This window comes from Acinetobacter sp. NEB149, from assembly GCF_012516415.1.
In the GTDB taxonomy this organism is placed as follows: domain Bacteria; phylum Pseudomonadota; class Gammaproteobacteria; order Pseudomonadales; family Moraxellaceae; genus Acinetobacter; species Acinetobacter lwoffii_V.
The window spans coordinates 3,114,255-3,171,925 of sequence record NZ_CP051208.1 but is presented as its reverse complement, the minus strand read 5'-3'; the positions used below and the strand labels follow the sequence as shown (position 1 = coordinate 3,171,925).

General features: G+C 45.0%; 25 protein-coding genes and 5 pseudogenes (2 of these 30 cut by a window edge). 12 read left to right on the top strand and 18 right to left on the bottom strand.

Annotated elements, in window-relative coordinates:
- The 4 genes in view from HGD77_RS15215 to HGD77_RS15200 are tightly spaced (at most 25 nt apart) and all read right to left on the bottom strand, a layout consistent with a single transcriptional unit that may run on beyond the window.
- Positions 1-1,421: the 5' portion of a TnsD family Tn7-like transposition protein gene (locus HGD77_RS15215; protein WP_138742793.1), read on the bottom strand. The gene continues 127 nt to the left of window position 1, outside the view; only the first 1,421 of its 1,548 coding nucleotides appear in the window; its start codon is at positions 1,419-1,421; its stop codon lies off the left edge, out of view.
- A gap of 25 nt (positions 1,422-1,446) precedes the next feature.
- Positions 1,447-3,129, bottom strand: coding sequence for an AAA family ATPase (locus tag HGD77_RS15210; RefSeq protein WP_168730944.1), 1,683 nt, complete (start codon positions 3,127-3,129; stop codon positions 1,447-1,449).
- Positions 3,126-5,246 carry a Mu transposase C-terminal domain-containing protein gene (locus HGD77_RS15205; protein ID WP_168730943.1) on the bottom strand — a complete coding sequence of 707 codons (2,121 nt, stop codon included), beginning with the start codon at positions 5,244-5,246 and terminating at the stop codon, positions 3,126-3,128. The genes HGD77_RS15210 and HGD77_RS15205 overlap by 4 nt, the downstream gene beginning before the upstream one ends.
- Positions 5,233-6,036: a heteromeric transposase endonuclease subunit TnsA gene (locus HGD77_RS15200; protein WP_004728826.1), complete on the bottom strand. Its 804-nt coding sequence runs from the start codon at positions 6,034-6,036 to the stop codon at positions 5,233-5,235. The genes HGD77_RS15205 and HGD77_RS15200 overlap by 14 nt, the downstream gene beginning before the upstream one ends.
- 428 nt (positions 6,037-6,464) lie before the next feature.
- Between HGD77_RS15200 and HGD77_RS15195 the strand changes: the two genes are divergently transcribed.
- From HGD77_RS15195 to HGD77_RS15185, 3 genes and pseudogenes are all read left to right on the top strand, one after another.
- Complete coding sequence (locus tag HGD77_RS15195; RefSeq protein ID WP_004728824.1) at positions 6,465-6,731, top strand: DUF1778 domain-containing protein; 267 nt, start codon at positions 6,465-6,467, stop codon at positions 6,729-6,731.
- Between the two features lie 126 nt (positions 6,732-6,857).
- Positions 6,858-7,825, top strand: a pseudogene (locus HGD77_RS15190) (IS30 family transposase).
- Positions 7,822-8,291, top strand: a pseudogene (locus tag HGD77_RS15185) (GNAT family N-acetyltransferase). Before HGD77_RS15190 ends, HGD77_RS15185 begins: the two co-directional pseudogenes overlap by 4 nt.
- Positions 8,292-8,884: 593 nt before the next feature.
- Here HGD77_RS15185 and glmS read toward each other — a convergent pair.
- The 9 genes and pseudogenes from glmS to HGD77_RS15140 form a co-directional block, all read right to left on the bottom strand.
- Complete coding sequence (gene glmS / locus HGD77_RS15180) at positions 8,885-10,723, bottom strand: glutamine--fructose-6-phosphate transaminase (isomerizing) (protein WP_168730942.1); 1,839 nt, start codon at positions 10,721-10,723, stop codon at positions 8,885-8,887.
- Positions 10,724-10,735: 12 nt separating this feature from the next.
- On the bottom strand, positions 10,736-12,100 hold the full coding sequence (glmU, locus tag HGD77_RS15175) for a bifunctional UDP-N-acetylglucosamine diphosphorylase/glucosamine-1-phosphate N-acetyltransferase GlmU (RefSeq protein WP_005268139.1): 1,365 nt from the start codon (positions 12,098-12,100) through the stop codon (positions 10,736-10,738).
- 20 nt (positions 12,101-12,120) lie between these two features.
- Positions 12,121-12,642, bottom strand: a complete 522-nt coding sequence (locus HGD77_RS15170; RefSeq protein ID WP_026056540.1) for a phosphatidylglycerophosphatase A — start codon at positions 12,640-12,642, stop codon at positions 12,121-12,123.
- Positions 12,620-13,536, bottom strand: a pseudogene (thiL, locus tag HGD77_RS15165) (thiamine-phosphate kinase). Before thiL ends, HGD77_RS15170 begins: the two are co-directional and overlap by 23 nt.
- A 17-nt stretch (positions 13,537-13,553) precedes the next feature.
- A complete protein-coding gene (gene nusB / locus HGD77_RS15160; protein ID WP_005173752.1) occupies positions 13,554-14,003 on the bottom strand; it encodes a transcription antitermination factor NusB in 450 nt (149 codons plus the stop codon).
- A 4-nt stretch (positions 14,004-14,007) separates the two neighbouring features.
- Positions 14,008-14,478, bottom strand: coding sequence for a 6,7-dimethyl-8-ribityllumazine synthase (gene ribE / locus HGD77_RS15155; RefSeq protein ID WP_004280926.1), 471 nt, complete (start codon positions 14,476-14,478; stop codon positions 14,008-14,010).
- 18 nt (positions 14,479-14,496) lie between these two features.
- A complete protein-coding gene (gene ribBA, locus HGD77_RS15150; RefSeq protein ID WP_005268135.1) occupies positions 14,497-15,612 on the bottom strand; it encodes a bifunctional 3,4-dihydroxy-2-butanone-4-phosphate synthase/GTP cyclohydrolase II in 1,116 nt (371 codons plus the stop codon).
- Between the two features lie 398 nt (positions 15,613-16,010).
- Complete coding sequence (locus HGD77_RS15145) at positions 16,011-17,522, bottom strand: aldehyde dehydrogenase family protein (protein WP_168730941.1); 1,512 nt, start codon at positions 17,520-17,522, stop codon at positions 16,011-16,013.
- A 345-nt stretch (positions 17,523-17,867) separates the two neighbouring features.
- The gene (locus HGD77_RS15140) at positions 17,868-18,830 is read right to left on the bottom strand and encodes an alpha/beta hydrolase (RefSeq protein WP_168730940.1); all 963 of its coding nucleotides are present in this window, start codon (positions 18,828-18,830) and stop codon (positions 17,868-17,870) included.
- A gap of 293 nt (positions 18,831-19,123) precedes the next feature.
- Between HGD77_RS15140 and HGD77_RS15135 the strand changes: the two genes are divergently transcribed.
- Positions 19,124-20,824, top strand: coding sequence for an NAD-dependent malic enzyme (locus tag HGD77_RS15135; RefSeq protein ID WP_004280930.1), 1,701 nt, complete (start codon positions 19,124-19,126; stop codon positions 20,822-20,824).
- Between the two features lie 555 nt (positions 20,825-21,379).
- On the opposite strand, the gene HGD77_RS15130 is transcribed toward HGD77_RS15135, so the two are convergent.
- From HGD77_RS15130 to HGD77_RS15105, 5 genes and pseudogenes are all read right to left on the bottom strand, one after another.
- Positions 21,380-22,639, bottom strand: coding sequence for a type II toxin-antitoxin system HipA family toxin (locus HGD77_RS15130; protein WP_004728771.1), 1,260 nt, complete (start codon positions 22,637-22,639; stop codon positions 21,380-21,382).
- 4 nt (positions 22,640-22,643) lie between these two features.
- On the bottom strand, positions 22,644-22,946 hold the full coding sequence (locus tag HGD77_RS15125) for a helix-turn-helix transcriptional regulator (protein WP_000364388.1): 303 nt from the start codon (positions 22,944-22,946) through the stop codon (positions 22,644-22,646).
- 599 nt (positions 22,947-23,545) lie between these two features.
- A pseudogene (locus HGD77_RS15115) lies at positions 23,546-26,502 on the bottom strand (site-specific integrase).
- Positions 26,499-28,679 (bottom strand): hypothetical protein, encoded by a 2,181-nt coding sequence (locus HGD77_RS15110; RefSeq protein WP_005249577.1) that lies wholly within the window; start codon positions 28,677-28,679, stop codon positions 26,499-26,501. Before HGD77_RS15110 ends, HGD77_RS15115 begins: the two are co-directional and overlap by 4 nt.
- Complete coding sequence (locus tag HGD77_RS15105) at positions 28,676-29,308, bottom strand: hypothetical protein (RefSeq protein ID WP_227518639.1); 633 nt, start codon at positions 29,306-29,308, stop codon at positions 28,676-28,678. The genes HGD77_RS15110 and HGD77_RS15105 overlap by 4 nt, the downstream gene beginning before the upstream one ends.
- Positions 29,309-29,454: 146 nt before the next feature.
- Between HGD77_RS15105 and HGD77_RS15100 the strand changes: the two are divergent.
- The 8 genes and pseudogenes from HGD77_RS15100 to HGD77_RS15065 all read left to right on the top strand — a co-directional run.
- Positions 29,455-30,395 (top strand): annotated as a pseudogene (locus HGD77_RS15100) (IS5 family transposase).
- A gap of 168 nt (positions 30,396-30,563) precedes the next feature.
- Positions 30,564-31,265, top strand: coding sequence for an IS1 family transposase (locus tag HGD77_RS15095; RefSeq protein ID WP_004282345.1), 702 nt, complete (start codon positions 30,564-30,566; stop codon positions 31,263-31,265).
- A gap of 121 nt (positions 31,266-31,386) precedes the next feature.
- Positions 31,387-31,833, top strand: coding sequence for a transposase family protein (locus HGD77_RS15090; protein WP_153567213.1), 447 nt, complete (start codon positions 31,387-31,389; stop codon positions 31,831-31,833).
- The gene (locus HGD77_RS15085) at positions 31,781-32,251 is read left to right on the top strand and encodes an IS5/IS1182 family transposase (RefSeq protein WP_017482311.1); all 471 of its coding nucleotides are present in this window, start codon (positions 31,781-31,783) and stop codon (positions 32,249-32,251) included. Before HGD77_RS15090 ends, HGD77_RS15085 begins: the two co-directional genes overlap by 53 nt.
- Before the next feature lie 236 nt (positions 32,252-32,487).
- Positions 32,488-53,874 carry a cadherin domain-containing protein gene (locus HGD77_RS15080; protein ID WP_168730939.1) on the top strand — a complete coding sequence of 7,129 codons (21,387 nt, stop codon included), beginning with the start codon at positions 32,488-32,490 and terminating at the stop codon, positions 53,872-53,874.
- A 107-nt stretch (positions 53,875-53,981) separates the two neighbouring features.
- Positions 53,982-55,367, top strand: coding sequence for a TolC family outer membrane protein (locus tag HGD77_RS15075; RefSeq protein WP_168730938.1), 1,386 nt, complete (start codon positions 53,982-53,984; stop codon positions 55,365-55,367).
- A 166-nt stretch (positions 55,368-55,533) separates the two neighbouring features.
- Entirely contained in the window at positions 55,534-57,669 is a 2,136-nt protein-coding gene (locus tag HGD77_RS15070; protein ID WP_168730937.1) for a type I secretion system permease/ATPase, read from the top strand.
- Positions 57,666-57,671, top strand: partial view of an HlyD family type I secretion periplasmic adaptor subunit gene (locus HGD77_RS15065; protein WP_004644817.1) — the start only. It continues 1,434 nt past the right edge of the window; 6 of the gene's 1,440 nt are visible here — the first part of the coding sequence; its start codon is at positions 57,666-57,668; the stop codon falls past the right edge of the window. Before HGD77_RS15070 ends, HGD77_RS15065 begins: the two co-directional genes overlap by 4 nt.

The following is a 57,671-nucleotide window of genomic DNA, read 5'->3' as shown; positions in this document are numbered from 1 at the left end:
AATGTTCGTGTAAGACGGCGTATTTGATAACAATCTACAGACTCAGCGTAACGCTCTAGAAAGGCGGTGGTGAGTGGTAAAAACCTCCAGTTTTTTTCAATCATACTTACCGAGCCAAGTTGCTTAATAAAAAACTTTTTTGTCCATTGTGGAGAGTCGAGATCTTCTAATAATTGATCCCGGATTTTGATGAGTTGTTTAATCAATTGTTGATCTCGCTTTTTCCAATCTACACGTGGCTTGGGAATGGCTGAAGGTAATACCACAGCAGATTTATTTGTCAGTAATAGCCAGTTCTTATGATTACGATATAACCGAGCGTAAAGTGCAGGATCACATTGACGTGCCTGCTTAACAGAATTTTTCTGAATTAATTTTGTCCATTGTTTTTGATCTTCAGATAATATCATATCTATTTTATTATTAACCCATACAGGGGGAGCTTCGTGCTGCTGATCTAAGTTTGTTTTTTCTATAGATGCTAAGCTAACATATTGCTTATATGTTTCAATTGGTTTTTGCTCTGGAACCAGCGATTTTAATACAATGCAATGCTCAAGATAAGAAAATGCTTTACGATGTTTCCTGCACATATTTTTGAGCCAGCAGTTCTCAGAAAGCAGATCATCTAAATGATAGTATTGAAGAAAGCTTTCGCCCCAGTAATCTAAGACAAGGTGACGAATTTTTTCGTAGTTGATATTTTTTTGACCTGACAGTAAGCCTCTGTCTTTCAATAGATTGAAGTAGGCATTTGATAAAATCGATACATCTTGTACTGCAATATGGCTCGATTGAATAAGTAGATCCTCGATTATTTTTGCTAACTCTAGGTGACGCTTTAAGTCTTGTGAATTAATAAAAAGTTGTGAGGAGTCAATAAGGACATTTAAATGAGCATTATAAAATCTTCGGTCTAGCCCATTGCAAGGAACAGCGCTGACAAAAAGGGCAGATTCATGCTTTATACAATATTCATATCCTGTAATCTGCCAGCTACGTTTCCAATACACTTCACCATATTGTTCCATCTGTTCTTGCCAACAATGCGGACAGAACCGAAAAAAATTCACAGATTTAATTCGCGACGCATTTTTTCCCAACTTGGTATGTAATGATTGATACTGTTCACCCTGCAATACATGTACAGCATAACGCATCACTGTATCAGGTTGAAACGGTTGATAAATTGGTAATAAGGTGTGCTGGTTGATCAAATGGAGTGCATCATAGCAATCGGGTAGATAACTGGCCAATTTGTCTATGTAAGACGGTAAATCGTAAGTTGGCGTCAAATTTCTATTATTGAATAATTCTTCAGTAAGGTATTTGGAACTTAAAATTCCATTGTGAATAGCATAACGTGCAATCACACTGTAAATTAACTCATCTGGATATGGTATTGGAAAATTTGAAATCATAATACACTTACTCTCTATTTTTTGTTTAATGCAACACAGGAGAGGTGGGATCAAACAAATAGTGAGATGATTTTAATAGCTCATAAACATCGACTTCCTTTTCTTGTGCTTGACTGAAAAAATTCCGTAAGTCATTGGCTTCAGTGCTCTTCCATTCTTCTGCTTTCATGACTTTGCGTGATGTTCTTGGTTTTCTTACCGATGTTGTTGTCTGAGGCTGGTCCAATTTATCTTTTGCTACAGAGCCGTCTAATACTTCCAGAATATGTTGGAGTAGTACCTGTAAGTTCTCGTTTGGATATTTTTTTAATGCAGAAGTGACATGCAGATCAATTGTAGCAGCGGGGTGACCTAAGGCCGTTAGCATACCTATCAGTGTGGAATAATGTGGTCCTAGATCTTTACGCTGTATTTCCGTTTTTAATGCAGCTTTGAAACGGTGTTGTTCAACATATTCCTCAATTTGAACTTGAGGGATCGTTAAGTCAGAATACCGTGCAATACGTGTGGGGTTGCCTGAGCGGAGTGCATCCAAAATATCGTGGACTGGCTGTAATTGTTCTTCGTAGACTTTTTTAAAAAGTTCAGATGTAATTTTTTCCAGACCAATGGTGATTGCATGAATCTGCACCAAGCAGAACAGTTTAACCACTAAATCTGGAATGCCCTGCGTATAATAATACCAAGTGTTTCTTAATTCATCGGTCAGTTCAGCTGGTAGTTGAACCCATTGATATTGCCACAGCTTGTTGGTGAAAGCATACCATTCAGAAATGATCATTTGATCAGGGGTGCTAGGATCGGGAGTGGGTGCTTCATTGCGCATAGGTTCCCAGATTAAAGAGCCTAATCCCGCACTGCGTCTAGCTGATCTTAAATCTTCTTGCAGAATTTCATTGGCTTTGGGTGTCCCAATCATCACAATTGGAATGGATGCCACATTCACAAGGGTGACAAAGAAATTAAGAATGATTTCAGCCCCGCCAGATTTTTTTGTATTCAAATGCTGGATTTCATCAATGATTAAAAGTCCAATAGAATAATTATTTGCGATAATTTTCATCTGCTGCAGCATAGCATTCACATTTAAGCGACTTCTGGTGAAACGATGCTCGAAGTTTGTATCTCCTAATGCTAAATCTACTGCTCTAAAAAAGTTTGAGCATAAGTTTTTTAAAGAGCTGTCATGCGGACAATCAATTTTAAGGTAAACAATTTGTTTTAATCCCAGCTCTCTATGTTCAATCACTTGCGGGTAATAACGCAAAATTTTGTTCATTGTCGTTGTTTTACCGCTTCCCGAACATCCTATAATTGACATGCTAGTTGCAGTCGACTCTGGAGGTGCATAGCGGTAAGAGCTCTCATTTGATGGCTCTAGTTGCTGAAAAGCAGCGTGTAAATGTCGATGTCTATCCCCATTAGTGATGTTTCTGCTCACGTAACCTTGCCGGATCATGATAGAAATTTTTTGTTCAAGGGATAGGTGTTTGGTGAGTGGTTGGAAAAAATCATGAGGCAGTTGAGCAATTAGATGAATTCTTTCTGGTTGAGGCAAAAAACGCTGCTCTGGAATAAATTTTAGTTTCCCTCGTAGGTGTTTAATAACCGACTTCGTGTCAAGAATGGGCGGTAATTGAGTAATAAGAGGATTATCCCCATAGATGTCTTCTATTGATGTATTAATCGCGACTTCATTATTATTCATTCTTCATCGTCCTCTTCGAATAATTGTCTCATTAAATCTGGTTGACTTGTTAAATCCAGATTGTTGCTTTGAGATGGGGAGGGGTGAGCATTATCGATGTTGGGGTGGATAGTCCGGATAGGGTTAACTGACCTCTTCTGAAGGTGCTCTGCACGTTCTACTTGAATTGCTTCTTGTTTGTTTTGACGGATATCCCGAGTACGTTGTGCTTTAGAAAGTTGGTTAACTCCTGCTTGAGCCTGCCGACTCTGTGCTGCGTGAATGATTTTGTCAGTAAAATCCTGCAATTCACTGATGGCCACAGACTTTAATTGTGAATGCTGTTTTTCAACAGTTTTGATCGCTTTTTGAATCTGTTCAGCTTCCCACCAGGTCAGATGCTGATATTGACGTGAGGCATCACTTAAATGGGCTTCCCAGTATTCCAATTTATTTTCATCAAAGAAAACATAAATAGTATTAACTGAGTATGGGTCAAAACCAATGCGCAACTTTTTCGGGCGGGATTTGGTCGTGTTACGAATAAACCAGCCTTGTTGATGCATTTCTAAACATTGATAGACTAATCCTTTAACTTTAAGTCCTTTATCACTTAATGAGGCATCGATCCTAGGTAGCAAGCCAACATATAGTGATTTGTTATCCACTTGTCTCAACATCCCAGTACGGTGCTGTAGGCCCCACTGCCAGAGCTTAAGAGGGATAGAAGGCAGGTTAGTCGGCATATCGGCACTGCGGTCATATTTTGTCAAAACGTCAAAATTATTGCGTAATAAGACGCAGCTTAATATGATTTTTCTGAACTCTTCCAAAGTAAGACAAGCTTCTAGCCGATAATCATGTCCGCCTTTCTTTTTTTCCTTGAATCCAGAAACAACACCAATATTCTCGTAGGATTTAAAGCGTGACTGAATGATTCCAAAAGCCCTCTCCACAATACCTTTGGCATCGCTTCGATACGGTGGCGCATTTTCAATACGAACAGAAAAGTTTTTTTCAAGAAGTTCAATTTGATAGCCAATTAGTTCACCGCGGTCTGCAAGTATGGCACCAGGTAAACCATAAATAGGCCAGTCTTCTGGTTGTATTTGCAAGCCATAACTCTGACAGAATGTCACTTTATCTTGGATTGCAACACTAAGACATTGTATGGCTGTATTAAAGGAACTGTTTTCCATGCCGACATAAAGCCCAGTAATCATCCGGCTGAATACATCGATAACAATATATACGGTAGGTCGGCCAATAATCTGTGATGGATCTCGTGATGATACAAGGTAGATGTCAGCGATTGTTGAATCTATCTCATAACGTGCACCAGGACCATTTGCTTGCTTGGTCGCTGTTGAAGTCAGAGGTTTGTGATCTTTCAGGGTTTTCTGATTCGTCAAAATTTCCTTGGAATTGTTCTGATTTCTGTATCGCGTATTATAAAAGTAATAGAATTGAGCATACGTTGGAATATCTGCAGCTTGCACTTGATGAAAGTGCTTGGAAAATAAATTTTTAAACCGAAGATAAGTTTCGTTAATGGATTGTTTTTTGACAGGAACTAAATAATCTTCGATGGCTTGCTTAAAATATAATTCAACCTGTTCAGTGACATTCTTACCTTCATTCGATTCATAAATGCGTGGTCTGCCAATTTTTTTATCACCTATAGCTCTTTTTTGGCCTTTTCCACCTGAGTTTTCATAGTCCGGTACCAAAGCATTTATAGTTTGACCACGTTGCCAGTAGCGTCTTAGGAGTCGTAGGATTTTATTAATTGATACTTCTTTTTCTAGATGTATAGTTTTAATTTTTGCAGTCCTGATTTTTGCATTGATAAGAACTTGTTCATCATTAATTAAATCTTGAATAATAAAAAAGTTTTCATCTCTTTTTTTGAGTTGAATAGAATCCTCACTCAAGTTTAATCGTTTTAAGTGTTCATAAGGATCTTGTGCTGGTATTAGGCTTTGATCATCTGAGAGAGTTTGAAGTTCCTTGGATAAAATGAGTTCAGGAAAAGCATTTTTATTATCAATTGCAATCCATACGGTATACTGCGGTAAGAATTTGAGTATCCGGTATTGTGTTGAATTCAAGATGTAAACTGAATTAATTAGTTGCATGGACTGTATTCTCGTTCTGGAGCAAATTACTTGCATGAATATCAGAGAGTTTAAGCTCCAAGTACGAAATTTCTAGATTAAATTGCAGTATTCGCAGGGCAAATAGTTTTCTAAACAATGCGAGCGTCGTTCCGATACCCCTTTTTTGAGTTTGGTCAGTATGGTTGCAGAAAGAGATCAATGAGCTTTGAGGATACTGGCTAATTTCTTCCATAAAATAAATTGCTTGATCAATCATATGATTTGTTATTTCAAGATTATTTTTTTCTACATACAGCCATTTAATGTTCTCTAGTACCGTAGCAGGAATATCCTTTTCGGTAATCAGCTTGAATGGCGTATTGTGCTCTTCTTCCCAGTAACGACGTTTAATTTCTAAAGACTCAATAATATGTGCTTTATTCAAATCCTTACTATAAAGAGTGTCGAGGGCTATAGAAAACTTACCAAAATCAACTAAAAAATCTGAAGATAGGGTAAAAGGTAGATAATCAACCGATACCTTTTTCATCCGGTAACGAGAACAGATGGAGTTAAGATCATAGATATCCAAAGGATAATGTTCACGAATATCTGTAACGTTCTGATTCCAGTCAAGCAGCAAAAAGGTGGATAACTCTAGATCAGAAAACAAGTGGTGAAGACGTTTACTCACACGACCTTGTACTCTATGAGAGCGACCAATTGAACTGAAGTTATGAACAGTTTTGCAAGATTTATAATCTCGTCCATGGCCTTGGCCATATCCTTCTTTTACTAATTCCTCATAGTTTTTTATAATTTTTGTCATACAGAAGACCTATGAATTTTGGTTGATAATTCATCATATCTCAAGGAAGATAATTTTGTATTTGGCATAAATATACAAACTTAAATATATTTATATACAAACAAAATTTTATAATTTTTATTTAATTGTTTTTTAAATTCAGTAGCTTAATAATTTATCGGGTATTTTAGTACTCAATTGCTGAGTTTAAAAAACGTTTAGGATAGGCAAAAGTATTCAAATTACATCTTAGTAAACATCGTTGCATATTTTTATGTAAACCAACTGCATATTCAGACTCAAACCCGACCATTCATTTTGGTTCATAGTAAAATGCTTATTTTATATTCCAAATATTTTAAAACAAAATATGCAAATTTGAATCTTAAAGTACTGCCTTAATCTGCTATAACTTGTACATCATATTGATGCACAAGTTGGTGGGAAATATGGCTAACTTAGCAACAGAACGAATCAATGTTCGTTCAACTGTAGATGCAAAGAATGTAATTGAGCAAGCTGCGAATTTATTGGGTCTTAGTGTGAGTTCCTTTATGATCCAATCCTCATTTGAACGAGCAAAAGAATTACTTAAATATCATCACGAGTTAAAAGTAAATAATGCTGATCGTGATATGTTAATGAATTTGCTTGAAAATCCACGCCCTGCAAATGATGAGATGAAAAAATTAATGAGTTTATTGGATGAAAATTGAGGTTTTACAAGACCAGGCAGAGTAAAACTTGAAGTGCGACATAAACCACCTAATTAATTTAAAGGGTTTATGGAGTATATAAAATTGTCATACCATCATCTTAACTTTGAAGATCGTACTGCATTAATGCTTGAGTCAAGAAAAGAAGGCTTTTCACCCAGAAAATTTGCTGAACTTATTAAAAGACATCCTAGTACGATCTATCGTGAACTTAAAAGAAATAGCATCAATGACGTTTATCAAGCTCGATATGCTTCTGATAACACCTTCGCTAGACGTAGACGTGGTCACAGAAAACTCAAAATCGACTCAATCCTCTGGAGATTTATTGTTGAAGCGATCCGTTGTTTATGGTCTCCTCAGCAAATATCGAAGCGTTTAAAGACATTTCCTGATTTGGATCAAACAATGAATGTAAGCCATACAACGATTTACTCAACTATACGAGCATTACCAAAGGGTGAGTTGAAAAAAGACTTATTATCCTGTCTGCGTCATGAAAATAAAAAGCGAAAAGCTAACGGTGAACCTAAAAAGATTCTATATTACAGGATATTAAAACTATTCATGAGCGCCCAGCTGAAGTTCAAGAAAGAAAAATACCGGGTCATTGGGAGGCCGATTTAATTAAAGGTAAAGACAATAAAAGTTCGATAGCAACACTTATTGAACGAAATACACGGCTCTGTATCTTGGCAACATTACCTGATGCAAAGGCAGAATCAGTGCGCAAGGCTTTAACTGAAGCTCTGAAATATTTACCTGCAGAACTGCGTAAAACGTTGACCTATGACCGTGGACGTGAGATGTCAGAACATAAAATACTCGAAGAAGATTTAGGCATAGATGTATATTTCTGTGACCCACATTCACCATGGCAAAAAGGCACATGCGAAAATATGAATGGTTTAATTAGGCAATATTTACCTAAAGGGATTGATTTAAATCAGGCAGATCAGCATTATTTAAATCAAGTTGCCATGTCACTGAATACTCGTCCTAGAAAAGCGTTAGATTGGCTTACACCATTAGAGAAGTTTGCTCAGCTTGTTGATTATCATAAGGCTTTTGAAACTGTCGCACCTCATGTTTGAATTCGCCCCATCATCAGAAAAAATCATTTAATTGTGGGCAAGATGATCTAAATAAATCCATAAAATAATACACATCCCAACATCAGAAATCAGGAACAAGTAAAACCTATGTTGCTATTGATGATGATACACAGTAGGTGAGAGGATTTTATTGTCTATCAAGTACCTCTATAGGATTTAATGCTATTTTCACTAAACGATTACCTCGTTATCCATTACCTTGTGTGGTTGTGGGTCGCTTTGCCGTTGATCAAGCAGCGCAGGGCAAGGAATTGGAAAAGTACTTTTAGCTCAGGCTCTTAAACAAGTTTCAAAAGTTGCTCAAATTATTGGTGTTAATTTTGTTGTAATACATGCAAAAGATCAAAAAGCCATAGAGTTTTATCAGCGTTTTGGCTTTATCTCATTAACATCAAATCCATTAACATTAATATATCCAGTGAATGAAATACCTAATTTTAAATAAGGTGGGCTGCTAGTAACAGGAGTAGCTAGTAGACTTATTCAGAATTTGCACATAGCTCCTTATCCCTTATTTTGCTTTATGACCAAATATTGCGCCTAATTATGGGAATTTAATTAAGTTTGTTTTATTTTTTTCTTAAGTTGTTGATATTAATTGTTCTTTATATTTTAATTTTAAAATTAAGTTTGTATTAAAATTTGGTATCCTGAGTTTTAAATGAAATTAAGTTTGTATTAGATTCTTCCACTTTAAAATACGAATTCTTGCTCAGAAAGGGGAAGCATACTTTAAATAAAAATGAAATGTTTTCAAGGCGAGGTCAAAAAGGGATGCTTTTTGAATCTAGGGTGGGATTTTTATATATCTATATTGTTGAATATATTAGTAATAATTTTATATTTCTGGTGTGATTCTAATTTGAATTTAATTATATTAAAAACCCTGTAGACTTGGTGAAGAATCACTAGGTCTACAGGGTAGGGTTTTGTTCGTGTACTTCATTAATATACAAACTTAAATAATTAAATCTAAACTTAATTATTTGATACAAACTTAATTATACGAACACAATTTCCCAGCCTTTAACAAAAAAATTATTCTACAGTGACTGATTTTGCCAGATTACGTGGCTGATCGACATCGGTACCACGAAGTACAGCCACATGATAAGACAGTAATTGCACCGGAATGCTATACACAATTGGTGCCAAGATTGGATCGACGCTTGGTACAAAGACTACATGTTGACGGTCTTTGGCTTTAATACCGCTGTTTTCATCAGCAAACACAAACAGTTCACCGCCACGGGCCTGAACTTCTTCCATATTGGATTTCAGTTTGTCCAGCATGTCATCCTGTGGTGCCAGAATCACCACTGGCATGTCGTTGTCAACCAAGGCCAATGGACCATGCTTCAGTTCACCTGCCGCATAACCTTCAGCATGAATATAGGAAATTTCTTTAAGTTTCAGTGCACCTTCCAGAGCGATCGGGAAGTGCGTACCGCGGCCCAGGAACAGACAGTGCTGCTTTTCTACAAACAGTTCAGAAAGGCGTAAAATTTCATCGTCATGATGCAAGGTATCCAGAATCACTTTTGGCATATGCCATAAGTCGGTGCTAATGGCTGCGACCTGTTCTGCTGAAATTGTATTTTTGACTGTACCCAGTTTCAGTACCAACAGCATCAGTGCAGCTAGCTGTGTGGTAAAGGCTTTAGTCGATGCGACACCAATCTCAGGGCCTGCCAAAGTCAGCAGACTGTGATTGGTTTCACGCACCATCGAAGAGGTCGCCACGTTACAGATGGTCATCGTGGTGATGTCTAGCCCTTTGGCTGCTACACGTTTCTGTGTATCACGTAATGCAGCCAAAGTGTCGGCAGTTTCACCGGACTGGGAAATACACACATATAGCGTGTGATTCACAATCACTGGCGTGCGATAACGGAATTCGCTGGCAATCTCGACCTGACAAGGCAGATCAATCAGCTGTTCAAACCAGTATTTGGCAATCATGCCAGCATGATAGCTGGTACCGCAGGCAATAATCTGGACTTGCTGAATTTTGGAGAAGTCCTGTTCCGCACTGGCAAGGAAGTCTTCGCGCAGATCATTACCATTTAAGGCTTGGGAAATCGTCTGTTTGATCGCTTCAGGCTGCTCATAAATTTCTTTGAGCATGTAATGCTTGTACTCACCTTTAGAAGCATTGCTGACCGCAGCATCCAGTTCTTTGACTGGGCGATTCACCAGTTGACCATCGACAAAGACTTCAATGGTGGTGCGGGTCAAACGGGCAATATCACCTTCTTCCAGGTAGATAAAACGGTTGGTAATCGGGAGCAGCGCCAGCTGGTCAGAACTGATAAAGTTCTCGCCAATCCCCACACCAATGACGAGTGGCGAACCTTCACGTACGGTAATCAGTTCATCCGGATGATCTGTATGCACGATACCTAGGGCATAAGCACCTTTGAGTTGTGGTACCACCTGGCGCACAGCTTCCATTAAGCTGGGGGTGGATTTCAGGGCGTCATTGATCAGATGTGCAACCACTTCTGTATCGGTCTGTGAAGTAAAGACATAACCCAAAGCTTCAAGATCATCTTTGAGTTCTTGATAGTTCTCAATGATCCCGTTATGAACCACTGCCACATTTTCAGAAATATGCGGATGGGCATTTTCTTCAGTCGGTTTGCCATGGGTTGCCCAGCGTGTATGTGCAATGCCAAGTGAGCCGCTGATCTGTGATTCATTTACGGCCTGTTCAAGGTTCGCGACCTTGCCGACACGACGTTCACGCAGGACCTGGCTATTGTTGATGAGTGCCAAACCTGCTGAATCATAACCCCGGTATTCCAGGCGTTTTAAGCCTTCAATCAAAATATTGGTAATACTACGTTCTGCAATGCCACCGACGATACCACACATATTTATTCCCCCTTATTTCTTGATTTTTTGCGGACGTGGATAGTTTTCTTTGGCAAATTGCTTAGAACGTTCTACCGCCAAACTGTTGTCTTCCACATCACGAGTAATCGTCGAGCCTGCACCCACTGTAGCACCATTGCCAATTTTCACAGGTGCAACCAATGAACTGTTCGAACCAATGAAAGCCTGATCACCAATGATGGTTTTAAATTTATTCACACCATCATAATTGCAGGTAATGGTACCTGCACCAATATTAGAACCGGCACCGATTTCAGCATCCCCGAGATAGGTGAAGTGGTTGGCTTTAGAGCCTACGCCAATTGTGGTATTTTTCACTTCTACAAAGTTACCGATATGCACCTCGGCAGCAAGCTTCGCACCCGGACGCAGTCGTGCAAAAGGGCCAATCTGGGTATCTTCACCGACGATAGCATTGTCAAAAATGCTATATGGCTGAACCTTGGTGCCAGCTGCAATCTTGGTATTCTTGATAATACAGCCAGCGCCAATTTCAACGTTGTCGCCCAGCTCGCAATCACCTTCGATAATCACGTTGATATCAATGCGGACATCCTGACCGACAGTCAAATTGCCACGCAAGTCAAAGCGGCTTGGATCAATCAGATGTACGCCTTGCTGCATCAGCTGTTTTGCTTGATAAACCTGGAACTGACGTTCTAAAGCAGCCAGCTGCACCCGGTCATTTACCCCTTCAACTTCAAAAGCCTGCTCAGGTTCTACCGATGCAACTTGCATACCATCTGCCAAAGCCATCGCGACGATATCCGTCAGGTAATATTCACCTTGAGCATTGTCATTACTTAAACTTGGCAGCCATTGATGCAGTTTGGCATTGCTGACCGCATAAATACCGGTATTAATTTCTTTAATCTGACGTTGCTCTTCGGAAGCATCCTTGTGCTCAATAATGGCCTGGATCTGACCCTGTTCACGCACAATACGACCATAACCATTGGCATCTGGCAGGGTAAGCGTCACCAGACCAATACCGGTTGCTGCAGTGGCATCGAGTAATTTTTGTAAGGTTACAGGATTAATGCACGGCACATCGCCGGAAAGAATCAGCGAGACGCCGTCTTGTGGCAGGACAGGCAAGGTCATTTGTACGGCATGACCGGTACCCAGCTGTTCAGCCTGTTCGACCCATTTAATATCCTCTTGTGCAAATGCTGTCTGAACCCGATCACCGCCGTGACCATAAATCGTAATAATATTATCTGCGTTTAATTTTTTTGCCGTTTCAATGACATGACGCAGTAAAGGACGTCCTGCAAGGGGTTGTAATACTTTCGGTAAGCTAGAGCGCATGCGCGTTCCTTTACCTGCAGCAAGAATAATAACAGTCGTTGACATGTTCTAATCCTAAATATGGCTTATGCCACGATGAAGTAAAAATAAAGCAAAATACAAAGAGCCGCCCAAAGGCCGGCAATAATGTCATCCAGCATGATGCCGAAGCCACCAGCCACTTGACGATCAATCACCCTGATCGGCCAAGGTTTCCAGATATCAAATAACCTGAACAGGGCAAAACCGATGAGCAACCATAACCAGTTCATCTGGCCTAAATAGATCAGGGGCAAAAATGTGATGGATTGTCCGGCAAATTCATCCCAGACGATGCGGCCATCATCATGTACACCCATGACTCTAGCAGTATGCCCGCAGATATATATGCCAATCAGGGACATGATAGCAATGGCAAAAACACTGTTTAGAAAACCAAAATGCAGCCAGATAGGGATAAATAAAAGTGCAAAGGCCGAACCGAAAGTACCCGGTGCTTTGGGGATGAGACCGGAACCAAATCCTACCCCACTAAATACAATCAGTCGGTCGGTCCATGACATGGCTTTAAAATTGATCGCAGGTTTATGCAAAATGTTGATACCCATTAAATTGAAATAAATGGTCTGTGCCATCTTTTTCAAAAGTTAAGCCGTCTTGCTGCTGAATTGTGCCGATCATACTAATCGAAACATCAAGTTGTTTTTGCAATAATTTTTCGTAATTTTGCGAGCTTAGTGTAAAACATAATTCATAATCGTCACCACCTGCCAGTGCATACTGCCATTTTTGTGCATCGTCTAATGTCTGCAGGGTAGGACTGATCGGTAAGTTTTCGAGTTGCAGCTTTGCACCGACTTGAGAAGCTTTGAGAATATGTCCAAGATCTTGTGCCAAACCATCCGAGATATCAATCATGCTATGCGCCAGACCTTTTAGGGCAGCACCGAGCTGACAACGTGGCGTTGGATAATCCAGACGTTTTTGCAGTGGATGACCAAGATGCTGTAGTGCAAAAGCAGCATCTCCAACGGTGCCGCTGACACAGACCAGATCACCCGGTTTCGCCCCTGAGCGTGGCACAGCCTGGCCAATATCCACCCAGCCTAATGCAGTGACAGACAGGGTTAAATGAGGACTCTGAGTGGTATCACCACCGATTAAACTCACCCCAAATTGATCGCAGCAATCATATAGACCCTGACTAAAAGCTTTTAGCCAGTCATGATCAATCTGGGGTAGGCTCAATGCGAGTAAAATACTGTGCGGGGTTGCACCCATCGCAGCAATATCAGATAAATTGACAGCCACAGATTTCCAGCCAATCGCATGCGGATTGGTGTCCATTGGAAAATGGCGTCCAGCAACCAGGGTGTCGGCACAGATGACCAGTTGTTGCTGAGGAGGGGGGTGAGCAAGGCTGAATCGTCACCGACGCCTAAATCGACAGAATTGGCATTCTTGCGATTGAAATAGGTGTCGATAATCGAAAATTCAGCCATCCAACATATCTACGCTATTAGTTAGACTGCTGTTTTTCTGCTGCACGCAAGGTTGTCGCTAAACGATCTAATACACCGTTGATGTATTTATGGCTGTCGGCACCGCCAAAATGTTTAGCCAGTTCGATTGCTTCATCCAGAACTACGCGATATGGAATCTCAAGATGTTCTTTGAGTTCATAGGCACCAAGACGAAGGGTTGCAAGCTCAACACCATCCAGTGCTGAAAGTTCGCGATCAAGTACCGGAACCAAGAGCGCATCCAGCTCTTCATGATTGGCAACCACTTGAGTCAACAATTCATGATAATAGCTCAGATCCACTTTGTGCATGGCATTTTCCACACGCGTACGTGCTTCAATCTCATGCACCGGATTGTGGCTCATCTGCCATTCATAAATTCCTTGTACAGCAAAGCGACGTGCTTTACGTTTTGCTGCATAAGTTGCTTGAAGTGTTTGCGACATAGCGTTAAATAGCCTTTAACAAGTTAACCATTTCAATCGCAGTCAGGGCAGCTTCGCTACCTTTATTGCCTGCTTTTGTTCCAGAGCGTTCAATCGCTTGTTCAATACTGTCCGTAGTGAGTACACCGTTAATGACAGGCAAGCCAGTGTCGAGGCCAACTACGCCCAAACCTTTGGCACATTCGCCTGCAACGAAATCGAAGTGAGGCGTGCTACCACGAATCACGGCGCCAAGCGCGATGATGGCATCGAAACGATCTGAAGCTGCCAGTTTTTTCGCAACTACAGGAAGTTCCCAGGCACCAGGTGCATGAACAACAGTGATATTATCCTCTGATACACCATGACGTTTCAATGTATCAATGGCACCTTCTAACAGATGTTCAACCACAAAGCTGTTAAAACGACCAACTAAAATCGCATAACGGTCTTCGTTCGCGAGATGTAACATACCTTCAATACGGCGAACTGCCATAACAACCTCGATGATTTCTTAAGATGTTTGTTGTGCGGTGATGTATTCCACCACTTCTAAGTTAAAGCCTGACAGGGCATTGAAACGCAATGGAGAGCTCAGCAGCTTCATTTTTTCAACGCCTAGATCACGCAAAATTTGTGCACCCACACCAATGGTCTGATACTGCTGAGACAGTGCAGCATTTGATTTTACATTTTTTGGTGCTTTAAGGGTATCTAATGCTGGACCCAAATCCTGTAAATGGCGCTGGCCAATCCAGACCAGTACACCACGATCACTATTGGAAATTTCTTTCAGGGCACGATCCAGGTTCCAGGCCGGTTCGCCATCCTGTTTCTTCAGTTTGAGCAAGTCGCGGGTCGGGTTAAAACCATGTACACGTACTGTGGTCACACCCTCTTTAGGCTCACCTTTGACCAAGGCCAGATGGATATCCGGATTACCCAGTTCACGATAGCGGTACAGGTCAAAGCTGCCGTATTCAGTATCAATACTTTGCTGATCAATACGCTCAACCGTTTGTTCATTGGTCATGCGGTAATGAATCAGATCGGCAATCGTGCCGATTTTTAGGCCATGCTTTTCAGCAAAGACTTCCAGATCCGGACGGCGCGCCATGGTGCCATCTTCATTAATGATTTCACAAATGACTGATGCTGGTTCCAGTCCTGCTAAACGGGAAAGATCACAACCTGCCTCGGTATGTCCGGCACGGTGCAATACACCGCCTGGTTGCGCCATCAGCGGGAAGATATGTCCTGGCTGTACAATATCTGCCGGTTTGGCATGAGCAGCCACAGCAGTTTGAATTGTGTGCGCACGTTCAGCCGGAGAAATACCGGTAGAAATACCTTCAGCCGCTTCAATCGACAGGGTGAAATTGGTCCCATGCTGGGCGCCGTTGGCATCTACCATCAAAGGTAGATTTAACTGCTGGCAACGCTCTTTACTTAAAGTCAGGCAGACCAGACCACGTGCGTGGGTGATCATGAAGTTGATGTCTTCAGGACGTACGTGCGTGGCAGCAATCACCAAATCGCCTTCATTTTCACGGTCTTCATCATCCATCAGGATGACCATTTTTCCTGCACGGATATCTGCTACAAGCTCTTCAACAGTATTGAGCGGCATCAACCTTCACCTTCTTTTTTGATCTTGATCAGACCGAATCATGACATTATTGGGTACATAGTCTAACGCTTTTTGCGCAATTTTGCCTATGCTTATTGCTTTCCCTCTAGTGGTTCATTGTTATACACAGTCTTGATAAACATGAAAAGCCGACTTTAAAGAAAGCCTAGGCTTTATGCAGGTTTTTTGAGCAAGTAAAAAGCATAAAAAATGAGAAACTTAGGTGAAATCAACATAAGCTCAGACATTAAGGTGTTTTCAGAAAGTATTTTAATTTATTGTCAGTCATTCAAGGGAATTCTAGACGAACAATGCTGGAAAATTTTACCTAGTATTAAAAATTTTAAAAATATCGAATAAAAAGCGAACCGAAGCTCGCTTTAGATTTACTTTACTTCTTAGAAAAAACCTGCCGGTTTGGTTGAATAGCTCACCAACAGGTTTTTGGTTTGCTGATAGTGATCCAGCATCATTCTGTGATTCTCACGGCCAATACCGGATTTTTTATAGCCACCGAAAGCCGCATGCGCAGGGTAGATATGATAACAGTTGGTCCAGACCCGGCCGGCCTGAATGGCACGGCCAGCACGGTAGGAGGTATGCGCTGAGCGTGACCAGACACCGGCACCGAGTCCGTAAATCGTATCGTTGGCAATCTTGATCGCATCATCAAAGTCTTTAAAGGTAGTCACAGCCAGAACAGGCCCGAAGATTTCTTCCTGGAAGGTCTTCATGTCATTGGTACCTTTAAAGATGGTTGGTTCAATATAGAAACCTTGACCCACTTCCTGACGTGCTTCACCACCGGTCAGGATCTGTGCGCCCTCTGCACGGCCAGTGGCAATACAACCCAGAATCTTGTCCTGCTGCTCCTGCGAAGCCTGCGCCCCGATCATGGTGTCGGTATCTAACGGATGACCAGTCTTAATCCGTTGCACCCGCTCTACTGCACGCGCCAGAAATTCGTCAGCAATACTTTCCTGGATCAGCGCACGCGATGGACAGGTACAGATTTCACCTTGATTCAGGGCAAACATGGCAAAGCCTTCCAGAGCTTTGTCCAGATAGTCGTCTTCCTGATCCATAATGTCAGCAAAGAACAGATTCGGTGATTTACCGCCCAGTTCCAGAGTCACCGGAATAATATTTTCAGTCGCATATTGCATGATCAACTGACCCACTGCGGTTGAACCGGTAAAGGCAATCTTGGCAATGCGTGGATTGGTCGCCAGTGGACGGCCGACTTCGACCCCGTAGCCATTGACGATGTTCAATACGCCCGGCGGTAAAATATCCTGAATCAGTTCAGCCAGCACCAGAATACTGACCGGAGTCTGTTCTGCAGGTTTCAGCACAATGCAGTTGCCTGCAGCCAATGCTGGTGCCAGTTTCCATGCGGTCATTAGAATCGGGAAGTTCCAGGGAATGATTTGTCCGACTACACCAAGCGGTTCATGAAAATGGTAGGCGATGGTATCTTCATCAATTTCGGAAATGCCGCCTTCCTGGGCACGGATACAGCCGGCAAAATAACGGAAATGGTCGATCGCCAGTGGAATATCTGCAGCCAGCGTTTCACGGACCGGTTTGCCATTGTCCCAGGTTTCTGCCACAGCCAACATTTCCAGATTTTGTTCCAGACGGTCGGCAATTTTCAACAGAATATTGGAGCGGGTGGTCGGCGATGCTCTGTTCCATTGTTCTTTGGCTTTGTGCGCTGCATCCAGGGCCAATTCAATGTCTTCTACAGAAGAACGCGGAACCTTGGTAAAGACTTTGCCATCTACCGGAGAGATGTTGTCAAAGTATTCACCTTTGACCGGAGTGACCCATTCGCCGCCAATGAAATTATCGTATTGTGCTTTAAATTGAATTTTTGAACCGTCAGTATTGGGGTCTGCATAACGCATAATCTATTCCTTTATATGATTGTTAGTGGTGCAGGCTGCGCGCATGTTGCCGATCAAAAAATATAGGCGCTTCTGCATTCAGCTCTACTATAAAGAGGGAAAAAGACGGACGGTTGTTTGTTTACAGGCTTGCTACAAAAGACAATATTTGGAGACAAGTAGTAGAAAAATAAAAGTTACAAATTTTAAATTCTTAAATTTAAAAACAAGGGTTTATTATATTTATAAAACATCGAAAGATTGGCATATTTTCAATGTGCTTAATTACATTCCAACCTAATAAGGATTCAAAAGAAGCCAAGCAGGAGAAATGAGGGTAAATTTCATTTCTCCTTCCACGTTTATCTAAAGCCCTTTGTCATGCAGCCATTGAAACAGTTGCTGATAAACCTGCTTACGCACAGATTGCTCTGAAAGTACCAGATCATGTAAACCGTTCTGGATACTTTGAACCGTGACATCGCCTTTAATTTTTTTGGCATATTTCTGAATGTCTTTAATGCCTAAAATTACATCGCTGCTCTGTGCGGCTTTGCCCCATTTTTTAGGGTATAAGGTCTGATGCGAATGCATGATGAGTACCGGAACATCGAGCTGAACACCGCGATGAATTTCTTTCTGTGCCTCATGAATGGCACGAATAAAACTGATCCGAACCATCGGGTAGCGGGTCTTTTTCCAGTCCAGACTAAAGTCCCATTCGCCTTTTAAATCCTTATGAAGGCTGGTGGCATACCACTTGTTCAGCTCGCTTGGAAATTTAAGATTGGGAAAAATTTTAGCCAGTCTGCTCAATTGCGGGATGCCGAGCGCGCGCTTGATCGGATTCATGTTGAAGTCATAAAACGGACTGTTGACCCAAAGCGCTTTGATTAAAGGATGCTGCGGATGATGTGCCGCATACAAGGTTGTGGTCAGGCCGCCGGTAGAATGACCACAGAGCAGGGCAGCATCGTGGCCCTCAGCTGCTATAATGTCGAGGGCTTGGGTAATTTCTGCATCATATTCAGCCAGGTCATACACGTTATAATATTTTTGATGTGGCAGAATCGAACGTCCGTACTTTCTTAAATCCAGCGCATAAAAATCAAAACCATGCTGATTAAAGCGCTCTGCCATTTCGGTCTGAAAAAAATAATCGATAAAGCCGTGAATATATAAAACTGCTTTTTTTGTGGGTTGGGCTGCTTTTTTACGGATCAGGGTTGCTACGACTTTACCCTCATAATCATCAGGAAAGTTTAAGGTCGCTTGCTCATAGTCTGTCCCCAAAATATCGGGCTGATAAAGCGGTTGCAGTTCACTCATTTTTATACTCGTTGGTCTTATTAAATTTATGCTTTATCCTTGATGAGCTGAGGTTTTTTGTCAAACAGATCTTGCTACCGATTTAAATTAAAAATACGAATAGGGATTAATTTTAGAAACCGTCCAAAACCTAGGCTGAAAATGAGTGTTATCAGATTATAAAATCCTGCTACAAGTATTATAAATTTGCTAAATGACCTAACAGCTTAAAATCAGGCTAAGCTATATAAAATAAACAAAGTGATGTGACTATTTTGGCAGAACTGCCGAAGATTGATTAGATGAGTTAAATAATGCCCAGAGAAAATTTGAACAGTAAACGCCCTTTATATATTCCTTATGCTGGAAATACTCTGCTAGAACTCCCACTACTCAATAAAGGCTCTGCATTTTCTGAAGAAGAGCGTAGAAGCTTTAACTTGCATGGCTTGATTCCTCATGTCACCGAGACGATTGAAGAACAAAGTCAGCGTTCTTATCAGCAGTATTGTGCTTTTAGCAGTGATATTAACAAGCATATTTATTTGCGGAATATTCAGGATACCAATGAGACCCTGTTTTACCATCTGATTGAAAATCACCTCAGTGAGATGATGCCGATTATCTATACCCCGACTGTGGGTGAGGCATGTCAGCGCTTTTCTGATATTTATCGCCGTCATCGTGGGATCTTTATTTCCTATCCTGACCGTGATCAGATCGACCAGATTATTCACAATATCAATAAAAAGAACGTGAAAGTGATTGTGATTACAGATGGTGAGCGCATTTTGGGTCTTGGAGATCAAGGCATCGGTGGTATGGGGATTCCCATTGGAAAACTGGCACTCTACACCGCATGTGGCGGGATCAGTCCGGCCTATACCTTACCGATTACTCTTGATGTCGGTACCAATAATCAGCAGTTGTTAAATGACCCGATTTATATGGGCTGGCGTGAACCACGAATCAGCGGCGATGAATACTATGCTTTTGTCGAGACGGTGATTCGGGCGATTCAACAGCGCTGGCCAGATGCCTTAATTCAGTTTGAAGACTTTGCACAGAAAAATGCCATGCCTTTGCTGGAAAAATATCGTGATCGAATCTGTTGTTTTAATGATGATATTCAGGGCACCGCAGCAGTGTCTGTCGGCAGCCTGATTGCTGCTTCGCGTGCAGCAGGTAAACAGCTCAAAGATCAGGTGGTTACTTTCCTGGGTGCTGGTTCAGCTGGTTGCGGGATTGCAGAACAGATCATTAAGCAAATGGTTGCTGAGGGTTTAAGTGATGCTGAAGCGCGTGCACGCGTGTTTATGGTCGACCGCTTTGGTCTGATCACAGAAAATCAGCCGAATTTACTGGACTTCCAGCGCAAACTGGCACAGCCTCTTGAAAATGTAGAAAGCTGGGCAGATGCTGAGAGCATGATTTCTCTGCTAGATGTAGTTAAGCGTGCCAAACCGACGGTACTGATAGGCGTATCTGGACAGCCAGGTCTATTCACTCAGGAAGTGATTGAAGCCATGGCTGAAAACAGTGTGCAACCGATTATTTTCCCTTTATCCAATCCGACTTCCCGCGTAGAAGCTGTTCCGGCAGATATCTTGCAATGGACCAAGGGCAAAGCGTTGATTGCGACGGGTAGCCCATTTGCACCAGTGAATTATCAGGGGCAGATTCATCATATTTCACAATGCAATAACTCTTATATCTTTCCGGGCATTGGTTTGGGTGTAGTTGCTTCAGGTGCAAAACGTGTCACGGATAATATGCTCATGGCCTCGAGTAATGCCTTGGCGGACTGTTCTCCGAAACTGAAAGATCCTCAGGCAGATTTATTGCCAAATCTGGATTGTTTACAGTCGATTTCGAAGCAGATTGCCTTAAAAGTGGCGCTTGCTGCGATTGAAGATGGGGTAGCACCGAAAGTCAGTGTAGAAGAATTGCAGTTGGCTATTGAACGTAATTTCTGGACACCGCAATACCGTAACTATCAGCGAATTACCTTTTAATTATATTGGAAATGGACTCTGTATTGTGGCTAGTGGTTTGCTAGCTTGAGTTTATCTGATGCGTTGGTGAAATATAAAAAGCCCTGATCTTTTGATGAGGGCTTTTTATATTGTCGTAGGGGTGGCATGGTCACATCTTGGTTATAAAATCAGAAAGTACATTAAGAATTTTTTATTGAGTGAAATAAAAATGAAAGAATCATTTAAAGAAAATAACATCAGCATAAAAAAAGCCCCGATCTTTTGATCAGGGCTTTTTTAGAATCTGGAGCGGGAAAGGAGACTCGAACTCCCGACCCCAACCTTGGCAAGGTCACCGAGATTTATGCCATTAAATGATGTTAACTATAAGTATATGATTTAATTGATTGTGTGTAGTTTTTAGTGGGTTGAAATTTTTAGCAATTTAGATCATTTAAGGGTATTTTGGTCACTTCATATTGGAAATTTTAGTCTATAAAAGTCACCTGTATTTTGGTGCGAATTTTCATGAGAAACAACAACATTATATAATTTAATATAATGATTATTGATCCTCATGAAATTTTTTTATATTCAATTCAATAAATGAATATTATGCTCAATCCTATTTTGGATCATCTGGAGAGTCTCTGTTTGAATTTGTCCAGGTAATAGATCATGAGCGATATTGCTGAATCGGATTGCAACCTTACAAATCGAGCCAATAATTTCATCGACTTCTTGGGCAGAAAGTTCCGCTTCCTGAGTACCAAGTTTTACAAGAGCTTGTCGAGGAATATCCAGTGCCTCACCCATGATATCCATTTGATGATATCCACCTGGCCCCTCACAGAAAGTAACATCATAAGCAGGGGAGAGTTTCCATTGCCCATTTTGGGACATCAGAAATGAAAAGTTTTTGCAATGATCATCTCGATTATTGAAGACTACATTGAAAACAGCTCGCTTGAATGCAATTGCTTTTTCGCGAACATCATTGGTGCAAAAGTGTGCAGCGCGAAGAAAGTTACTGTAGTCTAAACTCCCTGGTGATTTAAAATCAGCTCCGGTGAAGGCCGCTAAACTTTGCATAGGGATACGCATGCCATCGTGGCGGTCAAATCTCTTTGATGCAAATGCGGTTAATCCATTCGGAAGAGTAAAATATTGAGTGTCAGGGGTATCAATATGACAATGACGCAAACATTCTGCATAAACAGCTTCAATTGCACAAACTTCAGGATGCTCTTGCTGAGCGGGAAATTTGATCAGCCAAGCTTCATGTTGATGTGAGCTAACTGTTGAGAATTCGTTGGTGACAGGATCACGATAGACGAGTGCTTTTGGCCTTGCACCTTGTGGAGATCCACCCATAATTAATAAATGCTGTAAAAATTCTGCACCTTCTCCTTTGAGAACTTGCTGAACTTCTTGAGCGAGTTTAATCAGTGGAATATTTTCAGTTAATGCTAACTCAGGTGCTGAAGGTTCAAAGGATAATGCCCCCATTGCATGTGTATTAATATACGTGAGTCGTTCTAATGGCCCAATCCGTGCTGGATTGAGTCCATTTTTTTTAAATAAGCGATCCATAAGAAGCATGCCCCAACCATCGGGTAGGGCATCATATATAGGACCTGGCAATCCCATTTGATGTGTAGGAAAGTTCGTTCTTAATGAGTCACCTTTTAATGGAAGTAGGTAAGAGGAAAGTTCTAAACCTTTACTGATCGCTTCTGCACTGTATTCAAAGGCAATTAATGGCCGACCTGTGATTGCGGTTGAGGAGACCAGTGTACCCCAAAGCCAATATTCACCCCATCCATTGTAGTAAACATTAAGTTTTTTGAGCATGGACTTATTTCCTTTTGATACGTTGGCGAGCCGTATTGCTCTCATAGCGGAGAATGTCATTTACACTGTTTAAATGAGGTTTGAAGAGTTCCTCTAATTCTTTTAATCGGCCCAATACCATGGCAACGCGTACTAAATTTTCAAATGAAACATTTCGACCGGCTTCCAGATTAGATACTGTATTCACACTAATACCAGCACGTGTAGCGACGTCTGCCTGAGTCATTTCCAGATAAAGTCGTTCTTTGCGAAGCCTTTCACATAATAACGTGACAACCTCTTCAGGCTTTTTGAATTTTAAATCCATAATATTGGGCCTTATATCTATATATATCTATTAAAACACAAAATAATGGATTTATAGAAATAAACCATTTGATGTAAGGAGGGTGCTTAATTGGCCTGATTAGATCTAATTAGACTAAAAAAGTCTAATTAGACATTTACAATTTAATAGAGTCTAACAACCTGCTTTAAGCTTAATCAGTTTCGCCTGATGTCGCGAGGAACCAGTATTTGCTATCAGGTTAATCTGGAATATTTGGCACAAGTGGTTTGGAGCAATGAGGTTGGGCAGGGTTTTATCTTTTCTGATAACTTATTGGGTACCGATTCACAACTTATTCATCATATTCTGGAAATATTTCTTCAATTTCATTGTGCTGCGGCAATTTATGCTTTTTATTCACTTCGAATTGTAAACTAATACTGCAAATTCTTGTTTAAATGATCATTAAATTTTGTGCTAACTTGGACAGACATTATTTGGCTAGTGGGACAAACAGTTATTGCTCTTTAAGATGATTAATTTTACCACTCACGCTTGGAAGTCTATATTAAATCATTACAGGAATGACTGGTAAACCACGAATAAGAATGCGTGGCAAACTTATCCAATAATTTGCATTAAAGATGAGAAACTATCATCAGATACATCAGTAACTTGAATACCCCAAGTGCTTTTGCATCTTTATCCTTGAAGCAGAACTTAATTCGCCTTTCATTTTCAGTCAGGCTGAAGTTTTCTGCCCGTAATGTTAAATCCTGTAATGTCTTTTTGAGCTCTGTTTTGCTCTGCTGAGAGAGTTCTAAATGAAGATATTTTTTGGGAAATAAGCTATGAATAAAAGAAAGAAGTTTCTTCAGTTGCCGTTTTTCATTGAGTTCAAAAATTAACTGGGCTGAATTGGGCTGAGCTTTTTCAAGATAAATTGAGTAGATTGTATGAAGCTGTTTTTTGTATTTACTTTGTACATTTGCATAACGCTCCTGAACATGTTGAATGACCTTTTTTTCCTCCTGATTGGTTGGCAACATGGTGACCAATGCATTCGGAGTTTTCCTTAAAAAATCTGTGGTAAATAACCTCGATGATTTTTTTTGGTTTACACAGGAGGTTTTCAAATGCTGGGCTTTAGCACGTAATTTTTGCGCGATTTGCAAAGGAATAGTTTCAGGTAACATAAGGTCTTGTTCTTTTTCTACTGCAAGAATGTGATGCAATAATTCAAAAGTCATCTCTGAGTCATGAGCTCCTAGCATCAGTGAATCAGGCGATTTCTGTTGACCTAGTTGAAATTGATGATCATGTTGCCTGTAACGGTCTTTAGTGAGTTGATGAAATAAAAACTGTTTGATCGCCCGCTGCTGAACAGGATATTTAATGGCATCATCATGTTTCAGAATGTTAAAATAGGCTTCTTTAGGAAGCGGGCTGTGCATTTGATTCAGCTGGTAGCTAATTGCTAGATGCATTAAATGCAGATAGCTTGAACAGGTCGTGTCAGGGGTTAGGTGCCCGGCAAAATGAGAAAGTGCATACCAGGTTTGCTGAGTATTTCTGTTTCGCAACAATGCATAACGGATACGTAATTGCTCATGTGGGCTATAGTCAGTAAATGCATCTGAAAGTGTTGAGTTTTTTAAAATCAGGTAAAGATGATTAAATGCAGAATGGCGCAGACTATGGTAAGTAAAATTGTGTTCTCCAAAAACTGGCTGGATCAATTGTTTCAATAGGGAATTCACTTCATTTTCATGAGTTTCTTCTAAGGACTGTTTTAAAAACAGCGGGTGTGCAACTGATTTTCCTTGTTCTTTTAGCAGACGTTTTCTATTCTGACTGTATGTTTTAAATGCATGTAATTCGTCGGCTTTAAGTAGATGATGCAGGGGAATCTTGCGGTAAGCTGAGTAGCTTTTTTGATTTTTATTGCGATTGTTGCGAATGGTGAGTATCACAGCATCTTCACTAATAAATAGATCACGTACGAAGATATTCAATGTTTCATTGATCCGTAGTCCGACTCTGAATCCTAGAATAAAAATCAGTTTAAATATATTTTTATCCTGAATCGAAATATCTTGAGTATTTTCGAGCTGCTCTAGCATGTGGTGAAAAATATGGGGCGAGATCAATGCGGTTCTGCAGATTTTTACCTGGATTAAATTATCTAGATCGATAGTGGGTGCGTTAAAGAATAAGGTCTGTTTGTGATGAAACTCCTGTAGACGTTTTTGTAAAGTCGCTCTAGTTGTTTCTTTCTTTAATAAAAGCATTTCTCCATACAGATCTTCAAAATCAGCATCTGAAAATGATGAAATATCTTTGTCTTGCGTTGCCTGCAGCCAATGGACTGCAAACTGTGAAAACATGGTCTTCAGAGAACTTTGCTTGAGCGGCTGAAAATCTGCACGTATAAGCTTGCGCTTAAATCGTTGCTGCTGCTGAATAATATGATTGAGAAGGTCCAGTTGAGGTTCCGTTAATTTTGAGCGTAGAATGCTCCACAGCAGCAAACGTTCCAAGGCTGAAGATTGTTCTCTGGCATATAATTCTATGAGTTGATCGCTATAGTTTTTTGCACGAATAGCTTGACGTATTTCTACTAAAATATCGGCAACATCTAATGCAATAGTGACTTTAGACTGGTCTTGAGGGTTTTCATAAACTTCCTGAATCGTATGGGTAGGCGTGGGTTCAGGCTGAATAAAATAAGCTGCTAATTGTTTTTCGAGAGGACTGGAACTGTAAATTTCATTTTTTAAGATACAAATGGACATTTGATCCAGTCCACTGTTTTTAGGAACTGTGTGTAGTAAAAACCATATTTTAACAGGTCTTTATAACGTACCTTTTCCTCAGGAAAGCATTCGATGATGCAAGTGTTGATCACTTGTTCTGCATCATCAATATCTGAAAATAAATCAAATTTTTGATGTTTTAGTCTGTAGATCCAGCATTTCACAATATCGTTTAACACAAACGTTTTTGTATAGCTCACTGAAAAATTCAGGTTATTTATACGCTGATTACCGAAATGCCGGTTCGGGATCTCAAGTGAAACAATATGATTTAGGTTTGAAAAGCTTTGAAATTTCTTTGTTTTTAAAATGATTTTTAAAAACTTTTGTAGTTCGTTCTCATTATAAATGCCATTAAATAATATTGTGCTGATCAAACAAAAAGCGAGGGATTGAGTTGGACTGAAGTCATTATGTTCTGTCCAGTGAGCAATCAAATTTTTGGCAAATTGAGTCACCCTTTTACCATGTTTTAAAGTCTCAATATTTTGTTGGGGTGGGGGGCTTTCATGACGAACAGGTGTTGCAGGAATAGGGTAGTTTTGATTTGATAAACGATTAAAACGCTTGATATATTTCGCGAATTCTAAGCGTGCCATTTTATGACTACGAGTATTAGATTTGTACTTTTCCAAAAGTTGATTATCGACTTGTCTATATACATCGGAATAGTTTTCAGGTGTAAGCTCTAGGCATTTCTCACTAAATAATTTAAGAAGAAATTCCTTATTTTTTATAAGTTTTTTTTGTCGTTTTAGGGAGTGTGGATGTCTGCTCATTTAATCATGATCCCGTTGAATGTCGACATACTTTTAAGCTCTAATATTTCAATTAGCTTATCTTGTGCTGTTCTGATTTGATCGTAATCAGTCGCCTGAAAAGCTGAATAGCGGTCAAACAGTCCCTGCATTGCTTCGTCATGACCAAAGATGCCTTTAACTACATCTTCATTGCAGTCTTGTGCAAAAAAATAACGAGCAAAGTGGCGGGTCCAATTGCGCTGAAGGGCTATTTCTGTACAGTATTTTTGAATATCAGAAAGTTCTAAATTTCGGATATATCCTTGTGGATCGTAAAATAATAGAAAGGGGCGTTCACCCTCGAAGACCTCATGGATTGCTTGTACTTGTTCATTGGACAGATAGGCTTTTGTGAGGTAGAGAAAGTGTTTTAAATATTTTAGGTAATGCTGTATTTCATCACGAAGATAATCGTTAAACGGTAGATATCGTCCAATGGTGCCCGAATAACGCTGCTCTTTATCTGCAACAGCCATCAATTGATTGTCGAGGTCAATATAATCTAGATTGGGCGGGAAGGACTCACTTGGTCGTGCTGACGTTATCAGCATGCAAATATGCCATAGCCAGATTGAATAATATTTTAAAGTCTCAAAAGGATTCGGATGTTCCCTCACTCGTTGGTCAAGCTGGTGAAAAAATGATTTAACAAATGGTAGATTAGGTGTCTGCTGACTACCAAAAGAATGCGGGTTACTGAATTCTTCAAGATATTCAGTTTCCAGCTGAGGAACAGTCAAAGTTAGAATTTGAGTATAAATATTAATAATATCCACGATTTGTGTTGAAGAGTAATGGCATGGAATATAGTGCTGAACACTTTCTCCATTAAGCAATTTGCTTTCCAGTTCATACTCAAGTTCATTCAATGCAATATCACTGAGTAAGCGCGGAAGATTTTGTGTTGTTAACTGGAAGGTCAGCCCTTTATTAATTTTTTGTAAATACTCCTGTATCTTGGAATCAATCTCAACACCATCCATTTTTTTCAACTGACTTAGATTTTCCAGATAATATTGAGGCAGAGGAATCGTAAAAGAATTCACGGTATTCAACCGATGTTTTCTTAAAACAAAATCCTTGAATTTAGAGACTTCAAAGCTTTGCTTAAAGAAACATTTTTGGGGTTGCAGTGATACTTCTTTGTTTTTTGTACTGACTCGTAAATTTTTTTGAAATACCGGCAGATCTTTATAATGAGTAAGACTGAGGACTGAAAATAAAAGCAGGGTATGAATTGGAGAATTTTCTGCCTGTTCTAATAAAATTTGCATAATGTACTGTGCGGTAGGCAAATCGAAGACCCGAGGATTCGGCTTGCTCATTAGCTCATTCTTGTTTTGATGCAGAATTTGATTTTTGAGATTATTGATCTGAGCTGTGATAGAACATTGCTCTAGTGAGTTAAATTCAAAATTATGATCTTCAACTTTTTCTATAGTTTTATCTTCGCGTGGTTGTTTAGCTGTACCTTGTTCAAAATGAGTCTGATACGTTTGTTCATCATCGAGAGATATTCTTGATATCTTTTGAACATCAGTTTGAGGAGCTTCTTTGGCACCTGAACTGCTTTGGCGATTTCGTTTTAAACGTTCAGACTGAGTAAAGACATATTGATAGATGACACGTAGATTTGCCAGCTGGCCAATTTGTTTTTCATCTAAATTTGGTGTGGAGCGGTTAAGTAACTCTCTATTCTCTGTTTCAGCTTTATTTAAAAACTTAAGAAGATCCTCCAACTCAATAGGGAGAGGTGGTAATAAGTTATAAAGCCAATGGTATTCCTGTTTTTTGCTGGCTAAACGAAAACGTCTACAGAGGTTAGCTACAGTGGCTGCATGTTCTTTGCTATCAAGCAATTCAATACATCGAGTATTAAAAATGGCCCATTTCAGGGCATTAGCTTGATATGCTGAAGGCGTATTAATGACTGCAATAAGATAATGAACGAGAGGATATTCACTGATTGATTGTTCTACAAGTTTTTGATTTATAATATTGTTAAGTTCAATAATTTTAGTAGGTTTAATGAACTCATTGAGTTTGATAGAATCCTGATAATTTTCCAGCTTTGCTTCTGCTAGTGTTTGATAGAATTCTCGAAACGGCTCAAGCTTTAATTCTTGAGTATCTTCTAAGTAACTATATCCGTTCATGATGATATTCCAGCCAGAATTTTTTCTAATGAAAGTGGACCAGCATAATTTGAAATAGGACTTACTGGACTTTTGGATTTAGACAGCCCTGATAATTCTCGTAGATGATTGATAGTTAGAACTTCCTGACCGAAAACTTCCTGAAGATGTGCGGCTAAGTATTGTTCATTTAGCCAATGTGCGATGATATCTAAGCCATGAATTGAGTGATGTAATCCGGAACATAGTAATGCCTTTACTTCGCTTAAAGCCATGATAGTGAATTCGTAGGAATTATTTTTTTCATAAGCTCTAAACGTAAATTCAGTTTTATACTTATTGTAAAAATAAGCATAGATCCAGCTGAAATGACTACTAAAAAAATAGTGATCAGCTTTGTCTGTTGTCAGAAGAGGAATTTCGATATTCTGTTTAAAAGTTAAATTCAAGTGATAGTTTTGCTGTTTCTCATTAAGCTGAAAAAATAGAGCAATCCAGATTTGGTAGGCATGCATACATTTTGGATAACACATTAATTGTAAGTTTTTTGAAGATACACGATGACTTTTAATAGCTTTTTTTTTATAGACATATGCTGATGTCTCCCCATATTTATGCCAAGTGGCTGAAAAATAAGCTATAATATTCACGTATTTTTTATAGGAGAGTCAAGGGTTGCGCACCCTATATTGTGTTATTAAATTGTAAATTTCACTATATATAGTGTTTTTAATCTTTTTAGGGCTTTGTTGCACAAACCTATCTGTAAAGGCTTTTTCAGCGATATAATTTTCAAATGAAGAAGCCTACACACAAAATCTACCGCACAACCAATTGGCCCGCATATAACCGAGCACTCATGAGTCGCGGAAATATTGCCATTTGGTTTGATCCTGCTACGCAATGGTATGCGCCATCAAAAGGCAAACAAGGGCGAAATCAAATCTACTCCGACGCAGCTATCCAATGCTGCTTAATGATTAAATCCTTATTCCGTCTGTCTTTACGTATGGTTACTGGCTTTGTGCAAAGTCTGATTAAACTTTGCGGATGAGCAGCCCCGAATATCAGTGATATTCTTACACCACGCTTTGTAGAAGACAAAAGCATATTGATATTGTAATCAGCTACCAAAAAAGTAGCGATGGGCTGCATCTACTCATGGACTCTACAGGGATGAAGTTTCTAGGTGAGGGCGAATGGAAACGCAAGAAACATGGACCTGAATATCGTCGCCAATGGCGTAAACTACATATTGGTATAGATGCCAAAACCCTACAAATACGCGCTATTCAGCTCACAACCAATAATGTCAGTGATTCACAGGTGCTTGGTGATTTACTTAATCAGATTCCACAAGATGAGCGGATTGATTCTGTTTATACCGATGGAGCTTATGACACCAAGCAATGCCGTCAGGTCATTGCAGATCGGCAAGCGCATGCGGTGATTCCACCTAGAAAAAATGCGAAACCATGGAAAGATACAAAGAGTAGCTCGCTAGAGCGAAACGAATGACTTCGAACAGTTACACGTTTAGGCAGGACACTCTGGAAAAAATGGTCAGGCTATCATCGGCGAAGTTTGGTTGAAACTAAGATGCATTGCATCAAATTATTAGGAGATAAGCTCAGTGCAAGGAGTTTTGATAGCCAAGTGAATGAGATCCATGCACGTGTAGCCGTCCTTAACAGATTTACGGAATTAGGTCGACCACTTACCCAAGTTACGCCTTAAATTTGGCTCAATTAGGGGCGCTTTGCATTTCAAATCTTTGTGCAACAAAGCCACCTTAATAACGGATTTGTTTAACGCCAGCATACTTTTTGAAACACCACCCAACTTGGGGTGGTGTTTCAAAAAGTATACTGAAAAAAACAATATGGCTTTTGATAAAATAGAGGTATGAAAATAACGCTACAAATCAAATGTCCTACCTGTCTAAGTAACAATATAAAGAGAAATGGCATCAAAGTAGATGGGAAACAAAACCATCAATGCAAAGATTGCAAACGTCAGTTTATTGGTGATCATGCATTAAGCTATCAAGGATGTAACTCAGGTATTACCGGCAAGATATTACATTTAATGGTCAGAGGAAGCGGTGTAAGAGATATTGCTGAAGTCGAGCGTATCAGCATTGGCAAGGTATTACGAACCTTAAGTGAATCGATCTATCAGATTCAGCCTAAACAAAGCCACTACGAATGTCTTGAAGTCGATGAACTTTGGACTTTTGTAGGGAATAAGAAAAATAAACAATGGCTTATTTATGCCTACCATCGAGAATCTGGAGAAATTGTTGCTTATGTTTGGGGTAAGCGGGATTTAGCAACGGTTCAACGTCTTAAAGCTAGACTTAAAAAGCTTGGGGTTCAATATGCTCGAATTGCGAGTGATCATTGGGATAGTTTTATTACAGCATTTCAATGTTGCAAGCAAGTGATCGGTAAGTTTTTTACCGTCGGTATTGAAGGTAACAATTGTAGAATTCGTCATCGAATCAGGCGTGGATTTAGGAGAAGTTGCAACTTTTCTAAAAAGCTCGAAAATCATTTTAAAGCCTTTGATTTGACTTTCTTTTACCTTAATAACGGATTTGTTTAACGCCAGCATACTTTTTGAGACACCACCAGCAATTTTAATTAAGAAATGCGAAATAAAGCACGCAATTGTATATGAGCTGTAACATTAGATCTCTTTCATAAATCAAAAAACGACCTTCTTTTTGGTTAATATTTGCACTCCGGATTTCTTGGCATTCGTGCATAATCTGCGGATGAAATACATCGATTCAAACAAGCTTTCTGATCCTCAGTTCAAGCGATACACAGGCATCTCATGGTCAACTTTCTATTTGATGGTTGAGCAATTGCAGAAGCATGTCTCTGCCAAAGGCAGACCGCCCAAGTTAAGCCTGGAGGATCAGGTTCTGCTCTGTCTGAGCTATTGGCGGGAATACCGAACCTTATTTCACGTTGCGACGAGTTACGGGGTTTCAGAGCCCACAGCCTCAAGAATTGTCCGTCATGTTGAAGACTGCCTGATTCGGTCCAATCTGTTTAATTTACCCAAAGATTTACCCGAGGGCGAAGGCATCGACTGGAATGTTGTGATCGTGGATGCCACGGAAATTCCAATCCAAAGACCTAAAAAAACAGAAGAAAAGCTATAGCGGCAAGAAAAAGACCTATACCTTTAAAGTACAGGCCATGATTCACTACAAAACTCAGCAAATTATGAGTTTATGTACCAGTCGCGGTGCAGTGCATGATTTCGAGTTGTTCAAACGCAATTTAAACCAGATTCCTTTTGGGGCTTTTATCCTTGCAGATAAAGGCTATCAGGGGATTTATGTGTTGTATCCGAATAGCCTGTTGCCATTAAAAGCCAAAAGACACTGTAAATTGGATCCTGAATTGAAAATCTATAATCAAGAAATCAATAAAAGAAGAATCGGAATTGAGCATGTATTTGGCAGCCTGAAAACCTTCAAAATTCTTGCTGAGCGTTATCGAAATAGAGGTAAAAGGCTTGGTTTGAGATTCAATTTAATCGCTGGAATCTACAACTTGGAGCTGAGTAAAAAATGATTTATGAAAGACATCTATTAATATTGTATATTAATTAACTAATCTAGGATGGTTTTTTGTCTGCGCTAAATAAATTTGGTCATGTAAAGCATAAATAATTGATATGGCTAAACTTTCAAATTGAGGTAAAGTTATAAATGAATACATCGGTAAAAATAATCTCTGTGGATGGTGATGTTTGGCGTTTTTCAAAGACAAATAAAAAAATAATTCTAAAAAAGGGGGCAAAGCTTCAGGTGAAAGATGTATTGCATCTTTCAGAAGAAAGTAGTGTCGTGTTGCAGCTTTCAAATGGCCGAGTTGTTGAAATTCATGGTAAAGATTTAATCAATAATGACGGCAATTTTAGCCTCAATTCTTTGCTAGGTGAACCAAACTCGGATCTAGATAAAATTGTAAATTTTGCAAAATCATTTCAGCAAATGAATGATACAGAACAACAAAATGATGTTGTTCGTTTGGATGATGGTCGAGTATTTAAAAAAGAAGGTAAAGATTATGTTGAAATTGCGGGAGAGTCCTTTGATGGCGATCCTGATGTAACTCAAGGTGGTCATCGTTTTGTTCAACTTACTCGTGTGGGCGAAACATCTGTCGCCGATGGCATCAAACCTTTAATGTTGAACCGAGTGGTAGATAATATTCCGCCTTTAGGAATTGAGTACCCAATATTATCTTCAGTTATCAAACCATTTGAGCATGGTTTGGGTGGTGGTAGTTGGACACCTTTGTCTCCATTTGCACCTACACCAAACACGCCACCTGTCGCAAGCGATGACACGTACAACACCGCATTCAACACGCCAGTGGCACTCAACCCATTGGCAAATGACAGCGATGCAGATGGCAACCCATTGACCATCACCGCGATCAATGGTGTGACCTTGACCCCGGGCACCGCCCAACAAATCAACACCCCGAACGGTGTGGTGAACATTGATGCCCAAGGCACCATTACCTTCACCCCGAACAATGGCTTTACTGGACAAGAAAGCTTCAACTACAGCATCAGCGATGGCCAAGGTGGCAGCTCAACAGCAACAGAAACCATCAACGTTGCAGCAGCACCAAACACACCACCTGTTGCAAGCGATGACACGTACAACACCGCATACAACACGCCAGTAACCTTAACTCCATTGGCGAATGACAGCGATGCAGACGGTGGCACCCTGACCATCACCGCGATCAATGGCGTAACCTTGACCCCAGGCACCGCCCAACAAATCAACACCCCGAACGGTGTGGTAAACATTGATGCCCAAGGCACCATTACCTTCACACCGAACGCAGGCTTTAGCGGTCAAGAGACCTTTAACTACAGCATCAGCGATGGCCAAGGTGGCAGCTCAACAGCGACTGGAACCATCAACGTTTCAGCAGCACCAAACACACCACCTGTTGCAAGCGATGACACGTACAACACCGCATTCAACACGCCAGTGACCTTAAACCCATTGGCAAATGATACCGATGCAGATGGCAACCCATTGACCATCACCGCGATCAATGGCGTGACCTTGACCCCGGGCACCGCACAACAAATCAACACCCCGAACGGTGTGGTAAACATTGATGCCCAAGGCACCATTACCTTCACCCCGAACACAGGCTTTAGCGGTCAAGAAAGCTTTAACTACAGCATCAGCGATGGCCAAGGTGGTACGTCGACGGCGAATCAGATCATCAGTATTGCGCCAGTGGCGAATGACGACACAGCGACGGTGGACGAAGGTGATACGGTGGTGATTGCGGTCAAAGGCAACGATACGGATGCCGAAGACGGAACCCCATCAGGTGTGGTGACCATCGTGGGTGGACCAGCCAATGGTACCGTGACGGTGAATGCCAATGGCACCGTGAGCTATGTGCATAATGGTTCAGAAACCACCTCGGACAGCTTCACCTATACCGTGACCGACAGCAATGGTGTCGTGTCCAATACAGCGACAGTCAACATCACCGTCAATCCAGTCAATGATGCGCCAGTGGCGAATGACGACACAGCGACGGTGGACGAAGGTGACACCGTGGTGATAGCGGTCAAGGGCAACGACACCGATGCCGAAGACGGTACGCCAGCAGGTGTGGTGACCATCGTGGGCGCACCAGCCAACGGTACCGTGACGGTGAATGCCAATGGCACCGTGAGCTATGTACATGATGGTTCAGAAACCACCTCGGACAGCTTCACCTATACCGTGACCGACAGCAATGGTGTCGTGTCCAATACAGCGACCGTGAATATCACCGTCAATCCAGTCAATGATGCGCCAGTTGCCTTGAATGACACAGCGACGGTGGACGAAGGTGATACGGTGGTGATAGCGGTCAAGGGCAACGACACCGATGCCGAAGACGGTACGCCATCAGGTGTGGTGACCATCGTGGGCGCACCAGCCAACGGTACAGTGACGGTGAATGCCAATGGCACCGTGAGCTATGTGCATAATGGTTCAGAAACCACCTCGGACAGCTTCACCTATACCGTGACCGACAGCAATGGTGTCGTGTCCAATACAGCGACAGTCAACATCAACGTGACCCTGAATGAACAGGATGTGAATGAAGCGCCGGTGTTTGAAGACCCGGCGAATCCAGGCACGCCAGTTGCGTCGTACAGCTTTGACTATAATGAAAACAGTGCCTCTGGCACGGTGTTAGGTCAGGTTGCAGCCGCCGATCCAGAAGCAGGCACAGTGACGTACAGCATCACAGGCGGAAACACAGATGGCTGGTATGCGATTAATGCAAATACAGGTGAAATCACCCTGACCGCAGCAGGAGCTGCGTCTGCGGCGAATGACTATGAAAATGGCTTGCCAGCGCATAGCATCACCGTGACCGCGACCGATGCGAGCAACAACGCGACCAACATCAACGTGACGCTGAACGAGCAGGATGTAAATGACAACGCGCCAGTGTTTGAAGATCCAAACAATCCAGGCACGCCAGTTGCGTCTTATACATTTAACTATGACGAGAACAGCAGCGATGCCTATGTGATCGGCACGGTTAAGGCGACTGATGCCGATGCTGGCACCACGCTGAGCTACAGCATCAGCAGTGGCAACGGCAATGGCTGGTTCGAGATCGACGCCAGCACGGGTGAGATCAGCCTGACCGCAGCGGGAGTGGCTGCTGCGGCCAATGACTTCGAGACCCTGGCGAACATCCACAACCTGGTGGTGACAGCAACTGATGGCACCAACAGCAGCAACATCAACGTGACGCTGAACGAGCAGGATGTAAATGACAACGCGCCAGTGTTTGAAGATCCAAACAATCCAGGCACGCCAGTTGCGTCTTATACATTTAACTATGACGAGAACAGCAGCGATGCCTATGTGATCGGCACGGTTAAGGCGACTGATGCCGATGCTGGCACCACGCTGAGCTACAGCATCAGCAGTGGCAACGGCAATGGCTGGTTCGAGATCGACGCCAGCACGGGTGAGATCAGCCTGACCGCAGCGGGAGTGGCTGCTGCGGCCAATGACTTCGAGACCCTGGCGAACATCCACAACCTGGTGGTGACAGCAACTGATGGCACCAACAGCAGCAACATCAACGTGACGCTGAACGAGCAGGATGTAAATGACAACGCGCCAGTGTTTGAAGATCCAAACAATCCAGGCACGCCAGTTGCGTCTTATACATTTAACTATGACGAGAACAGCAGCGATGCCTATGTGATCGGCACGGTTAAGGCGACTGATGCCGATGCTGGCACCACGCTGAGCTACAGCATCAGCAGTGGCAACGGCAATGGCTGGTTCGAGATCGACGCCAGCACGGGTGAGATCAGCCTGACCGCAGCGGGAGTGGCTGCTGCGGCCAATGACTTCGAGACCCTGGCGAACATCCACAACCTGGTGGTGACAGCAACTGATGGCACCAACAGCAGCAACATCAACGTGACGCTGAACGAGCAGGATGTAAATGACAACGCGCCAGTGTTTGAAGATCCAAACAATCCAGGCACGCCAGTTGCGTCTTATACATTTAACTATGACGAGAACAGCAGCGATGCCTATGTGATCGGCACGGTTAAGGCGACTGATGCCGATGCTGGCACCACGCTGAGCTACAGCATCAGCAGTGGCAACGGCAATGGCTGGTTCGAGATCGACGCCAGCACGGGTGAGATCAGCCTGACCGCAGCGGGAGTGGCTGCTGCGGCCAATGACTTCGAGACCCTGGCGAACATCCACAACCTGGTGGTGACAGCAACTGATGGCACCAACAGCAGCAACATCAACGTGACGCTGAACGAGCAGGATGTAAATGACAACGCGCCAGTGTTTGAAGATCCAAACAATCCAGGCACGCCAGTTGCGTCTTATACATTTAACTATGACGAGAACAGCAGCGATGCCTATGTGATCGGCACGGTTAAGGCGACTGATGCCGATGCTGGCACCACGCTGAGCTACAGCATCAGCAGTGGCAACGGCAATGGCTGGTTCGAGATCGACGCCAGCACGGGTGAGATCAGCCTGACCGCAGCGGGAGTGGCTGCTGCGGCCAATGACTTCGAGACCCTGGCGAACATCCACAACCTGGTGGTGACAGCAACTGATGGCACCAACAGCAGCAACATCAACGTGACGCTGAACGAGCAGGATGTAAATGACAACGCGCCAGTGTTTGAAGATCCAAACAATCCAGGCACGCCAGTTGCGTCTTATACATTTAACTATGACGAGAACAGCAGCGATGCCTATGTGATCGGCACGGTTAAGGCGACTGATGCCGATGCTGGCACCACGCTGAGCTACAGCATCAGCAGTGGCAACGGCAATGGCTGGTTCGAGATCGACGCCAGCACGGGTGAGATCAGCCTGACCGCAGCGGGAGTGGCTGCTGCGGCCAATGACTTCGAGACCCTGGCGAACATCCACAACCTGGTGGTGACAGCAACTGATGGCACCAACAGCAGCAACATCAACGTGACGCTGAACGAGCAGGATGTAAATGACAACGCGCCAGTGTTTGAAGATCCAAACAATCCAGGCACGCCAGTTGCGTCTTATACATTTAACTATGACGAGAACAGCAGCGATGCCTATGTGATCGGCACGGTTAAGGCGACTGATGCCGATGCTGGCACCACGCTGAGCTACAGCATCAGCAGTGGCAACGGCAATGGCTGGTTCGAGATCGACGCCAGCACGGGTGAGATCAGCCTGACCGCAGCGGGAGTGGCTGCTGCGGCCAATGACTTCGAGACCCTGGCGAACATCCACAACCTGGTGGTGACAGCAACTGATGGCACCAACAGCAGCAACATCAACGTGACGCTGAACGAGCAGGATGTAAATGACAACGCGCCAGTGTTTGAAGATCCAAACAATCCAGGCACGCCAGTTGCGTCTTATACATTTAACTATGACGAGAACAGCAGCGATGCCTATGTGATCGGCACGGTTAAGGCGACTGATGCCGATGCTGGCACCACGCTGAGCTACAGCATCAGCAGTGGCAACGGCAATGGCTGGTTCGAGATCGACGCCAGCACGGGTGAGATCAGCCTGACCGCAGCGGGAGTGGCTGCTGCGGCCAATGACTTCGAGACCCTGGCGAACATCCACAACCTGGTGGTGACAGCAACTGATGGCACCAACAGCAGCAACATCAACGTGACGCTGAACGAGCAGGATGTAAATGACAACGCGCCAGTGTTTGAAGATCCAAACAATCCAGGCACGCCAGTTGCGTCTTATACATTTAACTATGACGAGAACAGCAGCGATGCCTATGTGATCGGCACGGTTAAGGCGACTGATGCCGATGCTGGCACCACGCTGAGCTACAGCATCAGCAGTGGCAACGGCAATGGCTGGTTCGAGATCGACGCCAGCACGGGTGAGATCAGCCTGACCGCAGCGGGAGTGGCTGCTGCGGCCAATGACTTCGAGACCCTGGCGAACATCCACAACCTGGTGGTGACAGCAACTGATGGCACCAACAGCAGCAACATCAACGTGACGCTGAACGAGCAGGATGTAAATGACAACGCGCCAGTGTTTGAAGATCCAAACAATCCAGGCACGCCAGTTGCGTCTTATACATTTAACTATGACGAGAACAGCAGCGATGCCTATGTGATCGGCACGGTTAAGGCGACTGATGCCGATGCTGGCACCACGCTGAGCTACAGCATCAGCAGTGGCAACGGCAATGGCTGGTTCGAGATCGACGCCAGCACGGGTGAGATCAGCCTGACCGCAGCGGGAGTGGCTGCTGCGGCCAATGACTTCGAGACCCTGGCGAACATCCACAACCTGGTGGTGACAGCAACTGATGGCACCAACAGCAGCAACATCAACGTGACGCTGAACGAGCAGGATGTAAATGACAACGCGCCAGTGTTTGAAGATCCAAACAATCCAGGCACGCCAGTTGCGTCTTATACATTTAACTATGACGAGAACAGCAGCGATGCCTATGTGATCGGCACGGTTAAGGCGACTGATGCCGATGCTGGCACCACGCTGAGCTACAGCATCAGCAGTGGCAACGGCAATGGCTGGTTCGAGATCGACGCCAGCACGGGTGAGATCAGCCTGACCGCAGCGGGAGTGGCTGCTGCGGCCAATGACTTCGAGACCCTGGCGAACATCCACAACCTGGTGGTGACAGCAACTGATGGCACCAACAGCAGCAACATCAACGTGACGCTGAACGAGCAGGATGTAAATGACAACGCGCCAGTGTTTGAAGATCCAAACAATCCAGGCACGCCAGTTGCGTCTTATACATTTAACTATGACGAGAACAGCAGCGATGCCTATGTGATCGGCACGGTTAAGGCGACTGATGCCGATGCTGGCACCACGCTGAGCTACAGCATCAGCAGTGGCAACGGCAATGGCTGGTTCGAGATCGACGCCAGCACGGGTGAGATCAGCCTGACCGCAGCGGGAGTGGCTGCTGCGGCCAATGACTTCGAGACCCTGGCGAACATCCACAACCTGGTGGTGACAGCAACTGATGGCACCAACAGCAGCAACATCAACGTGACGCTGAACGAGCAGGATGTAAATGACAACGCGCCAGTGTTTGAAGATCCAAACAATCCAGGCACGCCAGTTGCGTCTTATACATTTAACTATGACGAGAACAGCAGCGATGCCTATGTGATCGGCACGGTTAAGGCGACTGATGCCGATGCTGGCACCACGCTGAGCTACAGCATCAGCAGTGGCAACGGCAATGGCTGGTTCGAGATCGACGCCAGCACGGGTGAGATCAGCCTGACCGCAGCGGGAGTGGCTGCTGCGGCCAATGACTTCGAGACCCTGGCGAACATCCACAACCTGGTGGTGACAGCAACTGATGGCACCAACAGCAGCAACATCAACGTGACGCTGAACGAGCAGGATGTAAATGACAACGCGCCAGTGTTTGAAGATCCAAACAATCCAGGCACGCCAGTTGCGTCTTATACATTTAACTATGACGAGAACAGCAGCGATGCCTATGTGATCGGCACGGTTAAGGCGACTGATGCCGATGCTGGCACCACGCTGAGCTACAGCATCAGCAGTGGCAACGGCAATGGCTGGTTCGAGATCGACGCCAGCACGGGTGAGATCAGCCTGACCGCAGCGGGAGTGGCTGCTGCGGCCAATGACTTCGAGACCCTGGCGAACATCCACAACCTGGTGGTGACAGCAACTGATGGCACCAACAGCAGCAACATCAACGTGACGCTGAACGAGCAGGATGTAAATGACAACGCGCCAGTGTTTGAAGATCCAAACAATCCAGGCACGCCAGTTGCGTCTTATACATTTAACTATGACGAGAACAGCAGCGATGCCTATGTGATCGGCACGGTTAAGGCGACTGATGCCGATGCTGGCACCACGCTGAGCTACAGCATCAGCAGTGGCAACGGCAATGGCTGGTTCGAGATCGACGCCAGCACGGGTGAGATCAGCCTGACCGCAGCGGGAGTGGCTGCTGCGGCCAATGACTTCGAGACCCTGGCGAACATCCACAACCTGGTGGTGACAGCAACTGATGGCACCAACAGCAGCAACATCAACGTGACGCTGAACGAGCAGGATGTAAATGACAACGCGCCAGTGTTTGAAGATCCAAACAATCCAGGCACGCCAGTTGCGTCTTATACATTTAACTATGACGAGAACAGCAGCGATGCCTATGTGATCGGCACGGTTAAGGCGACTGATGCCGATGCTGGCACCACGCTGAGCTACAGCATCAGCAGTGGCAACGGCAATGGCTGGTTCGAGATCGACGCCAGCACGGGTGAGATCAGCCTGACCGCAGCGGGAGTGGCTGCTGCGGCCAATGACTTCGAGACCCTGGCGAACATCCACAACCTGGTGGTGACAGCAACTGATGGCACCAACAGCAGCAACATCAACGTGACGCTGAACGAGCAGGATGTAAATGACAACGCGCCAGTGTTTGAAGATCCAAACAATCCAGGCACGCCAGTTGCGTCTTATACATTTAACTATGACGAGAACAGCAGCGATGCCTATGTGATCGGCACGGTTAAGGCGACTGATGCCGATGCTGGCACCACGCTGAGCTACAGCATCAGCAGTGGCAACGGCAATGGCTGGTTCGAGATCGACGCCAGCACGGGTGAGATCAGCCTGACCGCAGCGGGAGTGGCTGCTGCGGCCAATGACTTCGAGACCCTGGCGAACATCCACAACCTGGTGGTGACAGCAACTGATGGCACCAACAGCAGCAACATCAACGTGACGCTGAACGAGCAGGATGTAAATGACAACGCGCCAGTGTTTGAAGATCCAAACAATCCAGGCACGCCAGTTGCGTCTTATACATTTAACTATGACGAGAACAGCAGCGATGCCTATGTGATCGGCACGGTTAAGGCGACTGATGCCGATGCTGGCACCACGCTGAGCTACAGCATCAGCAGTGGCAACGGCAATGGCTGGTTCGAGATCGACGCCAGCACGGGTGAGATCAGCCTGACCGCAGCGGGAGTGGCTGCTGCGGCCAATGACTTCGAGACCCTGGCGAACATCCACAACCTGGTGGTGACAGCAACTGATGGCACCAACAGCAGCAACATCAACGTGACGCTGAACGAGCAGGATGTAAATGACAACGCGCCAGTGTTTGAAGATCCAAACAATCCAGGCACGCCAGTTGCGTCTTATACATTTAACTATGACGAGAACAGCAGCGATGCCTATGTGATCGGCACGGTTAAGGCGACTGATGCCGATGCTGGCACCACGCTGAGCTACAGCATCAGCAGTGGCAACGGCAATGGCTGGTTCGAGATCGACGCCAGCACGGGTGAGATCAGCCTGACCGCAGCGGGAGTGGCTGCTGCGGCCAATGACTTCGAGACCCTGGCGAACATCCACAACCTGGTGGTGACAGCAACTGATGGCACCAACAGCAGCAACATCAACGTGACGCTGAACGAGCAGGATGTAAATGACAACGCGCCAGTGTTTGAAGATCCAAACAATCCAGGCACGCCAGTTGCGTCTTATACATTTAACTATGACGAGAACAGCAGCGATGCCTATGTGATCGGCACGGTTAAGGCGACTGATGCCGATGCTGGCACCACGCTGAGCTACAGCATCAGCAGTGGCAACGGCAATGGCTGGTTCGAGATCGACGCCAGCACGGGTGAGATCAGCCTGACCGCAGCGGGAGTGGCTGCTGCGGCCAATGACTTCGAGACCCTGGCGAACATCCACAACCTGGTGGTGACAGCAACTGATGGCACCAACAGCAGCAACATCAACGTGACGCTGAACGAGCAGGATGTAAATGACAACGCGCCAGTGTTTGAAGATCCAAACAATCCAGGCACGCCAGTTGCGTCTTATACATTTAACTATGACGAGAACAGCAGCGATGCCTATGTGATCGGCACGGTTAAGGCGACTGATGCCGATGCTGGCACCACGCTGAGCTACAGCATCAGCAGTGGCAACGGCAATGGCTGGTTCGAGATCGACGCCAGCACGGGTGAGATCAGCCTGACCGCAGCGGGAGTGGCTGCTGCGGCCAATGACTTCGAGACCCTGGCGAACATCCACAACCTGGTGGTGACAGCAACTGATGGCACCAACAGCAGCAACATCAACGTGACGCTGAACGAGCAGGATGTAAATGACAACGCGCCAGTGTTTGAAGATCCAAACAATCCAGGCACGCCAGTTGCGTCTTATACATTTAACTATGACGAGAACAGCAGCGATGCCTATGTGATCGGCACGGTTAAGGCGACTGATGCCGATGCTGGCACCACGCTGAGCTACAGCATCAGCAGTGGCAACGGCAATGGCTGGTTCGAGATCGACGCCAGCACGGGTGAGATCAGCCTGACCGCAGCGGGAGTGGCTGCTGCGGCCAATGACTTCGAGACCCTGGCGAACATCCACAACCTGGTGGTGACAGCAACTGATGGCACCAACAGCAGCAACATCAACGTGACGCTGAACGAGCAGGATGTAAATGACAACGCGCCAGTGTTTGAAGATCCAAACAATCCAGGCACGCCAGTTGCGTCTTATACATTTAACTATGACGAGAACAGCAGCGATGCCTATGTGATCGGCACGGTTAAGGCGACTGATGCCGATGCTGGCACCACGCTGAGCTACAGCATCAGCAGTGGCAACGGCAATGGCTGGTTCGAGATCGACGCCAGCACGGGTGAGATCAGCCTGACCGCAGCGGGAGTGGCTGCTGCGGCCAATGACTTCGAGACCCTGGCGAACATCCACAACCTGGTGGTGACAGCAACTGATGGCACCAACAGCAGCAACATCAACGTGACGCTGAACGAGCAGGATGTAAATGACAACGCGCCAGTGTTTGAAGATCCAAACAATCCAGGCACGCCAGTTGCGTCTTATACATTTAACTATGACGAGAACAGCAGCGATGCCTATGTGATCGGCACGGTTAAGGCGACTGATGCCGATGCTGGCACCACGCTGAGCTACAGCATCAGCAGTGGCAACGGCAATGGCTGGTTCGAGATCGACGCCAGCACGGGTGAGATCAGCCTGACCGCAGCGGGAGTGGCTGCTGCGGCCAATGACTTCGAGACCCTGGCGAACATCCACAACCTGGTGGTGACAGCAACTGATGGCACCAACAGCAGCAACATCAACGTGACGCTGAACGAGCAGGATGTAAATGACAACGCGCCAGTGTTTGAAGATCCAAACAATCCAGGCACGCCAGTTGCGTCTTATACATTTAACTATGACGAGAACAGCAGCGATGCCTATGTGATCGGCACGGTTAAGGCGACTGATGCCGATGCTGGCACCACGCTGAGCTACAGCATCAGCAGTGGCAACGGCAATGGCTGGTTCGAGATCGACGCCAGCACGGGTGAGATCAGCCTGACCGCAGCGGGAGTGGCTGCTGCGGCCAATGACTTCGAGACCCTGGCGAACATCCACAACCTGGTGGTGACAGCAACTGATGGCACCAACAGCAGCAACATCAACGTGACGCTGAACGAGCAGGATGTAAATGACAACGCGCCAGTGTTTGAAGATCCAAACAATCCAGGCACGCCAGTTGCGTCTTATACATTTAACTATGACGAGAACAGCAGCGATGCCTATGTGATCGGCACGGTTAAGGCGACTGATGCCGATGCTGGCACCACGCTGAGCTACAGCATCAGCAGTGGCAACGGCAATGGCTGGTTCGAGATCGACGCCAGCACGGGTGAGATCAGCCTGACCGCAGCGGGAGTGGCTGCTGCGGCCAATGACTTCGAGACCCTGGCGAACATCCACAACCTGGTGGTGACAGCAACTGATGGCACCAACAGCAGCAACATCAACGTGACGCTGAACGAGCAGGATGTAAATGACAACGCGCCAGTGTTTGAAGATCCAAACAATCCAGGCACGCCAGTTGCGTCTTATACATTTAACTATGACGAGAACAGCAGCGATGCCTATGTGATCGGCACGGTTAAGGCGACTGATGCCGATGCTGGCACCACGCTGAGCTACAGCATCAGCAGTGGCAACGGCAATGGCTGGTTCGAGATCGACGCCAGCACGGGTGAGATCAGCCTGACCGCAGCGGGAGTGGCTGCTGCGGCCAATGACTTCGAGACCCTGGCGAACATCCACAACCTGGTGGTGACAGCAACTGATGGCACCAACAGCAGCAACATCAACGTGACGCTGAACGAGCAGGATGTAAATGACAACGCGCCAGTGTTTGAAGATCCAAACAATCCAGGCACGCCAGTTGCGTCTTATACATTTAACTATGACGAGAACAGCAGCGATGCCTATGTGATCGGCACGGTTAAGGCGACTGATGCCGATGCTGGCACCACGCTGAGCTACAGCATCAGCAGTGGCAACGGCAATGGCTGGTTCGAGATCGACGCCAGCACGGGTGAGATCAGCCTGACCGCAGCGGGAGTGGCTGCTGCGGCCAATGACTTCGAGACCCTGGCGAACATCCACAACCTGGTGGTGACAGCAACTGATGGCACCAACAGCAGCAACATCAACGTGACGCTGAACGAGCAGGATGTAAATGACAACGCGCCAGTGTTTGAAGATCCAAACAATCCAGGCACGCCAGTTGCGTCTTATACATTTAACTATGACGAGAACAGCAGCGATGCCTATGTGATCGGCACGGTTAAGGCGACTGATGCCGATGCTGGCACCACGCTGAGCTACAGCATCAGCAGTGGCAACGGCAATGGCTGGTTCGAGATCGACGCCAGCACGGGTGAGATCAGCCTGACCGCAGCGGGAGTGGCTGCTGCGGCCAATGACTTCGAGACCCTGGCGAACATCCACAACCTGGTGGTGACAGCAACTGATGGCACCAACAGCAGCAACATCAACGTGACGCTGAACGAGCAGGATGTAAATGACAACGCGCCAGTGTTTGAAGATCCAAACAATCCAGGCACGCCAGTTGCGTCTTATACATTTAACTATGACGAGAACAGCAGCGATGCCTATGTGATCGGCACGGTTAAGGCGACTGATGCCGATGCTGGCACCACGCTGAGCTACAGCATCAGCAGTGGCAACGGCAATGGCTGGTTCGAGATCGACGCCAGCACGGGTGAGATCAGCCTGACCGCAGCGGGAGTGGCTGCTGCGGCCAATGACTTCGAGACCCTGGCGAACATCCACAACCTGGTGGTGACAGCAACTGATGGCACCAACAGCAGCAACATCAACGTGACGCTGAACGAGCAGGATGTAAATGACAACGCGCCAGTGTTTGAAGATCCAAACAATCCAGGCACGCCAGTTGCGTCTTATACATTTAACTATGACGAGAACAGCAGCGATGCCTATGTGATCGGCACGGTTAAGGCGACTGATGCCGATGCTGGCACCACGCTGAGCTACAGCATCAGCAGTGGCAACGGCAATGGCTGGTTCGAGATCGACGCCAGCACGGGTGAGATCAGCCTGACCGCAGCGGGAGTGGCTGCTGCGGCCAATGACTTCGAGACCCTGGCGAACATCCACAACCTGGTGGTGACAGCAACTGATGGCACCAACAGCAGCAACATCAACGTGACGCTGAACGAGCAGGATGTAAATGACAACGCGCCAGTGTTTGAAGATCCAAACAATCCAGGCACGCCAGTTGCGTCTTATACATTTAACTATGACGAGAACAGCAGCGATGCCTATGTGATCGGCACGGTTAAGGCGACTGATGCCGATGCTGGCACCACGCTGAGCTACAGCATCAGCAGTGGCAACGGCAATGGCTGGTTCGAGATCGACGCCAGCACGGGTGAGATCAGCCTGACCGCAGCGGGAGTGGCTGCTGCGGCCAATGACTTCGAGACCCTGGCGAACATCCACAACCTGGTGGTGACAGCAACTGATGGCACCAACAGCAGCAACATCAACGTGACGCTGAACGAGCAGGATGTAAATGACAACGCGCCAGTGTTTGAAGATCCAAACAATCCAGGCACGCCAGTTGCGTCTTATACATTTAACTATGACGAGAACAGCAGCGATGCCTATGTGATCGGCACGGTTAAGGCGACTGATGCCGATGCTGGCACCACGCTGAGCTACAGCATCAGCAGTGGCAACGGCAATGGCTGGTTCGAGATCGACGCCAGCACGGGTGAGATCAGCCTGACCGCAGCGGGAGTGGCTGCTGCGGCCAATGACTTCGAGACCCTGGCGAACATCCACAACCTGGTGGTGACAGCAACTGATGGCACCAACAGCAGCAACATCAACGTGACGCTGAACGAGCAGGATGTAAATGACAACGCGCCAGTGTTTGAAGATCCAAACAATCCAGGCACGCCAGTTGCGTCTTATACATTTAACTATGACGAGAACAGCAGCGATGCCTATGTGATCGGCACGGTTAAGGCGACTGATGCCGATGCTGGCACCACGCTGAGCTACAGCATCAGCAGTGGCAACGGCAATGGCTGGTTCGAGATCGACGCCAGCACGGGTGAGATCAGCCTGACCGCAGCGGGAGTGGCTGCTGCGGCCAATGACTTCGAGACCCTGGCGAACATCCACAACCTGGTGGTGACAGCAACTGATGGCACCAACAGCAGCAACATCAACGTGACGCTGAACGAGCAGGATGTAAATGACAACGCGCCAGTGTTTGAAGATCCAAACAATCCAGGCACGCCAGTTGCGTCTTATACATTTAACTATGACGAGAACAGCAGCGATGCCTATGTGATCGGCACGGTTAAGGCGACTGATGCCGATGCTGGCACCACGCTGAGCTACAGCATCAGCAGTGGCAACGGCAATGGCTGGTTCGAGATCGACGCCAGCACGGGTGAGATCAGCCTGACCGCAGCGGGAGTGGCTGCTGCGGCCAATGACTTCGAGACCCTGGCGAACATCCACAACCTGGTGGTGACAGCAACTGATGGCACCAACAGCAGCAACATCAACGTGACGCTGAACGAGCAGGATGTAAATGACAACGCGCCAGTGTTTGAAGATCCAAACAATCCAGGCACGCCAGTTGCGTCTTATACATTTAACTATGACGAGAACAGCAGCGATGCCTATGTGATCGGCACGGTTAAGGCGACTGATGCCGATGCTGGCACCACGCTGAGCTACAGCATCAGCAGTGGCAACGGCAATGGCTGGTTCGAGATCGACGCCAGCACGGGTGAGATCAGCCTGACCGCAGCGGGAGTGGCTGCTGCGGCCAATGACTTCGAGACCCTGGCGAACATCCACAACCTGGTGGTGACAGCAACTGATGGCACCAACAGCAGCAACATCAACGTGACGCTGAACGAGCAGGATGTAAATGACAACGCGCCAGTGTTTGAAGATCCAAACAATCCAGGCACGCCAGTTGCGTCTTATACATTTAACTATGACGAGAACAGCAGCGATGCCTATGTGATCGGCACGGTTAAGGCGACTGATGCCGATGCTGGCACCACGCTGAGCTACAGCATCAGCAGTGGCAACGGCAATGGCTGGTTCGAGATCGACGCCAGCACGGGTGAGATCAGCCTGACCGCAGCGGGAGTGGCTGCTGCGGCCAATGACTTCGAGACCCTGGCGAACATCCACAACCTGGTGGTGACAGCAACTGATGGCACCAACAGCAGCAACATCAACGTGACGCTGAACGAGCAGGATGTAAATGACAACGCGCCAGTGTTTGAAGATCCAAACAATCCAGGCACGCCAGTTGCGTCTTATACATTTAACTATGACGAGAACAGCAGCGATGCCTATGTGATCGGCACGGTTAAGGCGACTGATGCCGATGCTGGCACCACGCTGAGCTACAGCATCAGCAGTGGCAACGGCAATGGCTGGTTCGAGATCGACGCCAGCACGGGTGAGATCAGCCTGACCGCAGCGGGAGTGGCTGCTGCGGCCAATGACTTCGAGACCCTGGCGAACATCCACAACCTGGTGGTGACAGCAACTGATGGCACCAACAGCAGCAACATCAACGTGACGCTGAACGAGCAGGATGTAAATGACAACGCGCCAGTGTTTGAAGATCCAAACAATCCAGGCACGCCAGTTGCGTCTTATACATTTAACTATGACGAGAACAGCAGCGATGCCTATGTGATCGGCACGGTTAAGGCGACTGATGCCGATGCTGGCACCACGCTGAGCTACAGCATCAGCAGTGGCAACGGCAATGGCTGGTTCGAGATCGACGCCAGCACGGGTGAGATCAGCCTGACCGCAGCGGGAGTGGCTGCTGCGGCCAATGACTTCGAGACCCTGGCGAACATCCACAACCTGGTGGTGACAGCAACTGATGGCACCAACAGCAGCAACATCAACGTGACGCTGAACGAGCAGGATGTAAATGACAACGCGCCAGTGTTTGAAGATCCAAACAATCCAGGCACGCCAGTTGCGTCTTATACATTTAACTATGACGAGAACAGCAGCGATGCCTATGTGATCGGCACGGTTAAGGCGACTGATGCCGATGCTGGCACCACGCTGAGCTACAGCATCAGCAGTGGCAACGGCAATGGCTGGTTCGAGATCGACGCCAGCACGGGTGAGATCAGCCTGACCGCAGCGGGAGTGGCTGCTGCGGCCAATGACTTCGAGACCCTGGCGAACATCCACAACCTGGTGGTGACAGCAACTGATGGCACCAACAGCAGCAACATCAACGTGACGCTGAACGAGCAGGATGTAAATGACAACGCGCCAGTGTTTGAAGATCCAAACAATCCAGGCACGCCAGTTGCGTCTTATACATTTAACTATGACGAGAACAGCAGCGATGCCTATGTGATCGGCACGGTTAAGGCGACTGATGCCGATGCTGGCACCACGCTGAGCTACAGCATCAGCAGTGGCAACGGCAATGGCTGGTTCGAGATCGACGCCAGCACGGGTGAGATCAGCCTGACCGCAGCGGGAGTGGCTGCTGCGGCCAATGACTTCGAGACCCTGGCGAACATCCACAACCTGGTGGTGACAGCAACTGATGGCACCAACAGCAGCAACATCAACGTGACGCTGAACGAGCAGGATGTAAATGACAACGCGCCAGTGTTTGAAGATCCAAACAATCCAGGCACGCCAGTTGCGTCTTATACATTTAACTATGACGAGAACAGCAGCGATGCCTATGTGATCGGCACGGTTAAGGCGACTGATGCCGATGCTGGCACCACGCTGAGCTACAGCATCAGCAGTGGCAACGGCAATGGCTGGTTCGAGATCGACGCCAGCACGGGTGAGATCAGCCTGACCGCAGCGGGAGTGGCTGCTGCGGCCAATGACTTCGAGACCCTGGCGAACATCCACAACCTGGTGGTGACAGCAACTGATGGCACCAACAGCAGCAACATCAACGTGACGCTGAACGAGCAGGATGTAAATGACAACGCGCCAGTGTTTGAAGATCCAAACAATCCAGGCACGCCAGTTGCGTCTTATACATTTAACTATGACGAGAACAGCAGCGATGCCTATGTGATCGGCACGGTTAAGGCGACTGATGCCGATGCTGGCACCACGCTGAGCTACAGCATCAGCAGTGGCAACGGCAATGGCTGGTTCGAGATCGACGCCAGCACGGGTGAGATCAGCCTGACCGCAGCGGGAGTGGCTGCTGCGGCCAATGACTTCGAGACCCTGGCGAACATCCACAACCTGGTGGTGACAGCAACTGATGGCACCAACAGCAGCAACATCAACGTGACGCTGAACGAGCAGGATGTAAATGACAACGCGCCAGTGTTTGAAGATCCAAACAATCCAGGCACGCCAGTTGCGTCTTATACATTTAACTATGACGAGAACAGCAGCGATGCCTATGTGATCGGCACGGTTAAGGCGACTGATGCCGATGCTGGCACCACGCTGAGCTACAGCATCAGCAGTGGCAACGGCAATGGCTGGTTCGAGATCGACGCCAGCACGGGTGAGATCAGCCTGACCGCAGCGGGAGTGGCTGCTGCGGCCAATGACTTCGAGACCCTGGCGAACATCCACAACCTGGTGGTGACAGCAACTGATGGCACCAACAGCAGCAACATCAACGTGACGCTGAACGAGCAGGATGTAAATGACAACGCGCCAGTGTTTGAAGATCCAAACAATCCAGGCACGCCAGTTGCGTCTTATACATTTAACTATGACGAGAACAGCAGCGATGCCTATGTGATCGGCACGGTTAAGGCGACTGATGCCGATGCTGGCACCACGCTGAGCTACAGCATCAGCAGTGGCAACGGCAATGGCTGGTTCGAGATCGACGCCAGCACGGGTGAGATCAGCCTGACCGCAGCGGGAGTGGCTGCTGCGGCCAATGACTTCGAGACCCTGGCGAACATCCACAACCTGGTGGTGACAGCAACTGATGGCACCAACAGCAGCAACATCAACGTGACGCTGAACGAGCAGGATGTAAATGACAACGCGCCAGTGTTTGAAGATCCAAACAATCCAGGCACGCCAGTTGCGTCTTATACATTTAACTATGACGAGAACAGCAGCGATGCCTATGTGATCGGCACGGTTAAGGCGACTGATGCCGATGCTGGCACCACGCTGAGCTACAGCATCAGCAGTGGCAACGGCAATGGCTGGTTCGAGATCGACGCCAGCACGGGTGAGATCAGCCTGACCGCAGCGGGAGTGGCTGCTGCGGCCAATGACTTCGAGACCCTGGCGAACATCCACAACCTGGTGGTGACAGCAACTGATGGCACCAACAGCAGCAACATCAACGTGACGCTGAACGAGCAGGATGTAAATGACAACGCGCCAGTGTTTGAAGATCCAAACAATCCAGGCACGCCAGTTGCGTCTTATACATTTAACTATGACGAGAACAGCAGCGATGCCTATGTGATCGGCACGGTTAAGGCGACTGATGCCGATGCTGGCACCACGCTGAGCTACAGCATCAGCAGTGGCAACGGCAATGGCTGGTTCGAGATCGACGCCAGCACGGGTGAGATCAGCCTGACCGCAGCGGGAGTGGCTGCTGCGGCCAATGACTTCGAGACCCTGGCGAACATCCACAACCTGGTGGTGACAGCAACTGATGGCACCAACAGCAGCAACATCAACGTGACGCTGAACGAGCAGGATGTAAATGACAACGCGCCAGTGTTTGAAGATCCAAACAATCCAGGCACGCCAGTTGCGTCTTATACATTTAACTATGACGAGAACAGCAGCGATGCCTATGTGATCGGCACGGTTAAGGCGACTGATGCCGATGCTGGCACCACGCTGAGCTACAGCATCAGCAGTGGCAACGGCAATGGCTGGTTCGAGATCGACGCCAGCACGGGTGAGATCAGCCTGACCGCAGCGGGAGTGGCTGCTGCGGCCAATGACTTCGAGACCCTGGCGAACATCCACAACCTGGTGGTGACAGCAACTGATGGCACCAACAGCAGCAACATCAACGTGACGCTGAACGAGCAGGATGTAAATGACAACGCGCCAGTGTTTGAAGATCCAAACAATCCAGGCACGCCAGTTGCGTCTTATACATTTAACTATGACGAGAACAGCAGCGATGCCTATGTGATCGGCACGGTTAAGGCGACTGATGCCGATGCTGGCACCACGCTGAGCTACAGCATCAGCAGTGGCAACGGCAATGGCTGGTTCGAGATCGACGCCAGCACGGGTGAGATCAGCCTGACCGCAGCGGGAGTGGCTGCTGCGGCCAATGACTTCGAGACCCTGGCGAACATCCACAACCTGGTGGTGACAGCAACTGATGGCACCAACAGCAGCAACATCAACGTGACGCTGAACGAGCAGGATGTAAATGAAGCGCCAGTTGCAGCTGCTGATACCAATACCACAGCGGAAGACACGACTTTAACAGTCAATCCGACGAATGGTTTATTGTCAAATGACAGTGATGTTGAGGGTAGTGCGCTGACTATTACACAATTCACAGTTGCAGGTGTGGCAGGTACATTTAACGCAGGTCAAACCGCGACGATTACGGGTGTAGGCAGTCTAATTATTAATGGCAATGGCAGTTATACTTTTACACCAGCACTGGATTATAAAGGTACTGTACCATTAGTAACTTATACTGTATCTGATGGTACGGCGACTAGCACATCAACCTTGACACTTACTGTTTCGGCTGTTGCAGATATGCCTTTATTATCTGTTGCGAATGCATATGTACTTCAACAGGGTGCAACGATTATCTCAACAGGTTCGTCTGATGTTGCAGTCAATCCAGGAGTTCAAGATTCTGGTAATGGTGTAAGCCAAGCCAATCTTGAGCTGGAGTTAGGTGTAACATCTGGTTATTTAGATAATCGTTTTGACCCTGTTGGTCCAAATGTGAATGATCCTGGGTTTGTAGATATTATCGATGGAAAAATCAACGAAGTACAACACAATATGACCACTGGTGATACGGTCACTTGGAACTATACCTTTACTAATGGAGAAAATATTGCAAGCGAAGTACAGCAAGGCTTTAACGATATAGCGGCTTTAATCGTAACTGCACCAGATGGAACCAAACAGACCATTTTAGTTGATGCAACTGAGATGAAATTCCCTAATACTACTGGTACGGGTTCTTATAGTCTTGTTGCGACTCAAACAGGTATTTATACTTTCCAATGGTTGATTTTAAATGGTGGTGATAGGGCCAAGGACTCATCTTTTGCCTTATCAAGTGCAACTTTCACGGCAGCAGGTGGTACCTATGGTTCACCGATAAAATTAAACTTGGCAGCCAATCTAACGGATACCAGTGGTAGTGAAAATCTAACGGTCACCATTGGGGGATTACCAGCAGGTTTCAGTTTTAGTGCAGGCGTAGATAATGGTGGTGGAAGCTGGAGCTTTACGGGAGCTGAGTTGAAATATCTGTATATTTTACCGCCTCAGAACTATACGGGTACTTTGTCATTGACAGCGACAGCTACTGCCACAGAACCATCCAATGGTGATAGCAAAACAACTGCTCCTCAGACCTTTACGGTTGATATTAGCCAGACAACGAACACTGTTACTACTGGTTCAGAGTCTGCTCAAACATTAAACGGTACAACGAGCAATGATTTGATTCGTGGATATGCTGGTAATGATACGATAAGTGGTGGTGCTGGTAACGACATGATTTATGGTGGTGCTGGCAATGACACCTTAAACGGAGGGGTGGGTCATGACTATTTATATGGAGGGGTCGGTAATGACACTTTAAATGGTGATGATGGATATGACTATTTAAATGGTGGTGCTGGAACCGATATTCTCAATGGTGGTGCTGGTGATGATATTTTGATTGGTGGTCCAGGCACTGATACTTTAACAGGTGGTTTAGGTGCGGATACTTTCGTTTGGATACAAGGCGATTCAGATGGTTTGACGGATACTATTACAGATTTTAGTAAGGCACAGGGCGATAAAATTGATGCTAAGGCTTTATTGGATGCTTTGGGATGGAATGGCAATATTAATACCTTAAGTCAGTTTGTATCAGTGAGTGGTAACACAATTGATATACATAATGCGGCAGATACTCAAAGTGTCAATATTCTAGTTACTGGTCAAACTTTCACGGATTTGAATGATATGATCAACAAAACCAACTTCCAGACTTAAACCTAGCATAGAGGGCGTAGTCACTTCGCCCTCTATCCCAAATTTATTTATTAATATGATGGCAACATCGTTAAACATTTAAGAAACTTTAAAACAAGGGGAAACCTGTGAAAGTATTAGCATTAACAAAAATTGCAAGCATGGTAGCGGTAGCAAGTGTAGCATTGAGTACATCAGCAGCAGACTTAACATCTGTGACTAAAACTGCGATTGAAAATAATCCAGAGGTTCAGGTGCAATGGTCAAACTTTCTTGAAGCCACTGCGAACCAAAAACAGGCGCGAGCAGGTTATTTACCATCAATTGATTTAAATGCAGCTTATGGTAAAGGCGATCGTGACTTTGATGGTCGTGGTTGGTTTAATCAGGGACAAGCAGAAATTGCATTGACCCAAGTATTATTTGACGGCTTTCGTATTAAAAATAAAGTTGAGCAAGGTGATTATGCAGCGTTAAAGCGCTATTATGAGTTAAATGCTGGTGTGGAACAAAAAGCTTTTGAAGCAGCTCAAGCTTATTTGGATGTTCAACGTTACCGTGATCTGGTTAAATTGGCAGAAACCAACTTTAATAACCATCAACGTGTTTATAACCAAATTCAGCAAAAGACCAAGCAGGGTGTGGGCAATGGTGCGGATTTAGCACAAATCTCAGGTCGTTTATCTTTGGCACAAACCAATTTAATGACGGAACAAGCGAATTTAAATGATGTATCAGCACGTTTTGCCCGTATTGTTGGGGTCGAACCAAGTACAAATCTTGAACCTGTTAATTTAAATACTTCTTTGCCTAATAGCTCACAAGATGCTGTAATGACTGCATATCAAAACAATAATAGTTTGAAAGCAGCATTAAGCGAAATGGAATACGCGCGTACCAATGCAGAAGAGTTTAAGTCAAACATGTACCCTAAACTTTCATTTGTAGCGCGTACAGGACTATACCAAAACCGTAACAGTTTTGATGAGCGTACCAATCCTGGCAATGACAAGTATGGTCAGGATAGTGCAGTAGAACTTCGATTGAATTATAATCTGTTTAATGGTTTTGCTGACCGTTCAGCAGTAAATGCGGCAAATGCTAGAATTTATACTGCTCAGGACTTGAAAAACAAAGCCTGTGTTGATATTCGCCAAACCACAAGAGTTGCTTATAACAATGTGAATAATTATAGCAGTCAGATGCAATGGCTACAGCGCCATCGTGATGAATCTGCTGCGGTAGTCAGAGCTTATAATGATCAGTTTGATATTGGTCGTCGTAGCCTGCTGGATGTACTGGATTCTGAAAATGAATCATTTCAGTCAAATCGTGCTTATGCCAGTGCACAATATGATTTAAAAATTGCTCAACTACAAACACTGTATAGTACAGGGCAGTTATTACCTGCATTAGGAATTAAACGTGATAATTTACCAGAAGTGACACAAGTAAGTAAGCGTGAACTTAATGCGGAAAATGTATGTACAGCGGCAAATGCACAAGTTGAATAATTTTTTAATCAGTTAAAATAAAATAGGGTGCTGTTGCACCCTATTTTTATAGATATTCCAACTTTTTTCGGTAAGGTAAATTTGAAATTATTCTATTGACTCAATGATATAATCCTTGGTTTAAGAATAATGAACCTTTCATGCTTGTTTGATTCATGGTGAATAAGTGACAACACAAATATTTGATCCTTTAGCTTTATGCCTGATTCGGGTGGCTAAAGATTATGAAATTAGTATTACACAAGAAGGTTTATTATCAGGTTTGCCTTTACCCAATGGAAAGCTAATACCTCAGTTTTTTTCACGTGCAGCTGATCGGGTAAGTTTGACAAGTAATATGGTGCAGCAGAATCTGGATCAACTGAACCATTTTGTTTTTCCTGCCATTTTAATATTGAATAATAATACAGCTTGTGTTTTATATCGTTTTGATACAGAAAGACAGACTGCAACAGTATATTTTCCTGAAATGTCGGATACCGTGACAGAAGTTCCAATTGCACAGTTACAAGAAAAATATCTGGGTTCAGTGATTTATTTGCAACAACGTCAATTTGTGGTGGATAACAAGGTTAAGCTGGAAAAGACAAATCAGCATTGGTTCTGGAGCGTAATTCGACAGCACCGTTCCATGTACAAAGATATTTTATTAGCAGCCCTGTTCGTCAATATCTTTGCTTTGTGTGCACCTTTTTTCGTAATGAATGTTTATGACCGTGTTGTTCCCAACCATGCTACAGATACCCTATGGGTACTAGCCTTTGGAATCATGATTATTATTACGGCTGACTTTATTTTAAAACTGGTCCGTAGTTATTTTGTTGATTTGGCTGCAACCCGTGCTGATAACAAGCTATCTGCCTATATTATGGAAAAAGTATTAGGTCGGCGTATGGAACAGAATAATATGTCTGTTGGTATGATGGCCTCCAATATTCAGTCCTATGAGGCAATTCGTTCTTTTACCAGTTCTATGACTGTGGTATCACTGATTGACTTGCCATTTTTTGTTCTGTTCTTAGCTGTTATCTGTATTATTTCATGGGTTTTCGTTATTCCTTTAGTCATCGCTGCAATCATTATTTTACTCTATGCATTATCAGTTCATATTAGTTTAAAAAAATTATCTGATGCGATGTCAGAAGCTTCTCAGCAGCGTCAGGGATTATTGATAGAAACCTTAAATAATCAGGAAACGATTAAAAGTTTTAATGCTGCTGGACGAATGCAAAGTTTATGGGAAAAAGCCACTCGTTTTACCGTACAGTATTCTTCTAAATTACGTTTTATTGGTGGCACTGTTGGTAATTTTGCTGGATGGGTACAACAAACAGCAGGCGTTGTGATTATCCTGGTTGGAGTTTATCTTATTGTAGATGGAAAGTTGACCCAAGGTGCACTGATTGCCTGTTATTTATTATCAACCCGTGCCTTGGCTCCAATTGCACAAATTGCAGGTTTATTAACCCAATATTATCAGGCATCCAGTGCCTTAAATATGCTGAATCAAACTGTTGACGCTGAACAGGAACGAGAGAATCTAAAAGGTTGGATGAGTCATCCACATCTTATAGGACATATCGAATTTAAAAATGTCAGTTTATGTTATCCAAATGAATCACATTCTGCTTTAAATAATATCTCTTTCTCTATTCGAGCAGGAGAAAAAGTGGCGATTCTAGGAAAAGTAGGCTCAGGCAAAAGCTCAATTGAGAAGATACTATTGTCGCTCTATAAGCCGACTGAAGGGTCAGTATTTATTGATCAAACCAATATTAGTCAGATTGATCCAGCAGAATTACGTAGCCAGATTGGTTATATTCCCCAGGACATACAATTGCTGAACGGTACAGTATTATCAAATATTGTCTTAGGTAATCCACATGCTAGCCGTGTTGCTTTGGAACAAAGTTTGGTTGTTTCTGGTTTAAGCCAGATTCTAAAAGCACATGAAGATGGTTTGTCATTACAAGTGGGTGAGGGTGGTCATAAATTATCTGGGGGACAACGGCAGGCGGTTGCCGTGGCACGTGCAATTGCCCAGAATGCTAAAATTTTGGTTTTTGATGAACCGACCAGTGCGATGGATACTCCTCTTGAGAATCATGTGATTCATCATCTAAAACATTATATGACAGCTCAACATACTTTAATTTTGGTCACACATAAACCTACATTACTCACATTGGTTGATCGAATTATTATTTTAGAAGATGGAAAGATTATTGCTGATGGTGATAAGGAAAGTGTAATGAAAGCCATGTTTCCCCAACAAGCTAAAGTTGCAGGAGTTGTATCATGAGC

Bases quoted from the DNA above. Each gene is read 5' to 3' on its own strand.
- HGD77_RS15125 (WP_000364388.1), bottom strand. From the start codon at position 22,946: ATGGATTTAAAATTCAAAAAGCCTGAAGAGGTTGTCACGTTATTATGT.
- HGD77_RS15095 (WP_004282345.1), top strand. From the start codon at position 30,564: ATGAAAATAACGCTACAAATCAAATGTCCTACCTGTCTAAGTAACAAT.
- HGD77_RS15195 (WP_004728824.1), top strand. From the start codon at position 6,465: ATGGCTAACTTAGCAACAGAACGAATCAATGTTCGTTCAACTGTAGAT.
- ribE (WP_004280926.1), bottom strand. From the start codon at position 14,478: ATGGCAGTTCGCCGTATTGAAGGTATGTTACATCTCGCGAACGAAGAC.
- glmU (WP_005268139.1), bottom strand. From the start codon at position 12,100: ATGTCAACGACTGTTATTATTCTTGCTGCAGGTAAAGGAACGCGCATG.
- HGD77_RS15205 (WP_168730943.1), bottom strand. From the start codon at position 5,246: ATGCAACTAATTAATTCAGTTTACATCTTGAATTCAACACAATACCGG.
- HGD77_RS15200 (WP_004728826.1), bottom strand. From the start codon at position 6,036: ATGACAAAAATTATAAAAAACTATGAGGAATTAGTAAAAGAAGGATAT.
- HGD77_RS15110 (WP_005249577.1), bottom strand. From the start codon at position 28,679: ATGAACGGATATAGTTACTTAGAAGATACTCAAGAATTAAAGCTTGAG.
- HGD77_RS15210 (WP_168730944.1), bottom strand. From the start codon at position 3,129: ATGAATAATAATGAAGTCGCGATTAATACATCAATAGAAGACATCTAT.
- ribBA (WP_005268135.1), bottom strand. From the start codon at position 15,612: ATGCCGCTCAATACTGTTGAAGAGCTTGTAGCAGATATCCGTGCAGGA.
- HGD77_RS15140 (WP_168730940.1), bottom strand. From the start codon at position 18,830: ATGAGTGAACTGCAACCGCTTTATCAGCCCGATATTTTGGGGACAGAC.
- HGD77_RS15085 (WP_017482311.1), top strand. From the start codon at position 31,781: ATGCCACGGAAATTCCAATCCAAAGACCTAAAAAAACAGAAGAAAAGC.
- glmS (WP_168730942.1), bottom strand. From the start codon at position 10,723: ATGTGTGGTATCGTCGGTGGCATTGCAGAACGTAGTATTACCAATATT.
- HGD77_RS15145 (WP_168730941.1), bottom strand. From the start codon at position 17,522: ATGCGTTATGCAGACCCCAATACTGACGGTTCAAAAATTCAATTTAAA.
- HGD77_RS15170 (WP_026056540.1), bottom strand. From the start codon at position 12,642: ATGGGTATCAACATTTTGCATAAACCTGCGATCAATTTTAAAGCCATG.
- HGD77_RS15135 (WP_004280930.1), top strand. From the start codon at position 19,124: ATGCCCAGAGAAAATTTGAACAGTAAACGCCCTTTATATATTCCTTAT.
- nusB (WP_005173752.1), bottom strand. From the start codon at position 14,003: ATGTCGCAAACACTTCAAGCAACTTATGCAGCAAAACGTAAAGCACGT.
- HGD77_RS15130 (WP_004728771.1), bottom strand. From the start codon at position 22,639: ATGCTCAAAAAACTTAATGTTTACTACAATGGATGGGGTGAATATTGG.